65 protein-coding genes and 1 pseudogene (1 of these 66 cut by a window edge) are annotated in these 56773 nt (G+C 47.6%); 47 read left to right on the top strand and 19 right to left on the bottom strand.

All coding sequences use genetic code 11. The annotated features are described in order from the left end of the window. On the bottom strand, positions 1–1097 hold the 5' portion of the coding sequence (locus tag DWY79_RS02565; protein WP_122368795.1) for an ABC-F family ATP-binding cassette domain-containing protein. Its footprint begins 787 nt before the window's first position; 1097 of the gene's 1884 nt are visible here — the first part of the coding sequence; its start codon is at positions 1095–1097; the stop codon falls past the left edge of the window. A 99-nt stretch (positions 1098–1196) separates the two neighbouring features. On the opposite strand from DWY79_RS02565, the gene ung reads away from it, so the two are divergent. From ung to DWY79_RS02550, 3 genes are read left to right on the top strand one after another with little or no spacing between them, the layout of a single operon-like run. Further along, positions 1197–1859, top strand: coding sequence for a uracil-DNA glycosylase (ung, locus tag DWY79_RS02560; protein WP_036631024.1), 663 nt, complete (start codon positions 1197–1199; stop codon positions 1857–1859). Positions 1860–1886: 27 nt separating this feature from the next. Beyond that, positions 1887–2600, top strand: coding sequence for a DUF169 domain-containing protein (locus DWY79_RS02555; protein ID WP_122368794.1), 714 nt, complete (start codon positions 1887–1889; stop codon positions 2598–2600). Continuing rightward, the gene (locus DWY79_RS02550; protein WP_005864435.1) at positions 2590–2901 is read left to right on the top strand and encodes an MGMT family protein; all 312 of its coding nucleotides are present in this window, start codon (positions 2590–2592) and stop codon (positions 2899–2901) included. The genes DWY79_RS02555 and DWY79_RS02550 overlap by 11 nt, the downstream gene beginning before the upstream one ends. Positions 2902–2953: 52 nt before the next feature. Here the strand turns inward: DWY79_RS02550 and DWY79_RS02545 are convergent, their stop codons facing one another. The 5 genes from DWY79_RS02545 to DWY79_RS02525 form a co-directional block, all read right to left on the bottom strand. Then, the gene (locus DWY79_RS02545; RefSeq protein ID WP_122368891.1) at positions 2954–4012 is read right to left on the bottom strand and encodes an alpha/beta fold hydrolase; all 1059 of its coding nucleotides are present in this window, start codon (positions 4010–4012) and stop codon (positions 2954–2956) included. Positions 4013–4023: 11 nt separating this feature from the next. Continuing rightward, positions 4024–5175 (bottom strand): carboxymuconolactone decarboxylase family protein, encoded by a 1152-nt coding sequence (locus DWY79_RS02540; protein ID WP_122368793.1) that lies wholly within the window; start codon positions 5173–5175, stop codon positions 4024–4026. Positions 5176–5187: 12 nt separating this feature from the next. After that, complete coding sequence (locus DWY79_RS02535; protein ID WP_034527285.1) at positions 5188–5640, bottom strand: nuclear transport factor 2 family protein; 453 nt, start codon at positions 5638–5640, stop codon at positions 5188–5190. A gap of 180 nt (positions 5641–5820) precedes the next feature. After that, positions 5821–6630 carry an AraC family transcriptional regulator gene (locus tag DWY79_RS02530; protein ID WP_122368792.1) on the bottom strand — a complete coding sequence of 270 codons (810 nt, stop codon included), beginning with the start codon at positions 6628–6630 and terminating at the stop codon, positions 5821–5823. Between the two features lie 36 nt (positions 6631–6666). Then, positions 6667–7701, bottom strand: coding sequence for an alpha/beta hydrolase (locus DWY79_RS02525; protein WP_122368791.1), 1035 nt, complete (start codon positions 7699–7701; stop codon positions 6667–6669). A 180-nt stretch (positions 7702–7881) separates the two neighbouring features. Between DWY79_RS02525 and DWY79_RS02520 the strand changes: the two genes are divergently transcribed. From DWY79_RS02520 to DWY79_RS02510, 3 genes are all read left to right on the top strand, one after another. After that, complete coding sequence (locus DWY79_RS02520) at positions 7882–8907, top strand: aldo/keto reductase (RefSeq protein ID WP_122368790.1); 1026 nt, start codon at positions 7882–7884, stop codon at positions 8905–8907. Positions 8908–8966: 59 nt separating this feature from the next. Then, positions 8967–10049 (top strand): peptide-methionine (R)-S-oxide reductase MsrB, encoded by a 1083-nt coding sequence (gene msrB, locus DWY79_RS02515; RefSeq protein WP_122144373.1) that lies wholly within the window; start codon positions 8967–8969, stop codon positions 10047–10049. A gap of 117 nt (positions 10050–10166) precedes the next feature. Continuing rightward, positions 10167–10976 (top strand): helix-turn-helix domain-containing protein, encoded by an 810-nt coding sequence (locus tag DWY79_RS02510; RefSeq protein WP_122368789.1) that lies wholly within the window; start codon positions 10167–10169, stop codon positions 10974–10976. Here the strand turns inward: DWY79_RS02510 and DWY79_RS02505 are convergent. After that, the gene (locus DWY79_RS02505) at positions 10963–11730 is read right to left on the bottom strand and encodes a S24 family peptidase (RefSeq protein WP_122368788.1); all 768 of its coding nucleotides are present in this window, start codon (positions 11728–11730) and stop codon (positions 10963–10965) included. The two genes, DWY79_RS02510 and DWY79_RS02505, sit on opposite strands and share 14 nt — an antisense overlap. 147 nt (positions 11731–11877) lie before the next feature. Here DWY79_RS02505 and DWY79_RS02500 point away from each other — a divergent pair, with 147 nt between their 5' ends. The 8 genes from DWY79_RS02500 (at position 11878) to DWY79_RS22675 (ending at position 20035) form a co-directional block, all read left to right on the top strand. Further along, the gene (locus DWY79_RS02500) at positions 11878–12111 is read left to right on the top strand and encodes a hypothetical protein (protein WP_140393983.1); all 234 of its coding nucleotides are present in this window, start codon (positions 11878–11880) and stop codon (positions 12109–12111) included. Positions 12112–12213: 102 nt separating this feature from the next. Next, positions 12214–12684 carry a lysozyme gene (locus tag DWY79_RS02495; RefSeq protein ID WP_122368787.1) on the top strand — a complete coding sequence of 157 codons (471 nt, stop codon included), beginning with the start codon at positions 12214–12216 and terminating at the stop codon, positions 12682–12684. Positions 12685–12699: 15 nt separating this feature from the next. Next, the gene (locus DWY79_RS22475; protein ID WP_147431799.1) at positions 12700–13092 is read left to right on the top strand and encodes a hypothetical protein; all 393 of its coding nucleotides are present in this window, start codon (positions 12700–12702) and stop codon (positions 13090–13092) included. Positions 13093–13379: 287 nt separating this feature from the next. Beyond that, positions 13380–16595, top strand: a complete 3216-nt coding sequence (locus tag DWY79_RS02485) for a hypothetical protein (protein ID WP_122368785.1) — start codon at positions 13380–13382, stop codon at positions 16593–16595. A gap of 185 nt (positions 16596–16780) precedes the next feature. After that, positions 16781–18028 (top strand): site-specific integrase, encoded by a 1248-nt coding sequence (locus DWY79_RS02480; protein WP_004330052.1) that lies wholly within the window; start codon positions 16781–16783, stop codon positions 18026–18028. Between the two features lie 831 nt (positions 18029–18859). Beyond that, the gene (locus DWY79_RS02460; protein ID WP_004330050.1) at positions 18860–19420 is read left to right on the top strand and encodes a sigma-70 family RNA polymerase sigma factor; all 561 of its coding nucleotides are present in this window, start codon (positions 18860–18862) and stop codon (positions 19418–19420) included. Between the two features lie 38 nt (positions 19421–19458). Continuing rightward, positions 19459–19851, top strand: a complete 393-nt coding sequence (locus tag DWY79_RS22680) for a hypothetical protein (protein WP_004320820.1) — start codon at positions 19459–19461, stop codon at positions 19849–19851. Between the two features lie 4 nt (positions 19852–19855). Then, the gene (locus DWY79_RS22675; RefSeq protein WP_081443390.1) at positions 19856–20035 is read left to right on the top strand and encodes a hypothetical protein; all 180 of its coding nucleotides are present in this window, start codon (positions 19856–19858) and stop codon (positions 20033–20035) included. Positions 20036–20372: 337 nt separating this feature from the next. Here the strand turns inward: DWY79_RS22675 and DWY79_RS02445 are convergent, their stop codons facing one another. Continuing rightward, positions 20373–20696 carry a helix-turn-helix domain-containing protein gene (locus DWY79_RS02445; RefSeq protein ID WP_004295308.1) on the bottom strand — a complete coding sequence of 108 codons (324 nt, stop codon included), beginning with the start codon at positions 20694–20696 and terminating at the stop codon, positions 20373–20375. A 42-nt stretch (positions 20697–20738) separates the two neighbouring features. Continuing rightward, a complete protein-coding gene (locus tag DWY79_RS02440) occupies positions 20739–21050 on the bottom strand; it encodes a helix-turn-helix domain-containing protein (protein ID WP_004330047.1) in 312 nt (103 codons plus the stop codon). A 743-nt stretch (positions 21051–21793) separates the two neighbouring features. Between DWY79_RS02440 and DWY79_RS02435 the strand changes: the two genes are divergently transcribed. Together DWY79_RS02435 and mobC are read left to right on the top strand one after the other, a co-directional pair. Beyond that, positions 21794–22171, top strand: coding sequence for a DUF3408 domain-containing protein (locus DWY79_RS02435; RefSeq protein ID WP_004330044.1), 378 nt, complete (start codon positions 21794–21796; stop codon positions 22169–22171). 329 nt (positions 22172–22500) lie between these two features. Next, positions 22501–22890, top strand: a complete 390-nt coding sequence (gene mobC, locus DWY79_RS22945) for a plasmid mobilization relaxosome protein MobC (protein ID WP_014776481.1) — start codon at positions 22501–22503, stop codon at positions 22888–22890. Here the strand turns inward: mobC and DWY79_RS22940 are convergent. Further along, positions 22846–23262 (bottom strand): annotated as a pseudogene (locus DWY79_RS22940) (virulence RhuM family protein); the annotation flags it as partial. The gene mobC and the pseudogene DWY79_RS22940 overlap by 45 nt on opposite strands. Before the next feature lie 3 nt (positions 23263–23265). Further along, complete coding sequence (locus tag DWY79_RS02425; RefSeq protein ID WP_004327465.1) at positions 23266–23595, bottom strand: hypothetical protein; 330 nt, start codon at positions 23593–23595, stop codon at positions 23266–23268. A 287-nt stretch (positions 23596–23882) separates the two neighbouring features. Between DWY79_RS02425 and DWY79_RS02420 the strand changes: the two genes are divergently transcribed. Both DWY79_RS02420 and DWY79_RS02415 read left to right on the top strand, forming a co-directional pair. Further along, positions 23883–24641, top strand: coding sequence for a ParA family protein (locus DWY79_RS02420; protein WP_005868802.1), 759 nt, complete (start codon positions 23883–23885; stop codon positions 24639–24641). A gap of 4 nt (positions 24642–24645) precedes the next feature. After that, entirely contained in the window at positions 24646–24903 is a 258-nt protein-coding gene (locus DWY79_RS02415; RefSeq protein WP_004328504.1) for a hypothetical protein, read from the top strand. A gap of 188 nt (positions 24904–25091) precedes the next feature. On the opposite strand, the gene DWY79_RS02410 is transcribed toward DWY79_RS02415, so the two are convergent. The 3 genes from DWY79_RS02410 to DWY79_RS02400 are packed head-to-tail and all read right to left on the bottom strand — an operon-like array spanning position 25092 to position 28391. Next, a complete protein-coding gene (locus tag DWY79_RS02410) occupies positions 25092–26210 on the bottom strand; it encodes a fimbrillin family protein (protein ID WP_122368784.1) in 1119 nt (372 codons plus the stop codon). 43 nt (positions 26211–26253) lie between these two features. Next, positions 26254–27174, bottom strand: coding sequence for a DUF5119 domain-containing protein (locus DWY79_RS02405; RefSeq protein WP_007856438.1), 921 nt, complete (start codon positions 27172–27174; stop codon positions 26254–26256). Beyond that, positions 27171–28391 (bottom strand): DUF3575 domain-containing protein, encoded by a 1221-nt coding sequence (locus DWY79_RS02400; protein ID WP_009276883.1) that lies wholly within the window; start codon positions 28389–28391, stop codon positions 27171–27173. The genes DWY79_RS02405 and DWY79_RS02400 overlap by 4 nt, the downstream gene beginning before the upstream one ends. Before the next feature lie 309 nt (positions 28392–28700). Here DWY79_RS02400 and DWY79_RS02395 point away from each other — a divergent pair, with 309 nt between their 5' ends. Continuing rightward, a complete protein-coding gene (locus DWY79_RS02395; protein WP_122368783.1) occupies positions 28701–29759 on the top strand; it encodes a LuxR C-terminal-related transcriptional regulator in 1059 nt (352 codons plus the stop codon). A 128-nt stretch (positions 29760–29887) separates the two neighbouring features. Here DWY79_RS02395 and DWY79_RS02390 read toward each other — a convergent pair whose 3' ends face one another. The 4 genes from DWY79_RS02390 to DWY79_RS22935 form a co-directional block, all read right to left on the bottom strand. Further along, positions 29888–30343: a DUF4425 family protein gene (locus DWY79_RS02390; RefSeq protein WP_014776477.1), complete on the bottom strand. Its 456-nt coding sequence runs from the start codon at positions 30341–30343 to the stop codon at positions 29888–29890. Positions 30344–30361: 18 nt separating this feature from the next. After that, positions 30362–30868: a conjugal transfer protein TraO gene (locus tag DWY79_RS02385; protein ID WP_122265227.1), complete on the bottom strand. Its 507-nt coding sequence runs from the start codon at positions 30866–30868 to the stop codon at positions 30362–30364. Between the two features lie 108 nt (positions 30869–30976). Continuing rightward, on the bottom strand, positions 30977–31579 hold the full coding sequence (locus DWY79_RS02380) for a hypothetical protein (RefSeq protein ID WP_227045006.1): 603 nt from the start codon (positions 31577–31579) through the stop codon (positions 30977–30979). 10 nt (positions 31580–31589) lie between these two features. After that, positions 31590–31967, bottom strand: coding sequence for a hypothetical protein (locus tag DWY79_RS22935; protein WP_233563934.1), 378 nt, complete (start codon positions 31965–31967; stop codon positions 31590–31592). An 87-nt stretch (positions 31968–32054) separates the two neighbouring features. On the opposite strand from DWY79_RS22935, the gene DWY79_RS02370 reads away from it, so the two are divergent. The 3 genes from DWY79_RS02370 (at position 32055) to DWY79_RS02360 (ending at position 36331) form a co-directional block, all read left to right on the top strand. Continuing rightward, on the top strand, positions 32055–33827 hold the full coding sequence (locus DWY79_RS02370; protein ID WP_075965624.1) for a DUF3945 domain-containing protein: 1773 nt from the start codon (positions 32055–32057) through the stop codon (positions 33825–33827). A 47-nt stretch (positions 33828–33874) separates the two neighbouring features. Then, a complete protein-coding gene (locus DWY79_RS02365; RefSeq protein ID WP_075966082.1) occupies positions 33875–34138 on the top strand; it encodes a DUF4099 domain-containing protein in 264 nt (87 codons plus the stop codon). Between the two features lie 93 nt (positions 34139–34231). Next, the gene (locus DWY79_RS02360; protein WP_122265229.1) at positions 34232–36331 is read left to right on the top strand and encodes a type IA DNA topoisomerase; all 2100 of its coding nucleotides are present in this window, start codon (positions 34232–34234) and stop codon (positions 36329–36331) included. A gap of 65 nt (positions 36332–36396) precedes the next feature. Here DWY79_RS02360 and DWY79_RS22545 read toward each other — a convergent pair whose 3' ends face one another. Next, positions 36397–36609 carry a hypothetical protein gene (locus DWY79_RS22545; RefSeq protein ID WP_158593836.1) on the bottom strand — a complete coding sequence of 71 codons (213 nt, stop codon included), beginning with the start codon at positions 36607–36609 and terminating at the stop codon, positions 36397–36399. Between DWY79_RS22545 and DWY79_RS22930 the strand changes: the two genes are divergently transcribed. The 25 genes from DWY79_RS22930 to DWY79_RS02240 all read left to right on the top strand — a co-directional run bounded on the left by DWY79_RS22930 (position 36527) and on the right by DWY79_RS02240 (position 56093). Continuing rightward, a complete protein-coding gene (locus DWY79_RS22930; RefSeq protein ID WP_055300465.1) occupies positions 36527–36763 on the top strand; it encodes a hypothetical protein in 237 nt (78 codons plus the stop codon). The genes DWY79_RS22545 and DWY79_RS22930 overlap by 83 nt on opposite strands. Positions 36764–36774: 11 nt before the next feature. Beyond that, entirely contained in the window at positions 36775–37104 is a 330-nt protein-coding gene (locus tag DWY79_RS22925; protein WP_229101631.1) for a hypothetical protein, read from the top strand. 5 nt (positions 37105–37109) lie between these two features. Beyond that, positions 37110–37325, top strand: a complete 216-nt coding sequence (locus DWY79_RS22920; protein ID WP_075965632.1) for a hypothetical protein — start codon at positions 37110–37112, stop codon at positions 37323–37325. A gap of 33 nt (positions 37326–37358) precedes the next feature. Continuing rightward, positions 37359–38333: a PRTRC system protein E gene (locus tag DWY79_RS02340; RefSeq protein WP_075965633.1), complete on the top strand. Its 975-nt coding sequence runs from the start codon at positions 37359–37361 to the stop codon at positions 38331–38333. A gap of 3 nt (positions 38334–38336) precedes the next feature. Continuing rightward, entirely contained in the window at positions 38337–38558 is a 222-nt protein-coding gene (locus DWY79_RS02335; RefSeq protein ID WP_075965634.1) for a PRTRC system protein C, read from the top strand. Positions 38559–38563: 5 nt separating this feature from the next. Further along, on the top strand, positions 38564–38731 hold the full coding sequence (locus tag DWY79_RS22915; RefSeq protein ID WP_227045009.1) for a hypothetical protein: 168 nt from the start codon (positions 38564–38566) through the stop codon (positions 38729–38731). Between the two features lie 17 nt (positions 38732–38748). Next, positions 38749–39675: a hypothetical protein gene (locus DWY79_RS02330; protein ID WP_227045012.1), complete on the top strand. Its 927-nt coding sequence runs from the start codon at positions 38749–38751 to the stop codon at positions 39673–39675. A 16-nt stretch (positions 39676–39691) separates the two neighbouring features. Next, positions 39692–40393, top strand: coding sequence for a prokaryotic E2 ligase family D protein (locus DWY79_RS02325; protein ID WP_075965636.1), 702 nt, complete (start codon positions 39692–39694; stop codon positions 40391–40393). Beyond that, positions 40390–41178 (top strand): PRTRC system ThiF family protein, encoded by a 789-nt coding sequence (locus DWY79_RS02320; protein WP_075965637.1) that lies wholly within the window; start codon positions 40390–40392, stop codon positions 41176–41178. The genes DWY79_RS02325 and DWY79_RS02320 overlap by 4 nt, the downstream gene beginning before the upstream one ends. A gap of 154 nt (positions 41179–41332) precedes the next feature. Then, the gene (locus DWY79_RS02315) at positions 41333–42415 is read left to right on the top strand and encodes an AraC family transcriptional regulator (protein ID WP_077155676.1); all 1083 of its coding nucleotides are present in this window, start codon (positions 41333–41335) and stop codon (positions 42413–42415) included. 237 nt (positions 42416–42652) lie between these two features. Beyond that, a complete protein-coding gene (locus tag DWY79_RS02310) occupies positions 42653–43753 on the top strand; it encodes a DUF3575 domain-containing protein (protein ID WP_118420478.1) in 1101 nt (366 codons plus the stop codon). A 16-nt stretch (positions 43754–43769) separates the two neighbouring features. Then, positions 43770–44657 carry a FimB/Mfa2 family fimbrial subunit gene (locus DWY79_RS02305; protein WP_077153019.1) on the top strand — a complete coding sequence of 296 codons (888 nt, stop codon included), beginning with the start codon at positions 43770–43772 and terminating at the stop codon, positions 44655–44657. Between the two features lie 20 nt (positions 44658–44677). Beyond that, positions 44678–45565: a fimbrillin family protein gene (locus DWY79_RS02300; protein ID WP_122339071.1), complete on the top strand. Its 888-nt coding sequence runs from the start codon at positions 44678–44680 to the stop codon at positions 45563–45565. Between the two features lie 34 nt (positions 45566–45599). Further along, a complete protein-coding gene (locus tag DWY79_RS02295; RefSeq protein WP_122339069.1) occupies positions 45600–47174 on the top strand; it encodes a fimbrillin family protein in 1575 nt (524 codons plus the stop codon). 22 nt (positions 47175–47196) lie between these two features. Continuing rightward, positions 47197–48762, top strand: a complete 1566-nt coding sequence (locus tag DWY79_RS02290) for a fimbrillin family protein (RefSeq protein WP_075965650.1) — start codon at positions 47197–47199, stop codon at positions 48760–48762. Between the two features lie 22 nt (positions 48763–48784). After that, positions 48785–50494, top strand: coding sequence for a fimbrillin family protein (locus DWY79_RS02285; protein ID WP_117974677.1), 1710 nt, complete (start codon positions 48785–48787; stop codon positions 50492–50494). Between the two features lie 434 nt (positions 50495–50928). After that, positions 50929–51219, top strand: coding sequence for a DUF2589 domain-containing protein (locus DWY79_RS22910; protein WP_229075489.1), 291 nt, complete (start codon positions 50929–50931; stop codon positions 51217–51219). Between the two features lie 21 nt (positions 51220–51240). Next, the gene (locus DWY79_RS02275) at positions 51241–51939 is read left to right on the top strand and encodes a DUF2589 domain-containing protein (protein WP_075965652.1); all 699 of its coding nucleotides are present in this window, start codon (positions 51241–51243) and stop codon (positions 51937–51939) included. A 417-nt stretch (positions 51940–52356) separates the two neighbouring features. Beyond that, positions 52357–52758: a hypothetical protein gene (locus tag DWY79_RS02270; RefSeq protein WP_233563933.1), complete on the top strand. Its 402-nt coding sequence runs from the start codon at positions 52357–52359 to the stop codon at positions 52756–52758. Beyond that, a complete protein-coding gene (locus DWY79_RS02265; RefSeq protein ID WP_122368782.1) occupies positions 52755–53240 on the top strand; it encodes a hypothetical protein in 486 nt (161 codons plus the stop codon). The genes DWY79_RS02270 and DWY79_RS02265 overlap by 4 nt, the downstream gene beginning before the upstream one ends. After that, positions 53183–53482, top strand: a complete 300-nt coding sequence (locus tag DWY79_RS22470) for a hypothetical protein (protein WP_147431798.1) — start codon at positions 53183–53185, stop codon at positions 53480–53482. Before DWY79_RS02265 ends, DWY79_RS22470 begins: the two co-directional genes overlap by 58 nt. A 24-nt stretch (positions 53483–53506) precedes the next feature. Beyond that, positions 53507–53734, top strand: coding sequence for a hypothetical protein (locus DWY79_RS02255; protein ID WP_122368780.1), 228 nt, complete (start codon positions 53507–53509; stop codon positions 53732–53734). Between the two features lie 164 nt (positions 53735–53898). After that, on the top strand, positions 53899–54126 hold the full coding sequence (locus tag DWY79_RS02250) for a hypothetical protein (RefSeq protein ID WP_122368779.1): 228 nt from the start codon (positions 53899–53901) through the stop codon (positions 54124–54126). 813 nt (positions 54127–54939) lie between these two features. Next, positions 54940–55437, top strand: a complete 498-nt coding sequence (locus tag DWY79_RS02245) for a hypothetical protein (protein WP_122368778.1) — start codon at positions 54940–54942, stop codon at positions 55435–55437. A gap of 164 nt (positions 55438–55601) precedes the next feature. Beyond that, on the top strand, positions 55602–56093 hold the full coding sequence (locus DWY79_RS02240; protein WP_122368777.1) for a hypothetical protein: 492 nt from the start codon (positions 55602–55604) through the stop codon (positions 56091–56093). Positions 56094–56773 lie beyond the last annotated feature (680 nt).

The raw sequence follows: 56773 nt of genomic DNA, 5'->3' as shown, positions 1-56773 counted from the left end.
CTATCGGGAGCCACCTCCCCCATCAGCATCTTGATAAAGGTAGATTTGCCCGTACCGTTATTCCCGACAATACCCATCTTCTCGTAACGGGCGAAAATATAGTTGAAATCCTCCGTAATCTTCAAATCACCGAAACGTTTGCTTACATTCACCGCCTCGAAAATCTTCGAACCAATGTAAGAAGCCTTCACGTCCAAGTTCACCTTTCCGGTATCCCGTTGTTGCTTCGCTTTCTTTTCCAGCTCATAAAAGGCATCGATACGGTACTTCGCTTTCGTGCCCCGTGCCTGCGGCTGGCGGCGCATCCAATCCAGTTCCGTACGGAGAAGATTTTTCGCACGCTCCACGTCGGCGTTCATCGCCTCGACACGTTCTTGGCGTTTCTCCAGATAATAGCTATAATTACCTTTATACGAATAGATTTGCTTATTATCGATCTCGATGATCTCACTACAAACACGATCCAAGAAGTAACGGTCGTGCGTCACCATCAAGATACTGATATTGGCCCGGCTCAGATAATCTTCCAGCCATTCGGTCATCTCCAGATCCAAATGGTTCGTCGGCTCATCCAAGATAATCAATTCAGGGTCCGTGATCAAGACATTCGCCAAGGCAACCCGTTTCAACTGTCCTCCGGACAATTCCCCGATCTTCTGATTGAAGTTATGAATCTTCAACTGCCCGAGGATTTGTTTCGCCTTTTGCTCATAATCCCACGCCTTGAAGCTATCCATACGGGTAAGGATGTCCTCCAGATTCGAATGATCCTCTTTCGCCATCGCCTCCTCGTACTCGGCGATCAACCGGACAGTCTCGTTCTCCGAGTGGAAGCAAGCCTGTAGCACGGTCAGTTCTTCCGGGTAGGAAGGTGATTGCTCCAAATACCCGACCCGCAGGTCTTTCCGGAAAACCACCTCACCCGAGTCGTAATCCTCCTTACCACCGATAATATTCAATAAGGTAGTCTTACCCGTCCCGTTTTTAGCGATCAACCCGATCTTCTGTCCTTGCGCGACTCCGAACGTTATATCCTCGAAAAGAACCAAATCACCGAAGCTCTTGGTCAGCTTATCTATCTGAAGGTAACTTATCATGTTTTCTTATTTAAATTCAAATCGGAAGGCAAACTTACACAAAATCCTCGAATTTTAAGCTTTTCTCCGTACCTTTGGTGGAAGAATAAGAAAAACACCATGAATGTTAGAATAGATGAAAGTTGGAGAAAACGTCTGCAAGAGGAATTCGACAAGCCTTATTTCGAGCAATTGGTGACATTTGTCAAAAACGAATATAAGCAAGCGCACGTACTTCCTCCCGGGCCTCAGATATTCCATATATTTAACGCATGCCCGTTCGAGAAGGTTAAAGTCGTTATCTTGGGACAAGACCCCTATCCTAATCCGGGGCAATACTACGGGGTCTGTTTCTCGGTACCCGATGGCGTGGCGATTCCCGGCTCCTTGATGAATATATTCAAAGAGATCCACGATGATCTTGGGAAACCGATCCCTTCCTCCGGGAATTTGGATCGTTGGGTAAGCCAAGGCGTATTTCCGATGAATTCCGTCCTCACGGTACGTGCCCACCAAACAGGTTCGCACCGGAACATGGGATGGGAAACATTCACGGACGCCGTTATCAAGAAATTAAGCGACGAACGGGAAAATCTAGTATTCATGTTATGGGGCAGTTACGCTAAAGCCAAGATTTCCCTTATCGATACGAGCCAGCATTTGGTCCTAACGACCGTACATCCATCTCCCCGCTCCGCCGAATATGGTTTCTTCGGTTGTAAGCATTTCAGTAAGGCTAATGATTTCCTACGGGGTAAAGGCATCCCGGAAATCGATTGGTAAGTATAAATCAACCTAAATCAATCGCATATGGATATTCAAACTTTCATCAACAATTATTACGAGGCATTTTCTCTAAAGGCGGAATTGCCGATCGCTTTCTGGTATTCCGATTCTCTGCTTGGAGAATTAAAGCAGACACAAGGCTGTTTATTCAAGGCCCTTCCCGCTATCAGGCAAGGCGAGATTATCAGTATGAACGGAGATAGCGTTGGCTGCGGAGGTGGAAAGTTTTATACAGGATTCACCCCTATGCCAGAGCATGTCCCCAATTTTGTCTCTTTAAAAGAGAGATATAAGCAAACTCCGGAAATGGTAGTCGAGGGTATAAAAGGCATGAACGTACAAAGGTCCTCCCTCCCATACCTCCATTTCGCAAGGATCGATCGATTAACCTCGTTTGAAAAGGTAGAGGGGCTTTTGTTCCTCGCAACTCCGGATATCTTGTCAGGGTTAATTACTTGGACCTTTTTCGACAACAATAATCCGGATGCCGTCTCCACACCATTTGGTTCCGGTTGCAGCTCCACCATCACGCTCACTGTCAACGAAAATAGACAAGGAGGTCACCGCACGTTCCTTGGTTTCTTCGATCCCTCGGTCCGACCATATGTGGAAAGCAACTTATTAAGTCTCACGATCCCGATGTCACGTTTCAAGACGATGTATCAGATAATGCGTAACTCCTCCCTATACGAAACACACGCATGGGCGAAAATAAAAACCAGAATCAATGAAGGCTGATTTTTATACGGAAGTTTATAACATCGTCAGAGAGATACCGGAAGGATGTGTGGTTACCTACGGGCAGCTAGCCAAGCTCGCCCGAAGGCCACAATGTTCCCGTATGGTAGGGCAGGCAATGTTCAACGTCCCGAAAGAACTGAACCTGCCTTGCCACCGGGTGGTAAACAGCCAAGGCAGATTAGCTCCCAACTGGGCGGAACAACGGGGATTATTGGAGAAAGAAGGCATTACCTTCAAGAAGAATGGCTGCGTTGACTTGAAGAAACATATTTGGGAGGATATATTACCGATTATCTAATCCGATAACAAAATGTAAAATCAGCAAGTTCTTAAAAGAACCATTCCCAATGCTATTTGCCAAGATCATTCTTTTCCAACCATTCGCCCAGCAGATCCGCTAGTTGGCCATTATTCAAATCCTGCATCAAGAAATGGGTATTACCATAAATACCGATCTTGGGCAACTCAACTAAGGTCGCGTTTCCCCCATGCCTATTTATGGCCTCCACGAATTTACGTCCCATTTGCAGACGTACACGCCAATTCTCGCCACCAAGATTCTCTGATGGAGTCTCCGGAATATAATCACCGAAATACATTACGATTGGAATCCGGGTAAGTCGCAAGAACTGTTCCATAGGAATAGCTACTCCAGTCGCCCCACCGGTAAGTCCGGCGATCGGATCGGGCACCTCCCCCTCGGGAAACACATAGCCACCCGGCTCATATGAAACGACAGCCTTGACATTCGGATTTTGTATAGCGGCCATCCATCCCGGGAAACCTCCCGCCGAATGTGTTACAAGGATATTGTCCCCTATTTTTTCCGTCAAGGCATTGATTGCCGGTACATCTTGTTTGTGATCACTGATATCGGGCGTCATCTCCCGGAAAAACTGCGATAGATAGGCTGAATCAGACGGAAACTGCACACCTTTGTTATATTCCGGCCAAATCCCGATACGCCAGATGTCAAACCAGAACATCTCATCGGCCAGCGGCTTGACCGTAGTCGTAGCAGATGTCCTTCCGGCACGGCCACGACCGGGAAGATCCATCACGTAACTGCTATATCCCCGGCATAACATGAGAGTAGCGAAACCATCCCGCCCATCGGGTGTCATTTGCCAACATATCCCAGAGCCACCATAACCATGAACATAAACCAAAGGCAATTTTTTCGCATGGGCCGGAACTTGGAAATCTACGAAAGCATGATCCGCACGATAGCTCTGCCCGGTCTCGACTTGGGTAGCCCAACCGACAAACTTACTGTTGTCATACGTACCCGGACGCTGTATGGTTTGTCCTCCTACGGAGAAATGTCCTTGTTTAGCGATCACCAAATCCTGGGCATCTGCCATTCCAAACACGGGTATTAATAATGCTAATAATAAAATCTTCTTCATATTCTTCTGATTCATTTTTTATCCGTTAATTGTCCGAGCACATCACGTAATGGATCTGAACTCTTTTTCCCTAGGTTTATCTCTACGATATTTAGCAAAGCCGTAAGTTGCTCTGGCGTAATACCCAGATGCAAGCAAATTGACATATGGCCGTAAGCCATAGGTTCAACACCGCCAACGCCTGCCAATACAGACACGGTCGCCAATTCACGCTCCCTATATGTCAATAAGTCGCGCTCAAAAAGGTCCGCGAACAGATGTTCCTTGAGGAAACGTTCGATCGTCGGGGCAAATACCGCATATCCGGTTTTAGGGACAGAAGCAGACGTACCCGATATTTCCGCCAGAATATCCCGTCCCCGCTCATATCGACTCCCACCGTCCTCGATAGCAGAGGCTTCACGACCCTCTACATCTTTAATTCCCATGTTTTTTCTCTCTTCAATGACTTGCATAAATGTCTGTATGGCTCTTAAGCTGCGAGGAAATCCACAATAAGCATAGGCATGTATTAGTACTTCGTTTACTTCATTAACGGTCATACCGGATTCAAGTCCTTTCACAAGCGCCTGTCTCAGATGCGCCAAGTCTCCCTTGCCCGTGTACGCCGCGATAGAGACAATGGCTTGTTCCCTGGCTTCCAATACCCGGTTTGCTTCGGCATACACATTCTCCGCTTGGCTTGTCGCTTCTTGATATTCCTTCTCTCCCACCGGACTGAGCCACACCGCCTCATTCGTTTGAGGATTGCAACTTACGGCAACGTGAGCAAACCAGCTATCCGGAGCCGCCCCATGCCAGTGAATCACGTCAGGCGCAATTTCCACGATATCCCCCGGATACAATCTTCTGGCCGGTTTCCCCTTTTCCTGATAGTAGCCTATGCCTGCTGACGCGACAAGTATCTGCCCCCCTTTATGATAATGCCAATTATTCCGGCAACGAGGCTCAAAAGTGACATTAGACATTGGGACATTCAGCTCCCTATTAACCGTAATCGGAGCGATATACGCCTGACCAATGAAGTTCTTCGCGGACGCTTCCGGCAACTTAGTACCCAAGGGGTACGGTTGTCTGAAATTATCCATATTTTGCGCCATGGTGAAAACCGGGAACAAACATAGGCAGAAAAGCCGGATTAGAAAGTTCTGTCTCATATTCATATGTATTTATCATTATTCTCCTACCGTACGAGTAAATGCTAAGGTAGCAAGTTTCCATTGTCCGTCTTCCTTCACGTACGTCTCAGTCACGATGAAAGGGAACCTGACCTCCCTACCACCAACTACCGAATTAAGATGAATACGGCTATATACGATTCCGGCGCAACCGGCGAATTTAACATCTACATCATGTATCTCCGCATGCTTGTAATGTATGTTTCCCGTACGGATCACATCAAGCTCCGGCTGCTTACCCCACGAACCACCCATATGTACAAACATAGAGTTCTCGTGGAAGAGGGCGTCGAGCTTATCCACATCTTTTTCTGACATCCATTTCCATTTCGCATTAGACAAATCTATCATCTCCTGCTGTTCCGGAGTAAATGTCTTTTTTGTTTCCTGCGCATAGGCACCCATTCCCATCGATACCAACAACAATGTCGCGATAAATAATGATCTCATAATTTTTTGCATGGCTTTATTAATTTGATTATACATTATATATAAATAGTTTTCCATCATCTATTTATACCTATTCTTCGTTGCGAAGTTACGACCAAAGGAGTTTTGAGACAATACAAAAAAGTCGGTGTCAACTACAAATTTTACCGAAAAGGAAAGGAGTGAAGCTAGCTTACAAGGTCACTCCCTATAATCTGAGGACTTTATACCTAAATTATGCTGCACATAACGGCTGAAATAAGAGGGAGAAGAGAAACCAAACAAATCGGAAATATAAACGAAAGATAATGACTTATCACGCAAAAGCCGTGATATATCCAATATCGTATAACGGTTAATCCAATAATTTGCCGCATAGCCACTCACCTTTTTCGTCACTTCCGATAAATACTTCGGCGTCACGCATAATTCCGAGGCATAGTATGTAACGTCTCTATGCTGGCGATAAACCCCATCTTCCAGCATTTGCAGGAACTTACTCATAATGGAGGCATATTGAGCCGAGATCTTCTCCTCCCCATAAATATGTGAGTGAAAATCGAAGAAATCCAGAATCATTGTCTGGATCACATTAATCATTATGTCACGATAAAAATTATGGTTTTCATTGTTAAACCTATACTCTATATTCTCGAAATCTTTCTTACAGATATCCTGTTGCTCGCGATCCAGACGCATCACAGGATTCAGGAACAAAGATAACTGGCCTTTCATTCCATAATTATTCTGGGGAGTACAAAGCTCAATGAATTGGGGAGTGACATAAATGACTTTAACCTTAAAATCCGCAGATGGGGTGATCTTCTCAACCAGTTTTCCTTTACGCACAATCATACAATCCCCTTCACGTAACTCGAATGGATTTCCATTGAACTCGAATTTACATGCTCCACCCAAACACAAGGCATGAGACAGATACTCTTTATAAATATCTGTCCCAAGTCCATTCAGACTATCAGAGATAATAACACTATCTTTGTCATATTTCATGATACCCCCATTTTAGATCGTACAAATTTAATCAAATTACAATTTGATCCCGAAGAAATCTTTCATTTTATTTACCGCTAGATTCACATATTCCGGGACAAAATAAGTTTTGATATGCTCCGCTCCTGGAATAAGATACATCTCTTTATCTTTTGTTCCGGTAGCCTTTTCAAAAGCTTCGTCAGACATATATTTTGTATCGGCATCACTTCCGGCGATCAATAGCAAAGGCTGGTCGATCAAGTCGATATGATCCGTAGCATCCCAAGTCATAAGATCCAATAAACTGCTCATGGTATAGCGAAATGTCGAATTCGGATGAGCATGGGTTTTAAAGTAATACTCATAACCATCACGATATAGGGCAAACGGTAGTTTCGCCGCCTCCTCATCGGAGATATTCATCTCACCCGTGTATAGAACTTTGCCTTTGGCCTCTTCATTTCTAGCCTCAGCCGCTTGGGTTAAACGTTGTTGTATGGTATTTATCTGGGAATCCTGAAAACCATTACGACGTACACGCCCCGAATTAAACATGCTGAGTGTAGCGACCGCCTTTATCCGTTTATCGCCCTGTACAGCCCCAAGCGTGTAACCTCCACCGCCACAAATACCAAGCGCACCTATACGACTGGCATCTACACCCGGATATTGAGATATGAAATCCACCATACCATGAATATCTTCTATCCGGTTGGCCGGACGATCTGTATTCCGAGGCTCACCACCACTTGCTCCTTGATAACGCGCATCGGCAGCGATAGTTATATATCCAAGCTCTGCCAGCCGTTGCGCATAGAGACCCGCAACTTGTTCTTTCACGCCCCCATTAGGATGAGCAACAACAATAGCTACATACTCTTTTGAGGAATCATAATTCGCAGGAGTATAGATATTCGCCACTACCCCTATACCTCCAACCTCATACGAGACAGGATGTATATTTACTTTTCCAACCACATTTTCACTTATCGCATCGCGATATACCAATCCATACTGATTCTGATTTTGTGCGGAAGCACTTATTACCATGTTCATAATTAATAAAGCTACAATAATTTTACTCTTCATATTCTATTATTTTTTGACCGCTAAGATACATTTACCCAATCATACAGAATGAATACAGATTACGGATTGTATCACCATTTTTACAGAAAACCGAAATAATTGTATTTATATCCGCAATTGTTGTTACACCGGTGGAGATACTTCTTCCCAACTTTGCGCTCAGATAAAATATAAATAAATATGGAATACAGAGTTTTGGGATTAAGCGGACTTAGGGTCTCAGCTATAGGATTGGGTTGCATGGGTATGAGCCATGCTTATGGCGCACCTGCCGACAGAAAAGAGATGACGGAATTATTTGCCCTCGCCGTTGATATGGGATATACCTTCTTCGATACGGCCGAAGTATATGGTACAAACACGAATCCTCATGACAATGAGGAGCTTTTAGGCGATGCCTTAAAGCCATTTCGTGATAAAATCGTGATCGCTACTAAGTTTGGACTCACTTTTGATAAGTCTAGCGAATGTGGCCCTTATCCCCTTATCCCGAATTCTAAACCGAAGTCGATTCGTTTAGCAGTGGAAGGCTCTTTAGCCAGACTTAAGACAGACCATCTTGACCTTTACTATCAGCATCGCATAGATCCCCAAGTAGAACCGGAAGAGGTAGCTGACACGATTGCCTACTTGATCAAGGAAGGCAAAGTATTGCATTGGGGTATATCAGAGGCGGGCGAGGACTATATTCGCCGTGCGCATAAGGTCTGTCCTATAACCGCCATACAAAATCGTTATTCCATGATGGCACGTTGGCATGAAAACCTTTTCCCCTCTCTAGAGGAATTAGGCATTGGCTTCGTTGCTTTCTCGCCATTGGCAAACGGTTTACTTTCCGCTTGCTATGATGTCAAAAGCGTATTCAACCCTCAAAATGATTACCGGGCAACTATGCCGCAATTCAAAAAAGAAAGTTTCGAGAAGAACAAGCCTCTTCTAGATCTCATAAACCATCTGGCCGATGAGCATCATGCTACTCCCGCACAAATATCCCTAGCTTGGATGCTACAAAAAAAGCCGTGGATCGTTCCTATTCCCGGAACTCGTCATCTCTGCCGGCTAAAAGAGAATGCGGGGGCTGTGGATATAAAGATAAATACCGCCGAGATCAATCAGATAGACACGGCTCTTGACCATATGGATATGAGCGAGGTGTTTGGTGGAACAAAGATCAAACAACAGCCAATCCTCCGCATGAAGGCATGACCACTTTTAGTTGAAACCATTTTCTTATTATTTAGGTTATATAACTACAAATATATAAGATGAAACATGTAATTTTGACAATCGTTTTGCTATTGGCAAGCGGTTTAGTAATCGCACAAACAAAAATGAGTGATCAACTATCTAAAACAACTAAAATGAATGCACAAAGTAAAATCTATTTCGCCGGAGGATGTTTCTGGGGAACAGAACATTTCATGAAACAAATCAATGGTGTTACTAGTACCCAAGTGGGTTATGCCAACGGTAAAACAAGCATCAAAAATCCAACCTACGAACAAGTATGTAACGATAATACCGGATTCGCCGAGACAGTGGAAGTTAGCTACGATCCGCGACAAGCCGATTTGAAGTTATTGATCGAACTATTCTTCAAGACGATAGATCCGACAAGTATCAACCGGCAAGGCAACGATATCGGATCACAGTATCGTACCGGCATCTATTATACGAATACGGACGATCTGCCGATCATCAAAGAGACCGTGGAGGCATTGGCCAAGAATTATTCCAAGCCCATCGTCGTAGAGATTCAGCCATTAAGTAATTTCTATCCGGCAGAAGACTATCATCAGGATTATTTAGATAAACACCCGGACGGTTATTGCCACATAAGCCCGGATCTATTCGATTTCGCCCGAAAGGCTAATAAGGGGAAAGCCTCGAACAAGCCTGTATCGCAAAAGAAATTCCAGAAACCGGATGATCAGACATTGCGCTCTAAACTCACCGCCGAGCAATATGCGGTAACACAGCAAAACGCTACGGAAAGAGCTTTCAAGAATGAATATTGGAATGAAAAGCGTGAAGGCATCTACGTAGATATCACGACCGGGGAACCTTTGTTCATCTCTACCGATAAGTTTGATTCGGGTTGCGGATGGCCTAGTTTCTCCAAGCCGATAGACAAGAGCTTGGTGATGGAAAAAACGGATCTCTCCCACGGAATGAAACGGATTGAGATACGCAGCAAAACAGGAGATGCACATCTAGGGCACGTTTTTAATGATGGCCCAGCCGACAAAGGTGGGTTACGATACTGCATCAACAGCGCATCATTAAGATTTATCCCTAAAGCAAAGATGGAAGAAGAGGGATATGCCGACTATCTCCCACTCCTATAAAAACAAATAAAAAAACATAGTTATGATTTGTTCAACTCATAACTATGTTTTGAAAATTTCATAACTATGATTTTTTATATAGTATCTTCGCCGTATAAAACAAGCGAAAGAAGCACTATGTATCACGAATTTACCCCCTGCGCAGCCTTAGCGCCCTTTATCGACAAGTTCTGGGTGTTCAAAGGCTTTACCGACATCGGGACATGTTTTAAGATCCTTGCGGACGGATGCACCGACTTTATCTTCTCAATCGGTAACATGACCGTCCCTACGGACGAGCATTCGATGATCATGCAACCTTATCGTTCCTATTTCGTCGGTCCTATGCGGGTTTATTCGGATCTGACTGCCACGACAAATACCCTGCACATGCTGGGGGTTCGTTTTCACCCCTGTGGATTGGCAGCTTTCACGAATGAGCCTTTGGGACAGTTTGCCGATCTTCGCATCCAGTCTTCAGATATTAACCTTTTATTCGATAATTCCTTTGCCGAGATGCTTTGCGAACAGCCGGACGATTCCGTCCGTATCCGCATTATCGAAGGCTATCTTATACGCCTTCTCACCCAATCCATTCAAGTAGACAGACAAATTATATACGCCACCTCATTTATAAAACAGTCCCGCGGACAGCTACCCGTACAAAACTTGATCGACAAGATTTGCATTTGCCAGCGGCATTTCCAACGTAAGTTCAAGGATGCCACCGGATATACTCCCAAAGAATTCAGCCGGATCATAAAATTCCAATATGCCATAGAAGTACTGAGGAACGCCCCACACACGGACTTAAGCAGCATCGCCTTAGATTGCGGCTACTATGACCATTCCCACTTTATCAAAGAATTCAAGCGTTTAGCGGGAGACGTTCCTTCCTACTTCCTGACTTTACCAAATCCTGCGGATGAACCGCTTACTTATATTTGATTAAAGAAGTCAAATGCCTAACTTGAGCAGAGAGATCATCAAAGCGATCTTCCAGTTCCGCTTGTTTATGATAGTAAGAATCTTGGATATTCGGTATTTTTGCGCTAAAGTACCATTCCGCATACCATATCGTATTCAGTTCCTCTTCCATTAGATTAAAATTAGGGTAGTTCTGTTTATCCGCATTATCAGACATACAAACCACGAAACCATTCTCCCGAAGACGGTTTTTGAGACGCTTGACAAAAGCGCGTCCCTCATTGTCACTTACTACATATACATAACCATCACGGATATTCACCCACTCTGACCTTTCTAACTTATGTATAATCAAATAACCACCATCTAGAATCGAAGGCGCCATACTATGTCCTTTCACCCGGACACAAATAAAAGAATGCCCATGACTCACCATCGAACGGGGTAGAGAAATCATCTCCAACTCCTCTACATAATCCTTATTGCAATAACCAGCTCCCGCCGCTACCGAGATATCCACCATGGGAATACGCACGATATCGTCGTAAACGCTCTCCCCTTTCAGCATATCTCCTTCACCCGTAAGCAACCAAGCCGCCGAATATTGGGGGAAATTATCAACAATTGATTGAAGCCACTTCGACTGTATATCCGTGCCATTGTTAATAGCACGGGATAATACTCCCTTACTTGCTCCAATTTTCTTCTCAAACGAAGTGATTTTTATCCCCTCATTTAGAGCTATTTTCTCTATTCTTTGTAAAATCGTTTCCATAGAATTATAAAATTATCTCCCTTCATTCTTGTATAGTTGAAAATTATCAACTAATATTGCATTGTGTTAAGACTTAAAAATATCGCCCTAAAGGTAGATAATTTTCTTCATAACCACAAAATAGTATAAACCTAAAAATTCAAACTTATGTCTTACAGAAACAAAAACACACTATTACGAATGGTGGAGATACAAGATCTTGTATTGGAACGCAAACGTCACGGTATAACCCAACTACACGTTTATAAGACAGAAATCTACCCTCGCTTCTTTATCTCGTACGCAACTTTCAATCGCTATCTATCCTATCCAGCCAAGCAGGAGCTAAAGAAAGGACGCATAAAGAAAGCGGCGGAAGAGATTGAAAACTTTCAACGATAACAACAATCCTTATCACGTTTAGAACTTCATTTTGAGAGTACATTTTATGCCTGTTACTTTGCCTCCGTAATCAGTCACAAACATAAAAAACAATTTAAAACTATGAGTACACAAGAAAACAATCAGTATTCGCCTACCTCTGGAAATCAACATATCAGTATCCGGGGAATCAAGCTAATAAAGGATTTCGAAAGTCTGCGTTTAAAAGCTTATCGATGCCCCGCAGGAGTATGGACGATCGGCTATGGCCATACAGCAGGGGTCCGTCCGCATGATACGATAGATGAACTTGAGGCAGAGCGCCTCCTTGTTAACGACCTAATACCTATCGAGGAACTGGTAATCCGGGAATGCGACGGCATAAACCAGAATCAACTTGACGCCTTGGTATCCTTTGTCTTCAACGTCGGCATTTCCGCCTTTTTACGTTCCACTTTATTGCGCTGCGTCAAAGCGAATCCCGCCAACCCGAATATCCGGAATGAGTTCGCCCGCTGGAATAAGGCAAAAGGCGTGCTGCTTGCCGGACTCATCCGACGTCGTCGGGCCGAGGCTAACCTATATTTCGCATAAACTAAATCAAATGTCATGAACTGGGACACCCTACTGGCCATGCTGGGCACGGGAGGCCTGACAGCCCTCGTTAACTGGCTCATAAACTTTAAGGCAACACGCCGGAAGAGCCAGTTGGACAAGGATGACCTCTCACGCATCATGGCCAATCGAGATAATGAGACAATACTTAGATTATATGATGAAAACAGGAATATACTTGAAAAACTGGCCAGTCTTGAGAGTATTCTTTTTAAGCTGGAGACTTGCAGGTATTACTCTGCTTGCCCTGTCCGCAACAGGTTGCGGGAGTACCAAACGGGTAGGAATTACCGCCGCCACCGACAGCCTGTCGTGGAACGAAAAGGTATCCGTTACCCTCGCGACCATCCCGATGTCGATAGCCCAGGCATCGATTCCGATCGATAGCTTACGGAACTTACCCACCGGAGCCATATTTGAGCAGAAATCAGGACAAGCGTCCTTGAGACTTGCTTATGAAAAAGGAACGGTCATAGCCACAGCATCTTGCGACAGTTTACAAGAACTGGTATACGCTTATGAGCGTCAGTTAGACAGCCTTAGGCTACGTCATCAATCCACCCAAACAGAAATCCAAACAACAGCCCATCCTTTCCATGGCTTCTTTTATGGATTTCTATCTGGAATAGCATTGATCGCTTTATTTCTTTTATTCTTTAAATACAAACAATAATATGATTATATACAACAACACAGGAAAAATCTTATTGGACATTCCGGTAAATGATGATAGTTATCGCTACCGGGCCATTATGCAAGCGAAGAAGATCGAACTTCATTACTCGCTTCCGGGACACGTGGAAGTCCCAACGGGCTCTTATATAGAGTTCCAAGGTGAGCGGTACACATTGTGGTACCCCGAGAATTTCGAGAAAAAAGGGACACGGATCTTCGATTATAAAGTCATTTTCGGTGGCAATGAGGAAATCTTGAAAAAATACAAATACAAGCTGTTGACCGAGAAGCCTTACAAGCTAAAGTTCCCGATGACGGCGAAACCGGCACTATTTCTCAAGCTTTTGGTAGAAAACCTAAACCTGTATGACTCCGGATGGACAGTAGGGAACTGCATCGAGGCGACAGAGAAGTTACTATCATTCAATCACGAGAACTGTTGGACCGTACTCGGGCGACTGGCGCAAGAGTTCAATACCGAGTTCGAGGTGGTCAATAAGACCATACACTTGGGAAAGCTGGAAAAGTTCAAGGATAATCCCGTAGCGCTTAGTTACGGAAAGGGGAATGGATTCGTACCCGGAGTAGGAAGGACAAACCTTGGCGACAACCTACCCGTAGAGATTCTGTACGTACAGGGGGGAGAGAAGAATATAGACTTCTCCTCCTATGGCAGCCAAACCTTGTTACTCCCGAAGTCACAGACTTTGGAATATGAGGGAAGAACCTACAAGACCGATCCGGACGGAATGTACGTGACTAGGGCAGACAAGACATTATCCTCACGGAACGAGGACAGCTTCGACGCCAACCATATTTATCCGAGCAGGGTAGGAATGATATCCAAGGTGGACACGCTACCGGGAAAGGACTCCGACGGGAAAGACCTTACATTCTACAATATATTTGACTCGGATATACCTGCGGACCTCGATTTCGCCAACTACCAGATCAAAGGTCAGAACATGACGGTCATATTCCAATCCGGACGGCTCACCGGACGGGAGTTCGACGTAAAATACATCCATAAAGACCGTAAGTTCGAGATCGTTCCTAACGATCAAGATGGACACTCTTTGCCGAATAGCGACCTATACCCAAAGGCCGGAGACAAGTATGCCGTCTTCAACATATCACTCCCAGCCGCCTATATCTGTGATAACACCAGCAAGACAGGCGCAAGCTGGGACATGCTCAAGGAAGCGGTATGCTACCTGTATGAACACGAGGAGCAACAATTCACCTTCTCCGGGTCCCTGGACGGCATCTGGGCCAAGAAGAACTGGCTGGCTATCGGAGCCAAGCTCGTTCCCGGGGGATATGTCGATTTCTCCGACACCCAGTTTCAGCCGCAGGGCATATTGATCAGAATTACGGGAGTCCGGGATTACATCAATAAACCGCATAGTCCCGAGTTGGAATTGAGTAACACCCCTGTCTCTGGCTTTCTGCAAGATCAAATCGGCAAGTTGGAAGCAGAAGAGATCAAGAATGAGAAAAAGTATAAAGAAGCTCTAGCGCTTACTATGCGCCGATGGCGTGACATGGTAGAAACCGGTAAAATGTTGGAAAACGCAATAGAAGGATTCAGTGCTTCCATCAATCCTATCACAATATCAACGATGCAAGCTCGTATCGGGTCAGAGCAATTACAATACAGATATGTCAATAACAAAACTAATCCGATAGAGTATTTACCATATTTTGAAATCAATAATACCACTAAGGTATTTATTGCCCCTGTCGGTATCATTCAGCATATGACATTAGGGATCGATTCGATTTCCACATCCCATAATGCATCAGAATATATGTTTTGGGATATAGAAAGCTATACATCCCCCTATTTGGGTGATGATAAATCACCCTTCTATCTATATCTCAAATGTGCAAAAAACAGTTCAAAAGGAACATATCTTTTGACGAAAGAAGCTTATCCCCATATCGAGCCGGGAGATGGATATTATTATTTTCTAGTAGGAACCTTAGGCACTGAATTCGATGGAAAAAGAAGTTGGGAAACCATCTATGGATACACAGAGATTTTACCTGGACGAATGACAACCAAACTCATCAAATCTCCAGACGGCTCCATGTATATCGACTTGGTTGACCGTGTGATATGTGGAAACATGAAGTTCCTTGGAGGCACGACCGGATATGACAATATAAAGGATAAGCCGGATCTATCAGGAATCGTTCGAAGTGTCAATGACGCTTTATCAGAGGCGGAAGCCGCAAGTAACGCTGCTAATAACGCAAATGCGGCAGCTGGTACAGCCCAGACTACGGCGAATGGAAAAGCACGAGTATTTTATGAAACAAGTGTTAGTGGTCCTATATTCGGAGTGAAAGAAAACGATCTTTGGGTAAATGGAGTAGATATCAAGAGATGGAATGGAAGTTCTTGGGTTCTTGTCTCTTCCTATGATAATACAAGGACGAGGATCAATGGCGGGCTTATCACGACAGGAGCCGTAGCCGTAGGTCCTGAAGGAAATCCAACCGGTGGAATATGTGGCACTGGTACAATCCGTATATGGTCGGGAGGAGGATGCAATGATAAAGGTGTACCTACGAAACCAACTTTTCAAGTTGAATCGGATGGACGAATTTCTGGAAGTAACTCCATCATCTGCAGGAATAAAAACAATACTCCAGAATGTGGCTTCGCCAGTGATGGAACTTCTTTCGGTAATGTTTCAAACCTTGATATAGGATCTGTTCGTATATGGGCTGGTGCATCTTATGAGGGGAGGGATAATGCAAATTTCAGAGTAGGCTTGGGAGGGTTAGTATATTGTCAAGGTCTAATGTTCTCAAAGCAGCATTACATGTATAATGCAGCTTTGGCTATTCATAATAACGGGCAGATAACGCTAAGAGCTACCGATAATACTCGTAAGGCCATAATACAGACTACACCCAACTATTCCAACTCTGTAATGGAGCTGACAGATACATTTGATTCAGCTACAGCTATGAATGTACCTGCTATAGTGTCATTAAAATGTGGACGTTCTGCCTATACTAATTACCCAAGAACATGGATAGATTGCACGCATGCAGCGGGATGGGGATCTAAATTTACTGTTCAATCCAGATATTTCAATGATCAAAATGAAATGGAAAGAACTGTAATAAACGTAAAAGAAAAAGGCAAGGTTAATGATAATACAGCAAAAATGCAGTCCACTAATCAGTTAGGTGTTTAGCTCATAATACTGCATAAGCTGAAAAAGGAGGTTCGATAAAAGTTGCGAAAGACTTCAGTTCCCATATCGTTACTGATATAATAGGAACAAGAAACGGTACAACAGGTTATATTTCAGTAATTTGCACAATTTTTCATACTTGGAGACAACTCGCTTGATATTAACTTTGTAACAATCAAAAAAGTATGAAAACGAGTATGAGCAGATCGACTTTCAAAATCCTCTTCTACGTGAAGAAGGGCAGCGAGAGAGCCAACGGCTATCTCCCCCTGATGTGCCGTCTTACGGTGGACGGCGAAATCAAGCAGTTCAGCTGCAAGCTGGACGTACCCCCGAAACTTTGGGACGTGAAAACGGCACGTGCCACCGGCAAGAGCGTCGAGGCACAGAAAATCAATGCGGCGGTTGACCGGATACGTGTGGACGTGAACCGTCGTTACCAGGAACTGATGCAGTCCGACGGCTATGTCACTGCTGCCAGGCTGAGGGATGTCTACCTCGGACTGGGCGTGAAACGGGAGACTTTGCTGAAACTCTTCGAACAGCACAACGAGGAGTTCATCAAGAAAGTGGGACACAGCCGCGTACAGGGGACATACAACCGCTACCGTACCATATACAAGCACCTGTGCGAGTTCGTCCCGAAAGTGTACCGACGTGACGACATCCCCCTGAAGGAACTCAACCTGACCTTCATCAACAACTTCGAGTATTTTCTGCGTACGGAGAAGAAATGCCGCACCAATACCGTATGGGGTTACATGATCGGGCTCAAGCACATCATCTCCATCGCCCGCAACAGCGGTGCACTTCCCTTCAATCCCTTCGCCGGGTACATCAACTCCTTCGAGAGCGTTGACCGGGGCTACCTGACGGAGCGTGAGATACAGACGCTGATGGAGGTCCCGGTGAAAAGCGGGACCTGCGAACTGGTACGTGACCTCTTCATCTTCTCGGTGTTTACCGGACTGGCATACGCAGACGTGAAGGCGCTGACGACTGACCGGCTCCAGACCTTCTTCGACGGCAACCTCTGGATCATCACCCGCCGGCGGAAGACGAACACCGAGTCCAACATCCGCCTGCTGGACGTTCCCAGGCGCATCATAGAGAAGTACAAGGGGCTGTCCAAGGACGATCATGTATTTCCGGTACCGAGCAGCAGCAGATGCAACGTCATATTGAAGGAACTTGGTAGGCAGTGCGGTTTCAAGATACGGCTGACCTACCATGTTGCCCGGCATACGAACGCCACCACCGTGCTGCTCTCGCACGGTGTGCCCATCGAGACCGTAAGCCGTCTTTTGGGTCATACGGATTTGAAAACCACCCAGATATATGCCCGGATAACCAACCAGAAGATCAGCAGCGACATGGAAGTCCTGTCCCATAAGCTGGAAAAGATGGAGAAGGAGATATGCGATGCCATCTGAGGGAAGGCATTTACGGGACGAGTGATTTTTCCCCTTCTTCATCAAAGTTCCGCCGTCCCCGCGGATCTGCGCGTTTTCCCTCCGGTTTCCGGCAGAAAATTTCCGTACGGTGAAATTTTCTGCCGGAAAAACGCTCCGAATGCGCGGGTGACGGACGGGAAAATTGATTCAGAAGGCGAAAACTGCGACCGACGTAGTGCATGTGCGACAAGGAAAAAGGAAAAGAATTGTCCAGGAGCCCCTTTTCATGTCGGGATACGGCATGAAAAGGGGCTCCGGCTGTGGTGAAGGCTCTCCTGCTCCCTCTGCATTGCATGTACGGGTGGTTTTGCCCATATCCACGTCCGCCGGTATTGCTTCTTTTCCGACAGCCGACCATCCTGTCACTTCCCTGTAATCCTCCTCAAAATCAACACCGCCGTATAAACTGCATGAAAACCCGGGCACGCTTCCTGTTTCCAATCCCATATCCATTCCTTCCGCAACATCACGTATTGCCGTTCTCATTTCATATCCTTGAATATTTCTCCAAACATACCGAAGACAGAAAAGCTGCATGGAATCTAAATTCTCACCGGACAGACAATAGATAGAAGGAAGTAATCTGTCATCCTCATTTCTTGCGGCAAAAATAGTTGTTTTTCAGGCCGGTCCCGCAAGGCGGCCCTGCGGGCTGGTTGCTCGTGAAAAAATCTTCCTCACGCTTCGCGTGAGCGTATTTTTTCACGGCAAGCCTTGCCGGAGACCGCCGAAAAACAAACTGGAGGAAGCACAAGAAATAAGAATGCCTACCCGTGTAGGCCATGTATAACTCAAAAAAAACATAAGGCTATGGCAGACAAGAGCGCAGAAAAGGAAAGACTGTTCAACGAGTGGTTCACAAAATCCTATGACAGGTTGAGAGGGACGTTACGCCGGTACGGAATGCTGGACGAGGACAATTTCCATGACACCTACCTTTTCGTAAGAAGGCAGGTGCTGGTTCCCGGAAAGGACATAACGGACTATGACGCGTATTTCATCGGATGCTACAAAAAGGCGGCCCTGGTAAAGATTAAAAGGGAGAACCGGTATGCACACCCTGAAGATGATTTCTTCCTCCGATGTGGCGAGGAGGCAAAATTCCTTTCCGAGGACGACCTGAACGGGTGCGAGAGGCTGGTTAAGGACATACTGCGTTTCGTAAGGCAGAAGTTCTCCTACGAGGAATACCGGATGTTCATGCTCAGGTTCTATGAGGCGCAGTTCTCGTTCAAGGCACTGGCGGAATGCATGGGTATCTCGGCATCGGCCATATCGCAGAAAGTATGCAGGATAGTGGACGCGGTACGTACCCACAGCGGTTTCGCATGGAGAAGCCGGATGCTGGCGGTGGAAAGCTTCATGTATTGAAAAACGAAAACAGTTCAACCGATAAAAGAAAGACAATTATGGCACTGATAGTATACAACAGGGAAAACTCCCGTCCGCAGGAAGTCACATACAAGGGAAAGCGGACCATCAACCTTGACAGCAGGGGAACCGTCTATCTGTCAAAGACGATGTCAATCGAATTGGGAATCCTCGGCGGTGGACGGGTGAACTTCGCCCACGATGACGAGACGGGTGACTGGTATATCTGCCGGGCCGACGACAGCGAGGGGTTCATCGTCTGGAAGGATAAAAGATGCGCAAGGTTCTCGGCCGGGTTTATCGTGCAGAGGCTCATGCGGCAGGCGAAGGTGGAGAGGAAGAGCGTGCAGTTCATGATGGCGAGGATGCCGGTAGAGATTGGCGGGGTGGCCTATTACAAGATACTGCTCTCGAATCCGATACTCAGATAGAGGCATGGGCCGGAGTAGTCCGGCTGTATATGACATGATGGAGACAGGCGCATCCGACGGGACAGGAGCCCGGAGGGTGTGCCTGTTTTTATGCGCCGCCATGTTTACACACGGACATGCGGTTGTCACCGGCCGGCATAAGGTCACTCCGGCAAGACCGGGAAACAACATTGCCGGCGGATAATGATATCAGTACGGGATGTGCCGCCATTACAGGAACGGACCGTTCCACCGATACACGGGCAGCCCGCCCCAATTTCAGAATAACATAATGACATAATAAAATAAGGGTCTTTTTTTATAATGGAATCCCCGTATCTTATTGCCATACCGGAAAAATGTTTCCATGTCCCGCCATGTTATGCCAATGTCGTCACCGGATCATAATTTATAAAGAAAACACTCTGTGTATAAATACTTTATGAGCAAATTAAAGTCGTTCATCCGGTGGAAAGAAAACGAAGGGACGGCCGGTATGACAACCGCCCGCCCCTTCATTCACGATCCCGTACGGAACTTTTCTAAAGTTCCTCCGGTCTGGTTCTCGCCTCCCTGTAGCAGCCGTCAAGCAGCTTCTCGATGTCGGAAGAACGGTACAGAATCTTGCCGCCCAGCCGGGTGAAGGCAAGCAGGCCGCTGTCCCGGTACTGTTGCAGGCTGCGGCGGCTCACTTTCAGCTTTTCAGCCAGTTCGCGGTCCGTATAGAAGTTCTCGCCCGCCATCGCCGGTGACCTGCCGGCAAAGAGACGCTCCATGGAAACGGAGAGACGCTCGACGGTAGAGAAGAACTCTCTTATATGCTCGCTGCTCTCACGGGTGAGCAGACGGTTATCGGTATTCATCATGACTTGATCTTTTTTTGTTCGACATTCGTTTTTCATGGCCTTTCAGATCGACCTTCCCATACTTTCAGCCCGCTTGCGGCGCTCCTCCACTATCCGGATGATACTTTCCACGTCCCCGGGCTTGTAATAAGTCTTGTGACAGATCTGTGTGTATGCCAGCGTGCCGTTGTCACGGAGGGTCTGCAGGGTTCTCGGGCTGACCTTCAGCAGCAGGCACACCTCCTGGTTGTCCAGCCATTTCTTCTCCTCTATGTCGCCGTACAGCCGGCAGAGGGTGTCCAGCCGGTCCGCGAACGTCCGGAAGGCCGAGAGCATCGCCTCGAAGGTCCTTGCCTCAATGTTCACTATTTCCATAATCACTGTAATTTCAGGTTTGACATCTGTTTCATTCTCTCTTCGGATCCGGATTCCGTGCCGCAATTTAGTGAATCCCAGCGGAACATCCTGAATTTCAAGACAGGATGACTACCTTTGACACCATATGCGTGCCTGTTTCATCCGCAAAGTAAATGATTGTTCCCGGATATGGTTCCGGCCCTTCATCAGATGTCATTATATGTCATCAGATGTCCGGAATAGATATTCAATTGGAATCGAAGCGATCTTTCTTTTTCATAAGATGTACTTTTATTGATTTATACAATAGAAAGATGCGCCAAATGTTATCGTGGAGACGCTTATGAACATGACGGATGTCCATCAGTTTTGTCCCATCCCGGTAAAGAGGCCGGTTATCAGGATGTTCTTCCATATCCGGACTGAAAGATGCCTGCCGGACAAACACTGATGCGGGCATCAGTGTTTGTAACCGGCCATTAATAATTATAACCAACCATTAATGACCGGTTATAATCATTAATGGTTGCAATCGGTCTTTAGTGATTGCAACTGCATCCGTAAAGTTCATGCCCTGCTTCCGATGCGTATAATAATGAAGTTCTCACCGTCCGTACACCCTGAAGCAGAGAATGATACAGAAGAATACGCCAACAGAACCCTAAGTGTCGATCCGTCTGTTTTTTATCGTTTTATTTGCCGGCGACAATCGGTTTCCCGGTATATGGGAAACCATCGTATCAACGTAAATCCAAGTTTCTATGAAAGAAGGAAAAGAAGACATGCCCCTTGTGGGAAAAACGATGGCGGAAGGACATACGCACCGTATGGCCGTCCTGTGTGAGAAGTTGGGAAGTACCCTCAGGGAGATACTTGACGGAACCTGCCCACAGCCGGCAAAGCCGGAGAAGGCACCGAAGCGCCCGGCTTTGGAAAAGTATCGGGAAACTTATCTCATTCCCCCTAAAATCAAGGGACCTAAAGCCGTGTTCATCAGTGAGGAAACTCGTAGTGCCCTGGACATGATCGTCCTGAGACTGGGCTGCCGGGGAATGAGCGTATCCGGGCTGCTGGAGAATCTGGCAAGACGGCATCTTGAAACCTACCGGCAAGACATCGAACGCTGGAGGAAACTTTAGAGTACCGGTGACTGTCAGACCGTGTGAATGACTGCCGGTCGTATATCAGCCGGAACGGATGACTGTAGAAAATATATGTACACCTCCGGCGGATATACTTTCATTGCCACCTTCCGAACCAGGAATGGAAACGGTTATCTGAAACCATTGATATTAATATTTCCTGTTGTTTTGAAGGGTGGATTCTGTAATAGTAATAGCAAGGTTATGTTTCCGGATTCCCGAAAACCCTTGCTCCCCAGCGCCCGGCGGTTGCAGGGAGGGTAAATCCACTCCCGCCGGTCGCAGATTTTGGAATGAAAGAAGTACGGACGAAAAAGAAAAAACATATGACAAAGGATATGAATGAGATGAAGAAAAAACGCGGCCGTCCGGCACTGGGCAGGACGCGGAAGCTGACCAAGGGAGTGACAGTGAAGTTCTCCCCCGTCAGCTACGAGGCTCTCAGATTCAGGGCAAGGAAGTCCGGCCGGAGTCTGGCGGTCTATATCAGGGAGGTGGCACTGGCGGCCACCGTTACGGCAAGGCATACGCCTGAAGAGAATGCGCTGCTGCGCAGCCTGGCGGGAATGGCGAACAATCTGAACCAACTGACAAAGCTCTCGCACCAGACAGGCTTTTACAGGACAAGGCTGCTGATAGACGGGCTGCTGGGAAAGCTGAAGCGGATCATGGTCTATCTTCTCGGTATGTTGAGCGACAGTCCTTTCAAGTTCTGACAAACGTTTATTAATGGAATACCCCTTTAAAAGATAATCCTTTAATACACTATTCGCCCATTTCCTAAAAAGGGTTGCGTTCTTGCTATTAACCCGATATCCTATTGACAGAATCGCATCAAGATTATAATATTTAGTAGTATATCTCTGTTTGCCGTCATTACCCATATGTTCCAAAATGGAACATGTGCTATCTATATCAAGTTCGCCGCTTTTGTAAATGTTGTTCAAATGTTTGGTAATAGCTGGCCTTTTAGTCCCGAACAAGTCGGCTATTTGTTCTTGTGTCAGCCAAACGGTTTCATCTTCCAACCTCACTTCCAACTTGACCGCTTCATCCGGCTGGTATAATATGATTTCTCCCTGTTCCATTGCTTACTTACCTTTTCTTAATTCATCAAGCCTCTGCATCGCACCGCTGAACTTCTCACCAAACATCATATCATCGGGCAAAACAAACCAGGTGGGAATACCTCTCGACTGTGGATTACCTATACATTCATCTTGCCCGTTCTGTTTGCGGTAATCGTCCCATTCACTATAAGCGATGTTCCAACGAATACCTAATTTATAGGTATTTTCCCATTTAATAATAGCCAGTGAATAGGCCGGATCATCTTTGCCGTCATAAATCACTTCTACAACTTCAACCACCCCTTTAGGGGAATTTATAAACTTCGGATTTTTATACGAATAAGTGCTCATGTCTTTTATTTTTTATTTATAGCACACAAAGATACTCAAAAACAAATATATACATATATACATACGTATGATTAACGTATAAAAACATTTATGGTTATTCTAATCTTTGATTAATTCCGGTACAGAAACAAAACGTACCGAAAGACGGAAACAGGATTTATTTCGGTACGCTTCCCCGATCGGTACAAAAAACACGCAAAAAACGAGAAATACTACTTTTAGTATTTTAGTATATTAGTATTTTAACTATATTTGCGGACATGACAACCATTTAAAAAACTGAATTTATGAGCAAAGCAAAAGTAATCTCCGTATTGAATCACAAGGGGGGAGTAGGAAAGACCACAACCACGATCAACCTGGGCGGCGCGTTACGTCAAAAAGGGTACAAGGTTCTTTTGATCGACCTTGACGGGCAGGCCAACCTGACCGAATCGCTGGGCTTCTCCGCGGAGCTTCCCCAAACGATCTACGGCGCGATGAAAGGCGAATACGACCTGCCGATCTACGAGCATAAGGACGGTCTTAGCGTCGTTCCCTCCTGCCTGGATCTCTCGGCCGTTGAAACGGAGTTAATCAACGAGGCCGGGCGGGAACTTATCTTAGCCCACCTTATCAAGGGCCAAAAGGAAAAATTCGATTATATCCTGATCGACTGCCCCCCCTCGCTGTCGCTGCTCACGCTTAACGCACTGACGGCCTCGGATCGGTTGATTATCCCGGTTCAGGCTCAATTCCTGGCAATGCGTGGAATGGCCAAACTTATGCAGGTCGTCCACAAGGTGCAGCAACGTTTGAACTCGGATCTTTCGATCGCCGGGGTCCTGATAACCCAGTACGACGGAAGAAAGAACCTGAACAAGAGCGTTTCGGAACTGGTACAGGAAACATTCCAGGGCAAAGTGTTCAGCACCCATATACGCAACGCCATTACGCTGGCCGAAGCCCCGACACAAGGGCAGGATATTTTTCACTATGCCCCAAAATCTGCCGGGGCAGAGGACTACGAGAAGGTATGTAACGAACTGCTAACAGAAATAAAGTAACCATATGGCAAAGAAGAACGATTTAAAAAACAGTATGTCGGCCGGGCTGACCGGGGGATTAGACAGCCTGACCCAATCCACGGCCGGGCAAAAAGAGGCTCAAAAGCCGAAGAAAGCGAAAACCGTGCATTGTAATTTTGTCATGGACGAAACCTATCACCAGAACTTAAAGCTGATCGCGATCCGCAAAGGCGATTCGCTAAAATCGGTATTGCAAGAGGCTATATCTGACTACTTGGATAAAAACAGTTCCCTGCTATAACAGCGTATCGGGAATATACAGGGCAAACACTCCACAAAAGAAATTCTCCAGGAAAAAGGTACGCAAAAAGCACCCCTACACATCAAAAAGTATATTGAAAATGCGATTCCCTATAAAAAACCCGTTGGCAGGGTTAATCTTGCGTATGTTTAACCTGCCAACGGGTACGATATTAATAAACGTTTGGATTAAGGTTGGACGTTTACGTCTTTATCTGCATCAACCCAGCCTGTTGTCTCTGCATCAAACTGGATCGGATTCAACACAGCCTCTCCCTGATCAGTATAACCACCACCGAAAATCAACGTGTAGATATGACGCTTGCCCTGTTCCCATGTATCTCCGAACGGAACATAAATTGTTTTGTATTCGCTTGCTGAACCCAACAGATAAGCTCCGGACTGCCGGATTTTGCAGGCGATCTCCAGATAACATTGCTTCGCATTATCGGCCTCCAACTTGCTTTTGGTGGCTGTTTCGGAAACTTTCCAAGCAGTCAGCTCCTGTGGTATATTCAGCATAGGAGTATTTGTGGTAATATCGGTAGCTTCGGTATTGCTATTGACCGTGATGTTTGCGTTTTTCACTACGGTAAATGCGTGTGGAAATGCTAAATCAGACGAACTCCAACTTCCCGTTCCATCGGCTGCCGCAGGCAATGTGAAGGCGCCGGCAAATTTGAAATTATGAATCTTGATCACGTCGATGTCCACCTGCATGTTATCGTATTGGGTCTTTGCTTTGAATACGACCTGTGACAGAATATGTTTGAAATTAAATTTCACTATTCCGTTGTTCATGTCTTTTGTCTGGCCTTTGGCCATGGCATACATCACGTCGTAGTTTGCATGAGTACCGGCTCCATACTCATCCATGCAGGTATAACTTATCTTTTGGACATCCTTGGTGGCTTCCCAACTATAAAACACCATCATGTCTTCACTAACCGTTCCGGGATTGAACGCGTAAAAGTCCAAAGCCTCGGTAGGCCAATAACGAAGGTCGCTCGCATTGTCATAATCCCACTTACCATTTTTGTACACGATCTTCACTCCGTCATGTTCAAATTCCGTGTCGTTCTTTCCCATGAAGGCAGTACCATCCGCCGTAAAAGCGAACACGTCGAAATCGGTGTTCTTCAAGTTGGTGTTGGTAGTAGGGGTAGCCCTCGTTTCCGCCGCATTACTTAACACGTTAAAACCAATCGCATTTCGTGAGGAGGTTTCCACATTCGCAATCTCCTCTTCTGAGCAACTCATCAGTAGTACTCCAAAGATTGCCCAAAGCATTACTGTACTTTTTTTCATAAAATGAATAAAATTGTTAATAAATATAATTAATAAAACTCGATTACAACACTATATCCACATTCACATCATCCCAATCATCAACGTCCACATCAAATCCCGGACCGCCACTTCCCGGCTCGGATGGTACCTCATAATCAAAATTCAACACCAGATGCACATCACCGATATGCCCCGCTACCGGGACATCATGCACTTGGTCGCTCACGTCCTGTTCCAATACAGACATGCTGCCTGAACGGTTCTTGAGATACAGCCGGAAAACATTGGGCTCTCCTTCAAGTGCGGAATGTCCAAACGTATAGAATCCGCCTATAATCTGATTCCGTGAAACCATTCCATCAAAGAGCAGGCTCTCCGAAAGATCGGCGGGCAAACTGTCGCCGGACATGTTAAGCGAGCCGGACATGCCGGAAAGAGCGGCCCGCAAATCCGCCACCCTGTCCAGTCCCCGAATTCCGTTCACCTCATACGTGTAGTGACATACCATGTTTACGGGAGTTAGCCGTATTATCTTCGTGCTTCCTTCCGGAATGTCCTTGAGGATAACTCTGTCTATATGGTCGCCACACAGCCAGGGTGGGGTGACGGCCATTGTCTGGTTATCCGGCGACCGAACATCACGCGTATCGGCAGTAAAAAGCGTGTAACTGCCGTTTTCTTTCCAAACCATCCCGTCGGTATCGTAGTTGAAGCAAATTACCCGGTAATCATTCTCGGGGAGCTCCACTTCCCCATCCTCTCCTCCGGGGAAATCAAATATCCACGTGTTGCTTTCATCATCGGTCGGATAAAATACGACCCTCATGCCTTCAGGCTTGTCATGATTGGAAATCTTGGTCCAGTCGAATACTACCCGCACCGTGGCAAAGTGCGGATGATCGTAACATAAATCCTTATGCTCACAAGCCGTCAGTCCCATCCATAAAAATATGAACACCAGACTAAAGCGTATCAGTATCACTGCCTGCCTCCTTTCTTCCGGCTATAATTCCCCCGCCCGATCAACCACACCAAAGAGATACCCGCCTTGGTCGGGCCGAACCAGCGGCGGTTTTTAGTGGTCTGCCATACATAGTGACCGTCCAAAGGGATGTACTCCTTGTACGATCCTCCAAGGTAGCCGATTCCCAACGTGAAATCCACATTGAACCGATGTCCCACAGGTAACGAGTAGCCGTAAGCCACGCCTCCCCCGTAACTCCATTTATCCCCCAAGTAACCTTTCCCACCCAATTCGAAATCATAGGTGACGATCTGCCCGTACAATCCGACATGATGCCCGGAAAACGGTTTTTCCACCGCTCTCCGACCGAACCAGCGGCGCAACTCCACATCTCCCCCATAGATACGCCAATAATTATGCTTCCGATCACTTTTCCACCAGGCATACATCCAATTCCCGGCCACAGACCAGTTCTTCCCCAAACAGAACTCAACCCCGATGTCAGGTATCAAAACAGCGTCATAAAGCAAGTTTGTTTTCACCGCCATGCAAAACGGCCGTTTCTTTACCGGAGCTATGACGGTAACGGTATCACGGATGCACAACGTATCACGTGTATGTATATATACCGTATCTCTGACGGGATTTATCGGATCACTATCATAGCATATTTTCACCATCGACGAACGAAGTTTCGGAAAATGGAATTTATACAAATATGAGTATGGCCTCCCCCCTTTCAGTCTTTTCAGTTCTCCCCCCCAATAAGGGCTATCCTGATTTTCCAAACGTACGATCTTCTCCAACAAACGAAGGACATCCTCCCTCTCCGGAACATTCACATCCGCTCTCACCATCGTTATAAGTCCGTTCCAGTCGCTTCCCGAAAAATGAAAATCCCTCTCCAATACCGGAATCTTTATATAAGGTGATATATACCGCCACAAAACCTCTGCTCGTTTTTCAGACAGCCTTCCATTCAACAGCCCCCCTCCTTCCGGGGAAGCTCCTCCTATTATTTGAATTTTCCTGATAAGACGGACGGAGTCGTTCAATGCGGAACAGATTTTAGCAAACCGCTCCATCTCGTTCCCATTGTCAAGTAAACATGTATCTATATTTACCTTTCCTTGATGAAAATAGATCCTTACCGAATCACGCTTCTCCTGAGCGGATATTTCTCCGCTTATACTCAACACGAGCACGAACAATACACATTTAATATAAAAAAACATCTTTTCGTCATTTAATCATTTGTTAATATGACAATCCAAACCCAGGCTTTTACACCCCTTGAATTTCGACCGCAAAATACACACCTATAAACCAACCTCCAAAGCAAAAAACAAGTATTTTAAACTTATAAATACTTAAAAAGACAACCACACAACAGCTACAACACTTACCACAGCAGCCAATCACGCTTACACAACAATTAAAAACACTTAACATCATAAAGAAAAGTACTTAAACATACAAAAAAAAAAAAACAGTTATTTTTGCAGGAAACATTATACTTAATAACACTTAAAACAATAAAACACATGAAAATCAGCACAAAAGCCGCTACTTTTCTAAGTTCAATAAAAACTCAAACTTACGACAAAAAAGAAAGAGAAATGATAATAACGTATCAACAAAAACGTGTCTTTCATCTATCCCTGCTCATGCTGGCCTTATGCGCACCCATATACATATATTCAGTTCCATTTCCCAATGAACAGTTTTATTATATTAACAGCGTATTATTCCTGTTTATCATTATGTGCACTCTCGCTTATTTTAAAAAGAGAGTAAATCTGACCACGACCTTTTCCATTATACTGATAGCCATACATATCGAAATTTTTATCGAGATAATTTATTGCTCAATATGTAGCGGATATGAATATAGTTATCAAAGAGCATTGATAATGAGTAACATTACTATCTCTCTCTTATTTACCATGCTTTCCATCTGTGCCTATATGAGTAATATCTCCATCCTATTGTCCTCCCTTACCATAGCTTCCTATACAATCTGCACACTTATCACCGACGAACCGTTCCTATACAGTTATCTGCCTTTGGTCATCATCATATACACCATGATCCCCTTATTAGGAAGATCCTTACACAGTAATATCAGCAGCTTGCTAAAAAGTAGCAACTTGCTAAAAGAGGAAGAGGAAATGCTTTTGAAACGTCTCCAAATGAAAAAGGAAGAACTATTCGCGTTCGCCGAGTTGTTAAGCGAGAATAACCCGGAAGAAAAGACAAGCTCCCTGTTAAGCATAATAGGGGAACAATCCAAAGAAAATCTTTTTACAGCCCTTGCCGCACACCAGAAAAAGGAAAAAAGTAAACTTGATACGATCAGGAGAATATATCCCTATTTATCCCCGTCCGAATTAAACATCTGCCGTTTAATACTGCAAGACAAGACCGTCAGCCAAATATGCGAATTATTACATCGGAGTAGCGGAAACATAACCAGCCAACGAGCGAACATACGTGCCAAACTCGGACTGAAAAAAAGCGACAATTTAAAAGAAGCATTACAAGAACGCATGAGGCTGTATGAAGAAGAACACCGGCAAGAGGACTTTTCAGCCATGCGTTAGGGATTGCAGAGTAAAGCCCACAGCCTTTAGGCGAGGACTTGAAACGTAAAGCCCGACCGTCCCACGGGAACGCCCAAAAGAAAAAAAATCCCCCGAACATTCATCCGGGGGACATTCAGGCCGTCACGTCAATTATAATACAGATTAAGATCATCCATACCGATCTCCTTCCCGTCCCGGAAAGAAAGGCTCTTTTTCTCGATCTCCTTTCCGTTCTTGTAAACGGTCACAACCCACTGCATCGGCTCGTTCACGACACCGTCCTCCCCGTCCACGACACTACCGGAAACGGCGAACTCGATCGCCTTTCCCGTCGTGGTTAACGTCACCTTTTCGACGGCCAGTTCTTCATCGCTTAGAATCAACGGGCTTGCGAGGCTTTCCCCCGTCGCCCCGTCTTTCAACCGCGTACCGTTGGCGACTACCACGACCGACTTAATGAAGCTGCGGAAATCTCCCGACTGCTCGATCGTTACCTCATACATCGCCCCTTTTCCTCCCGGTTCGTCGTCGTCCTTGCTGCAACCGACGAAACACAATGCCATGCACACGCATACGGCCGACAAATACAAATACTTTCTCATACCTTCAATTATTTAAGTTTATAAATAGATCACGCACCCCAGGCCGACATGGTTGTTATTCCGGAGAATGGAGTTAAACAACATTTCAAACCTGTATTCGGCAAAAAGAGCCACTTTCGGGCTTAGCAACATTTCCGGCCTTATCCCGACCTCGTATCCATACACGAAAGCCTTGCTTTTCGCCAGGTACACAAGATCGCTTTTCGCCTTGGCTTTCTGGTAGCCGATCGTCCCGGCTGCGATCCCCAGGAGCGAGAATTTCCGTCCTTTCAGGGCGTAATAGGCCAGCTCCGGGCCGACCGTCACGGTGTTTGCCTTTACCAGATCCCGGTTTAGATTCCGGTAATTAAGGTTTGCCCCCACCTTGAAAGCCTTGTACACCTTTCCAAAACCGAACGTCCCCTGCACCTGACTTTCATCCACGATATAGCCCAGCTTCACGTTCATATACTGGCTTCCGATATATTGTGCCCTGCACACGGCCACCAGGCACAAAAAGAGCGATAATACGGCAATTCTTCTCATATCTTCATTGATTTACTTGTATCGTTACATTCTCTTTCACTGGCAGACCGTAACGGCTTGAAACGGTAAACTCGATCACCGCCTGTCCGGTCGCATCCGGCCGGAACGTCACCAGGTTGTTTTTTCCAGTGCCACGCCCTCGCCCCTTGTCGCATCATACCCGGAAATATATACCCGGCCGCTTCCCTTTACGAACCTGGCCGACGCTTTCACCCCGTAAAGTTCCGTATCAAGCTGCAAATAAAATTCCGCTTCCTCCGATACCAGCATAAGATCCGGCACGTTCCGGAAGCGTATGTTTATCTCCGGGCTGGAAACTTTCAGCTTGATGCTGTCGGATCGTGTCACCAGTTCGCTGGCTACCCCCATGACGATATACGCCTCTCCCTCGGTTGCCGGGATAAAATCGAAATCCAGCCGATTGTTTGCCTTGAAATCATATTCAAACGTTTCTCCGGGGCTGTATTCGTTGTTATCCACCAGGATAACGCCGTCCCCGTCCCTGACCTCAAAGCGTGTCAATATCTGATCCCCGTTGTCCGGATCGAGATCCGAGATCGTAAGGGTGCAATTAACGGGCTTCCCCACTACGGCCGTACCCACGTCTATACTTTTCAGCGTCACGGAAAAATCCCGGCTGACAAGTTTCAGTTCGTCGTCGCAAGACAACAAAAAGACCAAAGCGCACAAGGCGGTAACTAATTTTCTCATACGATTTATTTTATTTGTTCACGATAATACGATCAAACAGAGCGTTCAGATCCACCCCTTTGCTCCTTAGAAAAGCGATGTATTTCACCACCACGGGGGCGGTTTCCGACTGCTCGATGTTGCAAAGCTGCTGGCGGCTGATCCCCATTTCCTCGGCAACACTTTTCGCCGTCAGGCTTAGCCTGATCGCATAATTACAGTTTTTCCTTTTCTTCCGTTCGGCAGTGCGTACCGCCATGCCCTTGTCTTTCCAGCCTGTTCCCGTCTTTTCCCTTTTCTTTCTCGTCCCTTGTTTTTTCTCCTTTTCCTGCCGTTTTCCCACGCTTTTTCGCTCCGTTTTCTCCGGCCTGCGGTGTAATGTGATGACACATGGTGTAATGTGTATCATAACATATTGCAAATCAATTATTTATCAATTTTTCTCCTATATATTTGCGGTGACAACATGAGTTATCAACACTAAAAATCAAAAATTATGGCAAAGAAAAATGCAAGGGAAGAACCCCCGAAACCGCAGGTCTCCGAAAACGAGCAGATGAGTGACATCGTGTTCATCCTTGACAAGATGGAACTGATTCTGGAAGCGGTGTCGCAAATCGGACAGGACGGAAAATTCAACACGGTAGCCGCCGACAGGCAGAACCGGAACTCCTTCCTGAAGATTGACCGCTATGCAGACGCCTTCGAGAACTTCATCAAGAACTTCTGGAGCCAGCTGAAAGACCCGACACGCTTCGGAATCCTCTCCGTCAAGGAAGACAGGCTGGACGACCCTGCCGTACAGCAGGCCATCGAGGACATCGCCGCAGGAAAAAAGACAAAAGCCGTGGAGGAATTTCTCAAGCAGTACGAGATTGTTCCGCGCAACAAGGAAAACCAAAGTATCAACCCCAAAAACCAAGAAGAAATGGCAAAGAAAAATGAAACCCAGCAGCAGGCTGCCGCAGCTGACAGCCAGCCGCAGAACCAGTCCCCCCAGTACCGTTACAACGAGTCCATGATCAACTGGGAACAGCTCAAGAATTTCGGAATCTCCCGTGAATACCTCCAGGAACGCGGACTGCTCGAACAGATGCTCAAGGGCTACAAGACCAACCAGGTCGTGCCCATAAGCATGAACTTCGGCTCGGCCGTACTGAGAACGGACGCACGTCTGTCCTTCCAGCAGTCCATGGCGGGCGAAGTGGTGCTCGGCATCCACGGTATCCGGCAGAAACCCGACCTTGACCGACCGTACTTCGGACACATCTTCTCCGACGAGGACAAGAAGAACCTGCTCGAAACGGGCAACATGGGGCGTGTCGTGGAACTGAAAGGACGCAACGGGGAATATATCCCATCCTTCATCAGCATCGACAAGCTGACCAACGAGGTGGTCGCCATGAAAGCGGAGAATGCTTTCATCCCGAGGGAAATCAAGGGAGTGGAACTGACAGAGCAGGAGCAGAATGACCTGCGTGAAGGCAAGAAGGTCTATGTAGAGGGCATGATCGCCAAATCCGGCAACGAGTTCAACGCCTTCATTCAGGTGAATGCCGAACGCAGGGGTGTCGAGTTCATTTTCGAGAACGACAAGCTCTTCAACCGCCAGACACTCGGGGGCGTGGAACTGACACAGAAACAGATTGAGGACCTGAACGCTGGAAAAGCCATCTTCGTGGAGGGAATGCAGCGCAAGGACGGCGAGGTGTTCTCCTCCTACGTGAAGTTGGACGAGGCGACAGGCCGCCCGTCCTACACCCGCTATAATCCGGACTCTCCGGAAGGCGCACGCGAAATCTATATTCCCAACGAAATCAACGGGGTGAAGATTACGGCGGAGGAACAGCAGCAGCTCCGTGACGGCAAGGTGATTTTCCTCAATGACATGGTGAACCGCAAGGGAGAGGAATTCTCCTCCTTCATCAAGGCCGACCTAGAAACGGGACGCCTGAGCTACTCCCGTACGCCGGACGGCTTCGAGCAGCGCGAGGATTTCAAGATTCCACCCAAGGTATGGGACGTGGAACTGACCAGACAGCAGCGTGCGGACCTGCAGAGCGGAAAGGCCGTGCTGGTGGAAGGCATCAAGGGATATGACGGGAAGACCATCTCGCAGTACGTCAAGGCGAACTTCAACCAGGGGCGTCTGGACTTCTACAACGAGAATCCTGACCGCAAGCGTGATGCCTCGCAGCGCAATGTGGTGGCCAACAGCCAGCGACAGGAACAGGGAAACCGCAAGTCAAAAGGTGCGAGCATTGCCTGACAACAGGTTACTGAAAAATGAATGTTGAATCAAAAAAAGAAAGAAATATGAAAAAGGAAAACGGAAACGACATGCCTTTCAAGGCTGATGAAGTGAACTGGGACGAACTCTCCGGTATCGGTATCATGAAGGACGAGCTGGAACTCTCCGGCGAAATGGACACCCTCCTCAGGGGAGAGAAAACGAAAGTGATGTCCCTGAGCCTCGTGCTCCTCGGCGTGGACGTGGTGATGGACGCCACGCTCCAACTGGTCCGTAAGGGCGAGTCCCCGCTACTGGAAATCCAGGGAGTGACACCGCTGGGCAAATAATCTGGGAGCAATTATCAAGTAAACCGATGTCTTACCGCCGTTTCCTGTCTTCCGCATGGAAAACGGGAAACGGCTTAATTTTTATCTTACAATATGATAGCAATCATCGCAGAAAAGCCGAGTGTAGGCATGGACATTGCCCGTGTAGTCGGGGCTGATACAAGAAATGACGGCTACTGTTCCGGTAACGGATATATGGTGACCTGGGCACTGGGACACCTCGTGTCACTGGCCATACCGGACACTTATGGTTATACGAAAACGGCGGAGGAGGACTTGCCGATGCTGCCGGACCCGTTCCGCCTGGTCTCCCGACAGATGCGCACGGACAGGGGAATGGTTACGGACATCGCCGCCTCGAAACAGCTGAAAGTCATAGAAAGCGTGTTCAACCGCTGTGACAGCATCGTCGTGGCTACCGATGCCGGTCGTGAAGGGGAACTTATCTTCCGCTGGATATACGACTTTCTGGGCTGCACGAAACCGTTCAGACGCCTGTGGATCTCCTCGCTTACTGACGAGGCCATACGAAAAGGTCTGGAGGAACTGAAGGACGGCTCGGAATACGACAGCCTGTATACCGCCGCCGACAGCCGCGCGAAGGCAGACTGGCTGGTGGGCATGAACGCCAGCCGTGCCCTGGCCATCGTTTCCGGCTCGTCCAACAACTCGATCGGACGGGTGCAGACTCCGACGCTCGCCATGATATGCAGCCGCTACAGGGAGAACCGCAGTTTCGTATCCACACCATACTGGCAGCTGCATGTCACCCTCAATGGCGGCACGTCACACCGCCGCTTCTTCCATCCCGCGACCTTTGACGACAGGCAGAAGGCGGAAGCCGCCTACCGCAGTCTCTCTCCCGATTCTTCGGCGACGGTCACGAAGGTGGAGCGCAGGAAAAGCCTGCAACAGCCGCCGTTGCTCTACGACCTAACGGCACTCCAGAAGGACTGCAACGTGCACCTCGACCTGCCCGCTGCAAAGACGCTGGACATCGCCCAGTCGCTCTACGAGAAGAAGCTCATTTCCTACCCGAGAACGGGAAGCCGGTATATCCCGCACGATGTGATGGCCTGCGTGCCCGGTCTGTTGGAAAGGATAATGGCCATGCCCGAATTCGCCACAAGTGCCGGAATCCTTGACTTTGCGCGTCTCAACACCCGTAGCGTGGACGACCGTAAAGTGACGGACCACCATGCTCTCATCACGACCGGCATCGCACCCGAAGGGCTTTCCGAAGCGGAGGAGGCCGTCTATACGCTGATAGCCGGACGTATGCTGGAGGCGTTCTCGCCCTGCTGCGAGAAGGAACTGATTCTTATGGAATGTCGCCTGGACAACATGGATTTCCGCTCGAAAAGTTCCCTTGTCGTCAGTCCGGGATGGCGCGGCATCTTCTGCAGGAAAGAGGACAGGCAGGACGACGAGCCGGAAACCGACGAGGGTACGGCCGTATTTGCCGAAGGGGACACGGTTCCTGTTTCAGGATTCGGACTGTCCCAGAAGAAGACCGTGCCCAGACCGCCCTATACCGAGGCCACGCTGCTGGCAGCAATGGAGACCTGCGGCAGGGAGATAGCCGACGAACAGGCACGCGAGGCCGTGAAGGAGCTGGGCATCGGCACGCCCGCCACAAGAGCCGCCATCATCACCACACTGTTCAAACGTGACTATATCGCCCGCTCCGGCAAGAGCATCGTCCCCACGGAAAAGGGACTCCATATCTACGATGCGGTGAAGGACATGCTCGTGGCGGATGTTTCCCTGACAGGAAGCTGGGAGAAGACCCTGCTCCAGATAGAGCGGCACACGCTCGGACCGGACACGTTCATGGCATCCATCACGGACTACACCCGCAAGGCTACCCGTGAAATCCTGAACCTCAGCCTTCCGGCGGCAGCCGCCCGCACATTCACCTGTCCCAAATGCAAGACCGGACACATTATCGTCAGGGAAAAGAGTGCCCGTTGCGACAATAAAGGGTGCGGACTGACCGTGTACCGCAGATTCCTGAACAAGGAACTGACGGACCAGCATCTGGAACAGCTTTTCTCCTCCGGTTCCACACGCCTTATCAAGGGATTCAAGGGAAAGAAGGGCGTGGCTTTCGACGCTTCGGTCACCTTTGACGCCGGGTTCACCCTGACACTCTCGTTCCCCAAAAACGGGAACGGCAGGAAAAGGAAATGATGAAGCCATCCCGATTCGCAGGGCAAAGGTCGCAGCCCGCCCGTTTCCACCGGCAAGGTCAGGCCTTACGGTTTCTGGGAAAAATCATCCTCGCCAGAGGCTCCGGTATTTTTCCCGAAAACCTTGCCTGTGGAGGCGGACTGCAAGAAAGCCCCTGAAACCGGGAATGGCATTCCCGCCAAACAAATGAAGATTATGAAAGCAAAAGAACGTATCAGAAAGATAGCGGACAGCAGATGGGCAAGGACACTCGCGCTGGCCGTAACAGCAGCCATCATATTCAGCTGGCTCTATTCCCACGGTATATCGCCTGTATGGACTGCCGTGGCCATCATCTGTTTCAGGGGACTCTTCAGGTTCCTCTACCGTATAGCCTGTTTTCTCGTGGCATTGGCAATCATTCTGTGCATACTGAGTTTTCTGGTCTTCTGAAATCTGACGATATGGAACATGCACGGAATTTATCATTGCAGCATAAGGGAGCTGTCCGGGAGCGGGCGGCTCTTTTTGTATCCGTCACAGCCGGAAATGACACGGAAAGAAAAGGGAATGGACGGAAAACACAGACATTGGCAAACCGAGAACTACAGGGCAAAGTTGGCAAACGCTTCTTGTCGGACGGCAAGGTCAGGCCGCAAGCGGTTTCGGAAAAAATCATCCTCGCTGCGCTCCGGTATTTTTCCCGAAAACCCTGCCTTTCCGGAAGCATTTGCCGTTGGGCCCTTGTAGTTCAACGGGCTGCCAAAGCCCGGGTATTCACAGTTAAAAATTAAAGAATATGCAACAAGCGATCATCACAAGACAGTCACCAGCTCCGATAGGGATGCCCGTGACAAGAAGACCGAAAGTACACGTCCCGCAACCGGCAATCAAGCTGCCGCCAAGGGGAACCACAGGTCCCGTTCACATCTCAAAGCTGCTGAACCCCGTTCTGGAAATATGCAGACATCCGGATAGGAACAGGCTGCTGGCTGAATTATTCAGCGAATATTGAAACACATCGTCTAATCATTTAATATCTGAAATTATGTTTTTTACAGCAATCCACCAGATGATGACGGAAAGCGTGGACCTCACGATCGTCATCCGCAAGACAAACGGACAACTGACCGTTTCCACATTGCCCAAATCGAACGGACTCAAGGACGAGGCCCAGAACCACATCGTGCCGCTGACTGTCACGGGCACACCGCAGGAACTTGACACAGGATTCCTGCAGGCAGTCACAAGACCGATACAGAAAGCGTGCGGGCTGATCTCCAACATGGCACAGTTTGAGGCACAGGCGGACAAGGCCGCCGCCAGCAGCAAGGCCGCCAAGGAAGCGAAATCCAAGGAGACGAAGGAAGAACGCGAGAAACGGGAGAAGTACGAGAAACTGATGAAGAAGGCGGAAGAACTGACAGCCGCCAGGAACCATCGGGAAGCCGTCAGCGTGCTTACACAGGCGAAAGCACACGCGAATGCCGCCCAGTTGAAGGAAATCGAGGAGAAGATAAAGGCAGCCGACACGGAAATGAACCGGGGAAGCCTCTTCGACCTGATGGAACAGGAGGCACAGCCGGAACCTTCGGTACAGCAGCAACAGCCACACTCCCAACAGCCGGTATACACACAGACACCGGTACAGAGAAATCCGCAACCGCAACGTCCGCAACAGCCGGTACCGCAGAGACCACAACAGGCATACACGCAGCATCCGCAACAGCCAGGAATATGGCCACCGCAACAACAGCCGCCACAGCCGCAAGCAAGACCGCAGATACAGCCGCACGCGCAATACGTACAGCTGACAGGCGGACAGCAGCCTTCCCAACCTCAATATCCGCCGCAGCCTGAAATTCAGGACTGGCAGGAAGAACGGTTCATGCAGGAGGACGAACAGCAACCGTACCTCTCCGATCAGGAACACCCCGCATACAGTGAGAAGGACTACGAGGAATACATCGATTTCCCGCAGTCCATGCTGGAACCCAAGTATTCACCTTATCAGACAGTTTAAGACATGGCACTCGAAATTAAAGGAATGACACGCTCATTCAGATTCAAGAAAGGAACAGAGTATATTACTCTTCAGGACCCGGATCCGAACATCTCGCCGGACATGGTCATGAACTACTATTCGAACATGTACCCGGAACTGACGACGGCTACCGTTCATGGACCGGTCATCAGGGAGGACATGACAGAATATGAGTTCAAGACAACTATCGGAACAAAAGGATAAAGGATATGGCAAAGGACTACAGAAAAAAGAAGAAATCATGTGTACCATTGGACGGATATCAGGCGGAACAGCTCGCGAGACTTATCATTGCGGAAACCGAAAGGAAGGTGCATTACGGCACGGAAAGGAAGAAACGGATTGCGGCACCCAGCGGTGCCGTAATTCTTTTCTGAACACCACATTCACGCCGATGCCTCCGCCGGAACTGTTCTCGGAAAGTCCTGACGGAAAGCCGTGCAACCTGATCACGCGGGAAAACTACGAGTACCTGCGTGATTCCTTTTTCAGATATGCGAGTCTTATGAAAAAGGAAGCGGTACATGCACCGGGACTCACAATGGCGGAAGGAATAACGAGACTGCATGATGAAATGAGCGACCTTGTCGGCAATGACATGAATGTAAACATCGAGCAGGATGGGGAAAGACTCATTTTCCGTCTCTGGAAATGCCACAGATGGGGAGAACTTACGCTGTATTACTTCCCTGTGAAATTTGTGGAAAATCTCGGGCCGGAACTGAGACGCATATCTGTCACCTTCATCCACAACCTGATGCAGGCAAACGGAATTGACACCATACTGGACGAGGATGACACGGAATATGCGCTTACCTGGCTGGCTGAAGAGAATGACGACGAACAGGACGACAGGAAAAAACGGCTGAAACTGCTGCATTCATACGAGAAAGGCAGGATACACAGTCTGCTCAGGAGAGTGGAACGGAAATCCTACTACAAGGACCTGCCGAAGGCAATCGGACGGTATAAGCCGGCGAACGGATACGAACAGTCCCTGCTCTCCGCCATGAAGGAAGGTCTGGAATTCCTCTCGCCTGAACGCGGCATCATGGAATACGGCTACGACCCGTTTTATGAAGAGGAACCGGACTACCTGCCCATGTATCTCAACAGGCAGATAAGGGTCGTCTATGACTGCAATGATCCCGTGACGGACAACCTCGTGGACTACTACAACTCCTACAGCCGGGAGACATACGACATCATTCCGGTCACCACCTGTGACCTGTCTCCGGAAACGGAGGAACTGTTCCGCATGGACGACTACCCGGAACGCTTCTTCAAATGGGCGGAAAAATTTATCAACATCACAATATAAACCAATCTGAAAGCATATGATAGACAGCAACGAACTGACCAGAAAGATCAAGACACCGCTCAACCCCAGGGCGGCACTGATAGCCTATGCCTCGGAAGGGGACAAGAACTTCTTCCTTGAAATCCGGGGTATTGACGACCGGGGAAACATGACGGAAGGAAGACCGGTGACACTGGAATTCATGAACACCCTCGTGAAGGAATACTCGGAAAGACACGGTACCACTCCATACGGGAAGATACCCGACAACCTGCTGTATTGCGACTCGCGCAAGGGCAGCGAAAGATACGTGTGGTACAATCCACCGCACAAGCGGATGATGTTCTTCAGCACCGCACTCAAAATAGAAAACGCGGAATATTACCTGCCGGGAGTAATCTACGAGGCCGGAGAGCACGGAATGAGAATCTATGCCTACAAGGGGAACGTTCCCAGACCGGATACCGTACTGTATGCCGCACCGTTCTTCAACGTGACAGGTTCCAGCGTATGTCTGGGAAACGCCAGGATAGAGCTGCCGAAGGACCTGACCTATGAAAAGCTGCTGCAGTACTGGGAACGGAAATTCTGGCTGACGGAATTCACCCACCTGGGAGGGAACGGGAACCCGACAAGGTCAAACCTCGTGCTGGTGGCAAAGGCGGCACGGGACAGGGACTTCAACCTCGACGAACTGAAACAACTGAACAACATGAAACTTAAAGACATACTGAAATGAAAAGAGTACACTACATCGACAACTATCTCATAAACCCGCAGCATCCGGTAACGGTAAACCTTATCGGAGCGGGAGGAACAGGCTCACAGGTGCTTACCTGCCTGGCCAGGCTTGACACGGCACTGAGGGGACTCGGACATCCCGGACTGTTCGTGACACTGTATGATTCCGACATCGTGACGGAAGCCAACATCGGGCGGCAGCTCTTCAGCCCTTCGGACATCGGACTGAACAAGGCGCAGTGCCTCGTCACACGCATGAACAACTTCTTCGGCAACGACTGGAAGGCGGTACCGGACATCTATCCGGCAGCCCTGAAGGACGCCAGACGGGATAATCTGGCCAACATAATGATTACCTGCACGGACAACATAAAGTCCCGTCTCGACCTCTGGAACATACTGAAAGCCGTGCCGGTTTCGGAATACAGAAGCCACGAAACACCACTGTACTGGATGGACTTCGGCAACATGCAGAATACGGGACAGGTCATCCTCGGAACCGTACCTAAGAAAATCAGACAGCCGGCATCCAAGCTGTACGAAACGGTGGAATCGCTGAAGGTGATCACACGATATGTCAAATACGCAAGAGTGAAGGAAAAGGATTCCGGACCGAGCTGTTCGCTGGCGGAGGCTCTGGAGAAACAGGACCTGTTCATCAACTCCACACTGGCACAGCTCGGCTGCAACATCCTGTGGAAAATGTTCCGCAACGGTATGATCGAGCATCACGGGCTGTACCTGAATCTCTCCACCATGAAAGTGAATCCGATAACTGTATAATATCAAAGCGTTTCCGTATGATTAAAATATAAAAAAGAACTCAGGAAAATAATCCTGAAAACCAATATTTTTCGTAACTTTGTATCAAAATCAAATAAGCATAACAATGGAACCATCTATATACAGTTTTTCACTTTGTGCCGCACTGCCGTTGATGTTATTCTTCGGCTTTTATTTTTTGTTTGCAAAGACTCCTGAAAAGAAAATTTTCAAGAATTATCTCCGCTCCCGACAGATTATGGGTATAGCTATGCTGCTGCTTTCGGCAAATTATTCGGTACATTTCTTCTTTGGTATTCGATTCAAAAATGCGGATTCTTCCATATTGATGAACATGTCCACATACTTCCTGTGCTATTCTCTGTTCAGTTCGGCATTGATAATGTTGCTTGATTGTTTTTACATTACCAAACGGCGTGTGTGGACACATATCATTTTATGGATTATATTCTCAACTCTTTCCGGAGTTGTGTTGTTCCTGTTGCCAAGCGGAATCATGCAAAAAATCTCTTTATTTGCTTTAGCTGTCTGGTTAATCGTTTTTGGAGTCGTTTTAGCTCGCAGAGTCATAATTGCATATCGTAGAGCCATTCGGATTTTCAATGAAACTCAGGCGGATGATATAGGCACATATATCGAATGGCTTTCCATATTCACTTATTGGGCTGTTATCTTCGGTGTCGGATGCGGATTGCTGACATTTCTGCCAGACAAATATGTTTTTATCTGGATTTTGTCGTCAATACCGTTCTACAGCTATCTTTTCTACAGCTATCAGAACTACCTGCTGTTCTATGAACAGGTGGAAAATGCTTTTGAGCAAGATATACAGTCTGAAGAAGAACTTCTGACAGATACGGAAACAGAACCTGAAATAGTTTCTGAGAAAGAAGTTCCAGTGTCCTATACAGAAATTATAGAGAAAGTGGCCAACTGGATAAAGACAGACGGCTATGTCCAGCAGGGACTTACCATAAAAGAACTGTCCGAAATACTTCATACGAACCGTACCTATCTTTCCGCTTATATCAAGACTACGTATAAAATGACATTCCGCGAATGGATAACCGGTCTCCGGTTGGAGTATGCGAAAAACATACTGAAGGAGCATCCGGAAATCAATATACAGAAGCTGGCTGAGTCTTCCGGTTTTCTTTCCCGCAGTAACTTTATCAAATCATTTACAGAGAAGGAAGGATGTACGCCTGGCAAGTGGAAAAAAGCAAATCTGGAATAATTTGTGTGGTAAAAAGCCGATGAAAAAGGTCTCAGAAGCTCATTTTCAAAAAGTGCTCAAGCGACAAAAAAGTGCTAATTCGACAAAAAAAAGTGCTCAAACGACAATTTGAAAAGTGCTCAAACGACAATTTTTATAAAACGCTGTATTTCAACAGAAAAAGTTTTTGTAATATTTTGGGCGCTGAATGGCATTTATTACCTTTGGAGAAGACAAAGATAATAAATTCAAGTTTATATGAGCAGAAAAATCACTTTTCTCACCCTGTTTCTGTGGCTGATGACGGTAACTTTTCCTGTCATTGCGCAGCAGAAAGCAGACACGACCTACACCTTCCGGTTCGTTCCGCAGAAGGACATGTTCTACGTGCCTTGGAATGGCAATGACACGGAACTTGCCCGTCTGCTGGAATGCATCGAGCGCAACAGAACGGACATTCTTGACGGCAGGCTGCCGCTGCTGGTTGACGGCTACTGCAACTCGCTGGGCAGTGAAACCGAGAACCTTGCCACGGCGAAGATCCGTGCCAACCGTGTGAAATCCGAACTGATTATCCGTGCGGAAATCAAGGAAGAAAACTTTATCACCCGCAACCATGCGACAGAGGGAGACTTTGTCACTGTGCGCCTGACGGTACCGGTCAAGGAAACAGCCGTGACGGATGCGGAAGCGGAAGCACGACGCAAGGCGGAAGCCGAACGACTGGAAGCCGAGAAGCGTGCCGAACAGGAACGACTTGCCGAAGAGCAGCGCAAGGCGGAAGAAGCCCGACTTGCCGCTGAAAAGGCAGAAGCCGAGAAAGCCGCTCAACAAAATACACTTGCCGACACGCCGTCGGAAACCAAAATCACAACTGATTATCATCTCTCCCTGCGTGCCAACCTGCTGCGCTGGGCTACCCTGACACCCGACCTTGGCGTGGAATGGCGCATCTGCCCATCGTGGGGCATTGCCGTAAACGGCTCGTGGACTTCATGGACGTGGAGCGACAAGGACCGCCGCTATGCACTCTGGGAAGTGGCTCCGGAAGTGCGTTACTATATGGGTGAGAAGAAAGCCTGGTATCTGGGCGCGCTGTTCAAGGCCGGACAGTTCAACTACAAGCTCTCCGAAACAGGCAAACAGGGCGACCTGATGGGTGGCGGCATCACCGCCGGCCACCAGCTGCGGCTGAACAAGGCACTGGCTCTTGATTTCAACCTCGGTCTGGGCTACCTGAATGCCGACTATGAGAAATATGAGGTCATCGACGGCGTGCGTGTACGCCACGGCAACGAGACAAAAGATTGGTGGGGCCCCATCAATGCCGGTGTGACATTGGTATGGAAGTTATTCTAACACGGAGGAATAGAATATGAAAGCAAAACAATATATAAATATGATGGGAATGGCAGCCGCCGTGCTGCTCTCTTCCTGCGTGAAGGACACGCTTTATGACACGCCGCACCCCGACTACGGGAAGATTGCGGTAACAGCCGACTGGTCGGCCCGCGGTGAGGGTATCGACATACCTGCCACATGGACGGTCACCATGGGCGACTATACGGGTACGGAGACTTCCGCCACCCATGCCCCCGACCATCTGTTTGCTCCGGGCAGCTACACCCTTGCGGTGTGGAACCCGGCTGAAGGAATCACGGTGAACGGCACCACAGCCACCATTGCCGCAGCCACGGGAACCCGGGCAGGCACGGATGCCTTTGTGAACAATGCCCCGGGATGGTTCTTCACCTATACGGAACAGGTGACCATCGAGAAAGACAAGAACTATCCGCTGACCGCTACAATGAAGCAGCAGGTGCGCGAGCTGACGCTTGTCGTCGAACCGACGGGTGATGCCGCTGGACGCATCACGGAGATTGTTGCCCATCTGACGGGTGCAGCCCGAACACTCAATTTCGCTACTGATACCTACGGAGCCGCTTCGAACGTCGTGCTGCCCTTCACCAAGATAACCGAAGGTGACGATGCTGGCAAGTGGAAAGCCACGGTGCGGCTACTGGGTGTGACAGGCACGGAACAACTGCTGACGGGTGAAATCCGCTATGCGGACGGCAACCCGACCCCCACGATGCTGAAAAGCGACCTCACGGAAGCCCTCAAGGAGTTCAATACCAGAAAGGGCGCATCGCTGACCCTCGGCGGAACGCTGGTTGAGACTCCCGAAGGCATGGAAGTGGACGGAGCCGAAATCAACGGCTGGGAAGAAGTGAAAGGTGATGATGTAAATGCCGATTTGTAACTAATATAATGACAGATATAATGAAGACAAGATTTTTTGCACTTGCGACGCTCGTCCTCGCACTGGCAGCCTGCAACAACGACAACGAGAACCTGAACGGTGACCCAGTGGCCGCCCAGTTTACCGCCGACATCGCCCTCGCCACCCGCGCCAGCGGAACCACCTGGGATAACGGCGACCGTATCGGCATCACCGACATCGGCAACGACACCCAGTACGGCAACGTGCCTTTCATCCTGAAAAATGGGAAATTTGAGGCAGAAAAAAAGGTCATCTATATCGAAGATACAAAGACCCATACTTTCCGCGCCTACTATCCGTACAACGCGGCGGGAGGTATCCTCGCAGCCACGACCGATGCCACGGCGCAGCAGAACCAGTCTGCCATTGACTTCCTCTTTGCCACAGGAGCCACGGGAGACAAAAAAAGCCCGGTAGTGAGCTTCACCGACAAAACCGGCAAAGGCGGTGAAGACAACTCCTTCCACCACCGCATGAGCCGGATAACCCTTACCTTCGAGGCGGGCGACGGCGTGGATTTCAGCGTGGTCAAGCCTGAACGTTACACGCTGGACGGATTGTTACTCACCGGTACGTTCAACACGGCCGACGGTATTGCCACCGCAGACAACGGGGCACAGACCGGAGAACTGGCCATGAATTTGGCAGACGGCGTTCTCACGTCATCGATCATCCTCTTCCCGCAGACAGTTGCATCCCTGCCGTTGGTTGTGAATTACAAAAGTCAGGAATATCATGCCACACTCACCGTGCCCGAAGGCGCACTGCAGGCGGGCAACAACTATACCTATACCGTCAAGGTACGCAACAAAGTCCTTGAAGTCAGCGAAGCCACCATTGCAAAGTGGAACGATATAGACGGCGGAGAAGTGGGCGCTGACCTGTAGGATGTTAATAATTAATCGATTAGAATAAAGAATTATGAGACATAGATTATTTATCCCCGCAGCCACCGCACTGCTGTTCGCCCTCGCCGCCTGCACACAGGACGAACTTGCTGGCGATAACCGTCTGCCCGAAGGTGAATACCCTGTATTCATCCGTGCCACCGGACTGTCCGTAGAAGCAACGCCGCTGGCAGCCTCTTCCACCCGTGCCGCTGTGGACGGCGACTGGCAGGGCGTCACTTCCGTGGCACTCAAGATGGGCGATGCGGTAAAGGAATACACCGTAACGGCTTCTACCGATTTCAAGAGTGCCACGCTTTCACGCGAGAACGACCCGTACTACTGGACCAGCCGCGACCCAATTACCGTATCGGCATGGTGGCCCTTCAACAATGCCAACATCACACAGATGCCTGCCGTGAAGGTGGCCGAAGACCAGAGCAAATTGGCTGACTTCCAGAACAGCGACTTCATCTCTGCTGAGAACCGGAAGGTGGAATTTAACACCCCGACTCTTGAATTTACCCACCGCACGGCACGCGTGACAATCGAACTGAAGCCCGGCACGGGATTCACGAGCGTCGCCGGTGCCACGGTGAGCCTCGTGAGCCTGTCCGCCGATAACGGCAACCCGACTGCCATCAAGACCTACAACGCAAGCGGCAACACCTACGAGGCACTGACCGCCCCGCAGACCGTTGCGGCAGGCAAGCCATTCGTCAAGGTGGAACTCGGCAGCGGCACCTTCTACTTCCGTCCGCAGAACAACGTCGTATTAGAAGCGGGCAGCCGCTATAAATATACCGTCAAGGTGAACGCCACCGGCCTGACGTTAGAGGGTTGCACCATCGGCAGCTGGGCTGACGGCGGCGGCGAGAGCGGCACAGCCGAGGATTTGGGCTACATCTACGACAGCAACACCAAGACCTACACGGTCTATAACGCCGACGGCCTGCTGGCATGGAACGAAGCCTCACAAAAAGATGAATCGATAAATTGCACCCTCGCCGCTGACATCGACCTGACGGGTAAGGAATGGACACGGTCAGGCATATTTACATTCTACTCCGGCGTCTTTAATGGGCAGGGACACCGCATTACAGGATTTAACTCTTCAGCAATGAATAATACTGGATTTTTGGGTTCACTCTTAAGTGAACGTGGAGTGATAAAGAACCTACAACTCATAGATGTGAATCTGTATGGCAGTAGTGGAAATACTGCTGGAATAGTGGGCCGAAATCATGGCCAAATCATTGCCTGCTCTGTGACGGGAAAAATTTCTGCATCATATGGTGGAACTTGTGGTATAGCCGAATCAAATTATGGCGATATCATCGCTTGCTGGTTCGACGGCACATTGAAAGAGTCTAACAATGGAGCTATAGTGCGTTATAACTACGCTGATATAACTTCCTGTTATTGGGGAGGCAATGCCGGGCAAGGAGTATTCCGTATTGAAGGAGGAACGGTAGATGCCACGAAGGTGGACGGCGCGACCGTGAAATGGCAGACAGCCGTCGACGGCATGAACACCGCCCTCACCGCTGGCGACTACCAGTGGATACTCGGCACCGACGGTCTGCCCGTATTACAAAAGAGACAATAACGAACCCTAAACGACACGCATCATGAAACGAGCAACCATCCATACATCCGCAGCCATCGCCCTGCTGCTCGGCCTTGCCGCCTGCACGCAGGACGAACTTGCCGACGATAACCGTCTGCCCGAAGGAGAATACCCCGTAGTCATCCGTGCCACCGGACTGTCCGTAGAGGCAACGCCGCAGGCAGCCCCATCAACCCGTGCCACCGTGGACGGCGACTGGCAGGGCGTCACTTCCGTGGCACTCAAGACGGGCGATGCGGTAAAGGAATACACCGTAACGGCTTCTACCGATTTCAAGAGTGCCACACTCTCACGCGAGAACGACCCGCACTACTGGACCAGCCGCGACCCGATTACCGTATCGGCATGGTGGCCCTTCGATAATGCCGACATCACACAGATGCCTGCCGTGAAGGTGGCCGAAGACCAGAGCAAATTGGCTGACTTTCAGAACAGCGACTTCATCTCTGCCGAAAACCAGACGGTGAAATTTGACGACCCGACACTTGAATTTACCCACCGCACGGCACGCGTGGCAATCGATCTGAAGCCCGGCACGGGATTCACGAGCGTCGCCGGTGCCACGGTGAGCCTCGTAAGCCTGTCTGCCGATAACGGCAACCCGACCGCCATCAAGACCTACAACGCAAGCGGCAACACCTACGAGGCACTGACCGCTCCGCAGACCGTTGTGGCAGGCAAGCCGTTCATCAGGGTGGAACTCGGCAGCGGCACTTTCTACTTCCGGCCGCAGAACAACGTCGTGTTGGCAGCAGGCAGTCGCTATAAATATACCGTTAAGGTGAACGCCACTGGCCTGACATTAGATGGCTGCACTATCGGTGACTGGGCTGACGGTGGCAGCGAGAGCGGTGAGGCTGAGGATTTGGGTTATTCTATACAGAACGACGGCAGTTACACGGTCTATAACGCCGACGGCTTGCTGGCATGGAACAAAGCCGTACAAAAAGATGAATCAATAAATTGCACCCTCACCGCCGACATCGACCTGACGGGTAGGGAATGGACACGGATAGGCACATGGCCAGGTTACTCCGGCATCTTTAATGGGCAGGGACACCGCATTACGGGATTAAACTTTTCAGCAGCGACTACTGAACTTTTTGGGTTATTAAATGAACGTGGAGTGATAAAGAACTTACAACTCATAGATGTGAATCTGTATGGCAATAGTGGATCAGCAGCTGGAATAGTGGAGCAAAATAATGGCCAAATCATTGCCTGCTCTGTGACGGGAAAAATTTCTGCATATGGTAGAACTTGTGGTATAGCCGATTTAAATTATGGCAGAATCACCGCTTGCTGGTTCGACGGCACATTGAAAGAGTATGAATCCGGAGCTATAGTGCGTTATAACTACAAAATTATAACTTCCTGTTATTGGGGAGGCAATGTCGGGCAAGGAGTATTCCGTGATCATGGAGAAAAGGTAGATGCCACGAAGGTGGACGGCGCGACAGTGAAATGGCAGACAGCCGTCGACGGCATGAACACCGCCCTCACCGCTGGCGACTACCAGTGGGTACTCGGCACCGACGGTCTGCCCGTATTGCAAAAGAAACAATAACGAACCCTAAACAACACGCATCATGAAACGAACAATCATCCATACATCTGCAGCCATAGCCCTGCTGCTCGGCATTGCCGCCTGCACGCAGGACGAAGCGGGCTTCCTGCAGGAAGGGGCGGAAGGCACACCCATCGTCTTTACCGCCACGGGGCTGAACCCCGCTGCGACAGCCATCGCCAATACCCGTTCCACCGTGGACGGCGACTGGGAGGGTGTGCAGAGCGTGGCAGTCCTGATGGACGGCACGGTGAAGGCATACGACGTGACGCTCACCACCGCCGACCCCGCCAGCGCCACGCTGACCTCCACCGACCCGCACTACTGGACCAACCGCAAAGACATCACCGTCACAGCGTGGTGGCCCTACACCGCTGGCGAGACAACCCCTTCTGCTGTGAAGGTAAAAGCCAACCAAAGTGCCCGGAAAGACTTCGAGGGCAGCGACCTCATCGTAGCCGACGGACAGACGGTGACCTATGGTAGCCCCACGCTCCGCTTCACCCACCGCACGGCGCGGGTAACCATCGTTCTGACGGACTACACCGAGGGGCTGGCATCTGTGCGGCTGACGGGTCTCTCCACCGAAGGCGGCAACCCGGCCGAAATCACCCCGTATGACAAGGGTAGCAACACCTACACCGCCCTCGTAGCCCCACAAAGTGTGGTAGCTGGCACGGCCTTCATTACCTGCACCTTCACTAACGGCAAGACCTTCGTCTATAAGATGAAGAATGCTACCGACTGGCAGGCGGGCGGTGAATATACCTACACAGTCTCCCTCACTGCGGCAAAAGACCCGGGATATACCATAGAGGGCAACGGCAGCTACACCGTGACATCCGCCGATGGCCTGATGCATGTAGCCGATTTAGTGAACGGAGGTAAGACCGACATTAACATTACCCTCGACAAAAACATTGACTTGACGGGCAAAGGCTGGACGCCGATAGGCACAAGCTTCGATAACTCATACAAAGGCACTTTCGACGGCGGCGGCCATACCATCACGGGGCTGGCCGTTACGACAAATGACCAATTTGTGGGTCTGTTCGGCTATCTCAATAGAGCTGGTACGGTGAAGAACGTGGTGATGGAAGGCATACAGATAACAAGCAATCACGGGTCGAGCCAGGCCGGTGGCGTGGTAGGATTTAGCCGGGGCACTATTGAAAACTGCTCGGTGTCGGGCAGCGTCAGCGGCACGGTGTACGTCGGCGGTGTGGTGGGGGCTCAATGGGGCGGTTCCATCACCGGATGCAGTTCCTCGGCCACAGTGAAGGGAACGGTCGATGTCGGCGGCGTGGCAGGTCAGACGAATTCGAATGCCACCATGACCGCTTGCTATGCCACGGGCAACGTGACCTTAGAAATAGCCCCCATAAATAATATCGATGTCGGCGGTGCGGTGGGATTCAACGGAGGAAGCCGCATCCTTGCCTGCTATGCCACGGGCAACGTAACCAGTACAGGTAGTAGCACCGTCAATGTGTATATCGGCGGCTTTTGTGGATATAACTCCACCACCGTGACCGCCTGCTACTGGAAGAATAATAAGGAACAAGGCATCGGCTACAATAAGGTAGGCACCGACACCGAAGTCACGAAGGTAGACGGCACTGACGTTACCTGGCAGAAAGCCGTCGATGCCATGAACACCGCCTTGCAGAACGCAGGTTCAGAGTGGCGTTACGAACTCACCGGAGCATTGCCCACCTTGAGGAAGCAGTAAACGTCGGGCGGAAAAAGTTCCGCCCGCAACGGAAAGAACCGAAGTATAACCCCAATAAAGAAAGGAGGACGTGATGGAACACACGGAGAATCCACCATATAGGTTTTGACATCAAGGCATTGTCAATAATAATATAGACTCCAGTGTAAATATGGAAGCTGTAAGCCGGACATTGTCAAGATTGGTGCTCATTAAAGACAACAAATCAAGTAATTAAATTAAAAACATGGGACTTTTTCACAGAGGCAAGAAAAATAATGACGATGAGCCGGACAGTGTTCAAACCAATTCATTCTCTGATATTATGAATGGTTTGCAATACGCCGTAAACTGTGCACAAGATACATTGCAGAATCATCAGATACAAAATCTGACCAGACTTTTTGAAGGAACAAATGCAAATAACGCAAATACGTTCCAATCGAAAAAAAATCATGGTTGGAGACAAGACTATTGATATTCCACTTATAGCCTTGATATCCCATCATTATCTTGCAATGGATAATGTGCAGATAAAGTTCAAGGCGAAGGTCGGAAGCGTGGAATCACAGATCCCGGAAAACAACTTGCTGTTATCCAGTCCGCACAGAGCCAATCTCCAGATGCAGATGAGCAACATAAAACCGGATGCGGATGATGTCATGGAGGTTTGCGTCAATTTTAAGGTTCAGGAGACTCCGGAGAGTATTTCCCGAATCATTGACGATTTTGTAAAAAACATCTAATAACTTTAAAATTCAAATGTTATAGCAGAAGAAATATTAAACCAAGGGCAACAAGAAAATGCGGAAAACTTGAATGAAAATGTAAGCGGACAGGCGAAAGAAATTATCTCCGCTGCATTGGAAGAGACTCAAAACAGAGAAACTTCTCCAGTTCTTAAAGCAGATTCAAACGTGACTGACAAATTCAAGGGGCTTCCCATGCGGGAACTTATTGCAGCTCCACTTATTGCAGCAGCCGAAGCACAACAGGAATTGGCAGCGACAGCATGGAATTTCTACAAGCAAATTGCTTTTGATGACGACGGTAAAACAGCTCGTGTATTGGAATTCGATATTAAAAGACCGATACAGCAGGATGGAGTAATGACAACAATGCCACAAAGTGTCAAGGCTCCGTTTATAGGATTGGTGCCTATTCCTTCTCTGCTTATAGACCGCGTGGATGTAGATTTCCAGATGGAGGTTACTGATACCTCAAATGTAAAAAGCACTATTAATGCCAAAGTAGAAACAAAAGTTTCCGGGAAGAGTTGGTTAATAAGCGCAGAAATCAGCGGCAAAGTAACGACCGCCCGTGAGAACACCCGCATGACCAACCAAACGGCAAAATACCAGATACATGTTTCGGCCAGCCAGCAACCACAGACCGAAGGTCTGTCAAAACTGATGGATATAATGGCTTCCTGTATCGAGCCTATAAATACAGAAAGCAGTAAATAGAGTATAAACATATAGAACGGGATGGATAAAGTCCCGTTCTTATAATTCATACAAAAATGCCGATATTACCGAGTTTAAGAATTAACCCTGTAGCGACTATCAATAGTTCAAATATCTTTGAAACTTTTTCCTAATATAAGAATATTAGTATCTTTGTTTATTGAAGAGTTGTCTCTTGAGTCTGAGATTGTAAAATACTGAATTTAGCACAATCTCCAAATCGTTACCTGAAATTTTTCTAAACTTCCATAAGTGTTTATCTTTCATATAAATCAGTTAATCTGACAAAAATTTAAAATAAATGTGGGTTCAATGATGACACATGTCCAATTAGAAGCCCTAAGTCCTTCTCCCGAGTTATATCCGGTATATGTAGATAATAAATCAGGTTATTTATGTTTAAAATATTAATTGATTATGAAATTAACTTTAAAAGACAGAGTATTAATACTCAACAACGTGTTGCCAATGTATGACAACCGAATGAACATTGGTTTGAAAATCTCCATCTCGGAGAAAGTACAATTAACAGATGCAGAACAGAAGGAGGTCGTATCTACCCCTATAGGCAATGGGGAATATGAGATTTCATTCAAGACCGTAGAAGCGATGACTAGTATCAAGACCTTCGACTTCACAGATAAAGAGCTGACATATCTAAAACAGCGAGTGGATTATATAGACCGGAACGGCATGTTCTCGGCAGAGACAATCGATACCTATACGAAAATTATTGACGAGCCGTTGGTAGAGATTGATGATAATATCTCTGCGCCGCTAAACAACGAAGTTACATCTTATAAAGAGTCTAGCATATGAACGAACGATTAACAGAACAAAAAGCTCTTGAGACAGAGATCAAGACGGTCGATACACTATTGGATCAAGGAGTGCGGGTAGATTTACCCGCTCCCCGTATCCTCCGCTGGCTAGGGAAGCCCGTATTACGACTAATCTTACGCCGCCCTAACAGTGAGACACTTTATCGTATCTCTGGCTTATACTTACGTATGATGCGACAAGCCACTACGCTAGAACCGGGAACACTTGGAGAATCACATCAGTTGATCCATGAATGCATGTTACCCGCCAGCCAGATAGTAGCTTACGGTATAGCTCCTTATTTTCGGCCTTCAGGCATCGGAAACCGTCTTCTGGCCCGTTACCTTCGCAAGCATCTGGATACCCGTGCCATGGCAGAGTTATGGATGATGGTAGCGAGTCTCTCGGGGGCACATGATTTTTGCAACTTTATCAGATCCATGTCGGGGATGAGGATTACGACTCCACGAACGATCTGAGCCAAGATGAAAAGGGAGTTAAGGGATACGTAGAGACCCCACATAGCCCTTTTGGATTGATCTATCAGATCGCGAAAGACACGGGATGGAGCATCGAGTATATCATGCGCCTTCCTTATCCGACGCTGATCATGATGCTGTCCGACGCACCCCGTTATGTGAGCGGCCATAAAGACAAGCCCGTCCGCATAACCTCTAAAGAACAACTGTTCGGATTACTTTCACAAAAACAAACGAATTGACATATTTAATAAAAACACGACAACATGCCCTACAAAAACAAAAACATGTTATTACGCATGATCGAGATCCAGAACTTGGTATTAGAACAGAAACGTCACGGTATAACCCAACGGCATGTCTACGAGACGGAAGTAGACCCACATTACCATATCTCGTATTCTACCTTCAACCGTTACCTCTCCTACCCTGCTAAACAAGAATTAAAGAAACAGCAGCAAAAGGAAAACAATGAGTTCGCAAATATCAAGTAAGAAATAGGTTAATACTTTTCCAACAAATACAGGGAAGACCTAAAATAGCCCGACATCGTTACTAAAACAATGATGTCGGGTATTCAATTACAATACCTTTTTCCTTTGTTGCCGTAATCGATTACAAGAGATAAAAATTATTCACTAAAAAAAGAATTGTTACTATGGCAAATTACATTTTAGGTGTCAAGACCGTTAAATACAATACACCAACGGTAGACGGTGGCATGGCCACACTGTTAGACAACCAAGTGGCTCCCTACAAGGAGCCAGTCACTTTCGAAAACGAGGAAGGAGAGGTCGTAAAACATTTCTCTGAGGGCGCACGATATCCGTTGGATAACGACAGCTTGAAAGAATGGATGGGAGGCGAGATCGTTAATGGCCAGTAGCAAGCCCCAAGAGGCAACTTCCAAGCGACAAAGAGCCTAGAGTTGATGACTGAATTTGACATTACTATATAAGACACTATTCTACAGACAGTTAATCAACCACCCAACTCTCTTGCGCAAGGCTTCCCAAGTGAATAACTAATCACTTCCAAACTCGTAAGCTTACGGCTACCCCCAGCCGTAAGTTATTCACTTGACAAGCCGTAAGTTGTTCACTTGAGAAGACATAAATTATCCAAAGACACAGAGGAATAAAATCATGTTTTTTCTTCCTCTGTGTTAATCGCATCCGGCCGAAAGTCATCCTGTTTATTGTATATTTCTTGAAAACAGGTTCCATAGTAGTCGGCTTTTCTATCCATAGAAAGCACGATTTCTATGGATAGTAATTCAAAATATCATTGATAGTAATTGACTCCCATATTGACATATTTTTATTACACACTGATTATCAACAACATATATAACAGCACCAAGACACAGCCCTTATTGTATTTTTTTTAAGAGATTAAATTTGGTGCCGTTGCCCAAACTTTCAATACTTTACTGATACCTTTTTCTGGTATAACATACGTTTTCTCCCGATTTATCCGACAGATAACATTATCATAGAATAATGGGCTATCATGAAACATGCGGCAAATAAGCTATCAGATACAAAATACACAGATCGAGAATGAAATAGTGAGCGTTTTGACAACTATAATTATCACCCTTACAACATTATTTTGACAGCGTTATTTATCTCGTTTCCTTTGCTGCCGTAATCGATTACAACAGATAAAAATTATTCACTAAAAAAGAATTGTTACTATGGCAAATTACATTTTAGGTGTCAAGACCGTTAAATACGGCACACCAACGGTAGACGGTGGCATGGCCACACTGTTAAACAAACAAGTAGCTCCCTACAAGGAATCAGTCACTTTCGAGGACGAGGAAGGCGAAGTCGTAAAACATTTCTCAGAGGGAGCGCGATATCCGTTCCTAACGATCTACTCAGCGGCAGGAACCACATTCAAGTTCTCCGTACCGATGGACAATGACAGCTTGAAAGAATGGATGGGGGGCGAGATCGTTAACGGACAGTGGCAAGCTCCAAGAGGCAACTTCCAAGCCACAAAGAGCCTAGAGTTGATGACTGAGTTCGACATTCCTATCAGTATCCCAAAGGCCACTTGTTATGGAGTCAGACGCTTCGGGCAAAAAACGACAGACATCTCTTTGATCGAGATTTCGGCTATTGTAGAGCTGCCGGAGAAAGCGGGTTTATCGCCGATGACGATTGGAGTTGCGGAGAAACAGGCATAGTCTCAGAAAAATGATAGATAAACCGGCTTATATAATATTAAAGTAAAAGTAATCCTTGGCGTAGAAGAAATGATAAATAACATTTCTCTGTGCCATGGATTCAAAAGCTATCATAAATCAACCATAAGACACAAAAATTATTCACTAAAAAACAAATTGTTAATATGGCAAATTACATTTTAGGTGTCAAGACCGTTAAATACGGCACACCAACGGCAGACGGTGGCATGGCCACACAGTTAAACAAACAAGTAGCTCCCTACAAGGAGTCTGTAACTTTCGAGGACGAGGAAGGAGAGGTCGTAAAACATTTCTCCGAGGGAGCACGATATCCGTTCCTAACGATCTACTCAGCGGCAGGAACCACATTTAAGTTCTCCGTCCCGATGGACAATGACAGCTTGAAAGAGTGGATGGGAGGCGAGATCGTTAGCGGACAGTGGCAAGCTCCAAGAGGCAACTTCCAAGCGACAAAAAGCCTAGAGTTGATGACTGAGTTCGACATTCCTATCAGTATCCCAAAGGCCACTTGTTATGGGGTTAGACGTTTCGGACAAAAGACAACAGATATCTCATTGATCGAGATTTCTGCGATTGTAGAGTTGCCGGAGAAAGCGGATTTATCGCCGATGACGATTGGGGTAGTTGAGGCTTAAGGTTATCCAAAGACACAGAGGAGAAAGCCGTGGTTTTCTACCTCTGTGTTAATAGTTTCTAGTTTGATAAAATCCTTTTTAGAATCATCGTTGTATGGTAGTCAACTTACCATTCTCAAAGTATAAATAAATCATCACTGCATGATAGTCAATCTACCATTCTCTGTCTTATAAATAAACACCACTTCCATGTATCCACTGCTCATTAGTTAACTGCCTGTTGTCTCATTCATTTTTTCCTGATACCCCCCAAGACTACATATGTTATATCTAGACAAGCACATCCGGCCAAAATAAACTCAGTCATATCCTTTCCATACATTTTCAAGAGCCTCTGCTTCTTTGTTCTGTTAGTTTTATATCCTCAAAATCAAGCAAGAAGTCATTTCTTCCATCCCGCTCGCTAATTAAAGTGCATCTATGATCAAAAAAATCATACTCACAACTATTTATTAGAGTAAATGGAGACAACCGTCCTTGAGACTTAATGCTAAAACACGGATCAGAGATAAGGCCAAGAGCATTATGACAACTATAATTATCACCCTTACAACTTTATTTTGAGAGCGTTATTTATCTCGTTTCCTTTGCTGCTGTAATCGATTACAACAGATAAAAATCATTCATTAAAAAAAGAATTGTTACTATGGCAAATTACATTTTAGGTGTCAAGACCGTTA

The organism is Parabacteroides sp. AF27-14 (assembly GCF_003635425.1).
Lineage (GTDB): Bacteria > Bacteroidota > Bacteroidia > Bacteroidales > Tannerellaceae > Parabacteroides > Parabacteroides distasonis.
The sequence above is the reverse complement of the archived record's forward strand: the minus strand, read 5'-3'. Positions and strand labels throughout refer to the sequence as shown.

Bases quoted from the DNA above. Each gene is read 5' to 3' on its own strand.
- ung (WP_036631024.1), top strand. From the start codon at position 1,197: ATGAATGTTAGAATAGATGAAAGTTGGAGAAAACGTCTGCAAGAGGAA.
- DWY79_RS02555 (WP_122368794.1), top strand. From the start codon at position 1,887: ATGGATATTCAAACTTTCATCAACAATTATTACGAGGCATTTTCTCTA.
- DWY79_RS02550 (WP_005864435.1), top strand. From the start codon at position 2,590: ATGAAGGCTGATTTTTATACGGAAGTTTATAACATCGTCAGAGAGATA.
- DWY79_RS02545 (WP_122368891.1), bottom strand. From the start codon at position 4,012: ATGAAGAAGATTTTATTATTAGCATTATTAATACCCGTGTTTGGAATG.
- DWY79_RS02540 (WP_122368793.1), bottom strand. From the start codon at position 5,175: ATGAATATGAGACAGAACTTTCTAATCCGGCTTTTCTGCCTATGTTTG.
- DWY79_RS02535 (WP_034527285.1), bottom strand. From the start codon at position 5,640: ATGAGATCATTATTTATCGCGACATTGTTGTTGGTATCGATGGGAATG.
- DWY79_RS02530 (WP_122368792.1), bottom strand. From the start codon at position 6,630: ATGAAATATGACAAAGATAGTGTTATTATCTCTGATAGTCTGAATGGA.
- DWY79_RS02525 (WP_122368791.1), bottom strand. From the start codon at position 7,701: ATGAAGAGTAAAATTATTGTAGCTTTATTAATTATGAACATGGTAATA.
- DWY79_RS02520 (WP_122368790.1), top strand. From the start codon at position 7,882: ATGGAATACAGAGTTTTGGGATTAAGCGGACTTAGGGTCTCAGCTATA.
- msrB (WP_122144373.1), top strand. From the start codon at position 8,967: ATGAAACATGTAATTTTGACAATCGTTTTGCTATTGGCAAGCGGTTTA.
- DWY79_RS02510 (WP_122368789.1), top strand. From the start codon at position 10,167: ATGTATCACGAATTTACCCCCTGCGCAGCCTTAGCGCCCTTTATCGAC.
- DWY79_RS02505 (WP_122368788.1), bottom strand. From the start codon at position 11,730: ATGGAAACGATTTTACAAAGAATAGAGAAAATAGCTCTAAATGAGGGG.
- DWY79_RS02500 (WP_140393983.1), top strand. From the start codon at position 11,878: ATGTCTTACAGAAACAAAAACACACTATTACGAATGGTGGAGATACAA.
- DWY79_RS02495 (WP_122368787.1), top strand. From the start codon at position 12,214: ATGAGTACACAAGAAAACAATCAGTATTCGCCTACCTCTGGAAATCAA.
- DWY79_RS22475 (WP_147431799.1), top strand. From the start codon at position 12,700: ATGAACTGGGACACCCTACTGGCCATGCTGGGCACGGGAGGCCTGACA.
- DWY79_RS02485 (WP_122368785.1), top strand. From the start codon at position 13,380: ATGATTATATACAACAACACAGGAAAAATCTTATTGGACATTCCGGTA.
- DWY79_RS02480 (WP_004330052.1), top strand. From the start codon at position 16,781: ATGAAAACGAGTATGAGCAGATCGACTTTCAAAATCCTCTTCTACGTG.
- DWY79_RS02460 (WP_004330050.1), top strand. From the start codon at position 18,860: ATGGCAGACAAGAGCGCAGAAAAGGAAAGACTGTTCAACGAGTGGTTC.
- DWY79_RS22680 (WP_004320820.1), top strand. From the start codon at position 19,459: ATGGCACTGATAGTATACAACAGGGAAAACTCCCGTCCGCAGGAAGTC.
- DWY79_RS22675 (WP_081443390.1), top strand. From the start codon at position 19,856: ATGGGCCGGAGTAGTCCGGCTGTATATGACATGATGGAGACAGGCGCA.
- DWY79_RS02445 (WP_004295308.1), bottom strand. From the start codon at position 20,696: ATGATGAATACCGATAACCGTCTGCTCACCCGTGAGAGCAGCGAGCAT.
- DWY79_RS02440 (WP_004330047.1), bottom strand. From the start codon at position 21,050: ATGGAAATAGTGAACATTGAGGCAAGGACCTTCGAGGCGATGCTCTCG.
- DWY79_RS02435 (WP_004330044.1), top strand. From the start codon at position 21,794: ATGAAAGAAGGAAAAGAAGACATGCCCCTTGTGGGAAAAACGATGGCG.
- mobC (WP_014776481.1), top strand. From the start codon at position 22,501: ATGACAAAGGATATGAATGAGATGAAGAAAAAACGCGGCCGTCCGGCA.
- DWY79_RS02425 (WP_004327465.1), bottom strand. From the start codon at position 23,595: ATGAGCACTTATTCGTATAAAAATCCGAAGTTTATAAATTCCCCTAAA.
- DWY79_RS02420 (WP_005868802.1), top strand. From the start codon at position 23,883: ATGAGCAAAGCAAAAGTAATCTCCGTATTGAATCACAAGGGGGGAGTA.
- DWY79_RS02415 (WP_004328504.1), top strand. From the start codon at position 24,646: ATGGCAAAGAAGAACGATTTAAAAAACAGTATGTCGGCCGGGCTGACC.
- DWY79_RS02410 (WP_122368784.1), bottom strand. From the start codon at position 26,210: ATGAAAAAAAGTACAGTAATGCTTTGGGCAATCTTTGGAGTACTACTG.
- DWY79_RS02400 (WP_009276883.1), bottom strand. From the start codon at position 28,391: ATGTTTTTTTATATTAAATGTGTATTGTTCGTGCTCGTGTTGAGTATA.
- DWY79_RS02395 (WP_122368783.1), top strand. From the start codon at position 28,701: ATGAAAATCAGCACAAAAGCCGCTACTTTTCTAAGTTCAATAAAAACT.
- DWY79_RS02390 (WP_014776477.1), bottom strand. From the start codon at position 30,343: ATGAGAAAGTATTTGTATTTGTCGGCCGTATGCGTGTGCATGGCATTG.
- DWY79_RS02385 (WP_122265227.1), bottom strand. From the start codon at position 30,868: ATGAGAAGAATTGCCGTATTATCGCTCTTTTTGTGCCTGGTGGCCGTG.
- DWY79_RS02380 (WP_227045006.1), bottom strand. From the start codon at position 31,579: ATGAGAAAATTAGTTACCGCCTTGTGCGCTTTGGTCTTTTTGTTGTCT.
- DWY79_RS22935 (WP_233563934.1), bottom strand. From the start codon at position 31,967: ATGATACACATTACACCATGTGTCATCACATTACACCGCAGGCCGGAG.
- DWY79_RS02370 (WP_075965624.1), top strand. From the start codon at position 32,055: ATGGCAAAGAAAAATGCAAGGGAAGAACCCCCGAAACCGCAGGTCTCC.
- DWY79_RS02365 (WP_075966082.1), top strand. From the start codon at position 33,875: ATGAAAAAGGAAAACGGAAACGACATGCCTTTCAAGGCTGATGAAGTG.
- DWY79_RS02360 (WP_122265229.1), top strand. From the start codon at position 34,232: ATGATAGCAATCATCGCAGAAAAGCCGAGTGTAGGCATGGACATTGCC.
- DWY79_RS22930 (WP_055300465.1), top strand. From the start codon at position 36,527: ATGAAAGCAAAAGAACGTATCAGAAAGATAGCGGACAGCAGATGGGCA.
- DWY79_RS22545 (WP_158593836.1), bottom strand. From the start codon at position 36,609: ATGATGGCTGCTGTTACGGCCAGCGCGAGTGTCCTTGCCCATCTGCTG.
- DWY79_RS22925 (WP_229101631.1), top strand. From the start codon at position 36,775: ATGGAACATGCACGGAATTTATCATTGCAGCATAAGGGAGCTGTCCGG.
- DWY79_RS22920 (WP_075965632.1), top strand. From the start codon at position 37,110: ATGCAACAAGCGATCATCACAAGACAGTCACCAGCTCCGATAGGGATG.
- DWY79_RS02340 (WP_075965633.1), top strand. From the start codon at position 37,359: ATGTTTTTTACAGCAATCCACCAGATGATGACGGAAAGCGTGGACCTC.
- DWY79_RS02335 (WP_075965634.1), top strand. From the start codon at position 38,337: ATGGCACTCGAAATTAAAGGAATGACACGCTCATTCAGATTCAAGAAA.
- DWY79_RS22915 (WP_227045009.1), top strand. From the start codon at position 38,564: ATGGCAAAGGACTACAGAAAAAAGAAGAAATCATGTGTACCATTGGAC.
- DWY79_RS02330 (WP_227045012.1), top strand. From the start codon at position 38,749: ATGCCTCCGCCGGAACTGTTCTCGGAAAGTCCTGACGGAAAGCCGTGC.
- DWY79_RS02325 (WP_075965636.1), top strand. From the start codon at position 39,692: ATGATAGACAGCAACGAACTGACCAGAAAGATCAAGACACCGCTCAAC.
- DWY79_RS02320 (WP_075965637.1), top strand. From the start codon at position 40,390: ATGAAAAGAGTACACTACATCGACAACTATCTCATAAACCCGCAGCAT.
- DWY79_RS02315 (WP_077155676.1), top strand. From the start codon at position 41,333: ATGTTATTCTTCGGCTTTTATTTTTTGTTTGCAAAGACTCCTGAAAAG.
- DWY79_RS02310 (WP_118420478.1), top strand. From the start codon at position 42,653: ATGAGCAGAAAAATCACTTTTCTCACCCTGTTTCTGTGGCTGATGACG.
- DWY79_RS02305 (WP_077153019.1), top strand. From the start codon at position 43,770: ATGAAAGCAAAACAATATATAAATATGATGGGAATGGCAGCCGCCGTG.
- DWY79_RS02300 (WP_122339071.1), top strand. From the start codon at position 44,678: ATGAAGACAAGATTTTTTGCACTTGCGACGCTCGTCCTCGCACTGGCA.
- DWY79_RS02295 (WP_122339069.1), top strand. From the start codon at position 45,600: ATGAGACATAGATTATTTATCCCCGCAGCCACCGCACTGCTGTTCGCC.
- DWY79_RS02290 (WP_075965650.1), top strand. From the start codon at position 47,197: ATGAAACGAGCAACCATCCATACATCCGCAGCCATCGCCCTGCTGCTC.
- DWY79_RS02285 (WP_117974677.1), top strand. From the start codon at position 48,785: ATGAAACGAACAATCATCCATACATCTGCAGCCATAGCCCTGCTGCTC.
- DWY79_RS22910 (WP_229075489.1), top strand. From the start codon at position 50,929: ATGGTTGGAGACAAGACTATTGATATTCCACTTATAGCCTTGATATCC.
- DWY79_RS02270 (WP_233563933.1), top strand. From the start codon at position 52,357: ATGAAATTAACTTTAAAAGACAGAGTATTAATACTCAACAACGTGTTG.
- DWY79_RS02265 (WP_122368782.1), top strand. From the start codon at position 52,755: ATGAACGAACGATTAACAGAACAAAAAGCTCTTGAGACAGAGATCAAG.
- DWY79_RS02255 (WP_122368780.1), top strand. From the start codon at position 53,507: ATGCCCTACAAAAACAAAAACATGTTATTACGCATGATCGAGATCCAG.
- DWY79_RS02250 (WP_122368779.1), top strand. From the start codon at position 53,899: ATGGCAAATTACATTTTAGGTGTCAAGACCGTTAAATACAATACACCA.
- DWY79_RS02245 (WP_122368778.1), top strand. From the start codon at position 54,940: ATGGCAAATTACATTTTAGGTGTCAAGACCGTTAAATACGGCACACCA.
- DWY79_RS02240 (WP_122368777.1), top strand. From the start codon at position 55,602: ATGGCAAATTACATTTTAGGTGTCAAGACCGTTAAATACGGCACACCA.